This is a genomic window from Enterococcus sp. ZQ21 (genome assembly GCF_030053755.1).
In the GTDB taxonomy this organism is placed as follows: Bacteria; Bacillota; Bacilli; order Lactobacillales; family Enterococcaceae; genus Enterococcus_B; species Enterococcus_B lactis.
Genome location: NZ_CP125659.1, coordinates 1 through 57,671, shown reverse-complemented (window position 1 = coordinate 57,671; position 57,671 = coordinate 1). Strand labels below are relative to the sequence as shown.

General features: G+C 34.0%; 45 protein-coding genes and 13 pseudogenes (1 of these 58 running past the window's edge). 17 read left to right on the top strand and 41 right to left on the bottom strand.

Translation table 11 applies throughout. The features are described from left to right. Positions 1–218: the end of an ABC transporter ATP-binding protein gene (locus QK255_RS12880; protein WP_002293192.1), read on the top strand. It extends 466 nt beyond the left edge of the window; 218 of the gene's 684 nt are visible here — the last part of the coding sequence; the start codon falls outside the window, past its left edge; its stop codon occupies positions 216–218. Further along, complete coding sequence (locus tag QK255_RS12875) at positions 215–1,414, top strand: ABC transporter permease (RefSeq protein WP_002293193.1); 1,200 nt, start codon at positions 215–217, stop codon at positions 1,412–1,414. Before QK255_RS12880 ends, QK255_RS12875 begins: the two co-directional genes overlap by 4 nt. Positions 1,415–1,856: 442 nt before the next feature. Here the strand turns inward: QK255_RS12875 and QK255_RS12870 are convergent. Both QK255_RS12870 and QK255_RS12865 read right to left on the bottom strand, forming a co-directional pair. Continuing rightward, positions 1,857–2,162: pseudogene (locus QK255_RS12870) on the bottom strand (DNA polymerase III subunit epsilon); the annotation flags it as partial. An 80-nt stretch (positions 2,163–2,242) separates the two neighbouring features. Next, complete coding sequence (locus tag QK255_RS12865; protein WP_283341635.1) at positions 2,243–2,746, bottom strand: LexA family protein; 504 nt, start codon at positions 2,744–2,746, stop codon at positions 2,243–2,245. Between QK255_RS12865 and QK255_RS12860 the strand changes: the two genes are divergently transcribed. From QK255_RS12860 to QK255_RS12845, 4 genes are all read left to right on the top strand, one after another. After that, entirely contained in the window at positions 2,709–2,945 is a 237-nt protein-coding gene (locus tag QK255_RS12860; protein ID WP_080001477.1) for a helix-turn-helix domain-containing protein, read from the top strand. The two genes, QK255_RS12865 and QK255_RS12860, sit on opposite strands and share 38 nt — an antisense overlap. Positions 2,946–3,181: 236 nt before the next feature. Continuing rightward, positions 3,182–5,296 (top strand): ATP-dependent protease ClpL, encoded by a 2,115-nt coding sequence (gene clpL / locus QK255_RS12855; protein WP_002293196.1) that lies wholly within the window; start codon positions 3,182–3,184, stop codon positions 5,294–5,296. 697 nt (positions 5,297–5,993) lie between these two features. Beyond that, positions 5,994–7,120, top strand: a protein-coding gene (locus tag QK255_RS12850) for an IS3 family transposase (RefSeq protein ID WP_128721742.1) whose coding sequence is annotated in 2 segments (ribosomal slippage) — positions 5,994–6,222 and positions 6,222–7,120 — 1,128 coding nt in all. Because the reading frame shifts where the segments join, the coding sequence is not laid out codon by codon here. A 52-nt stretch (positions 7,121–7,172) separates the two neighbouring features. Next, positions 7,173–7,733, top strand: coding sequence for a recombinase family protein (locus tag QK255_RS12845; protein WP_002362392.1), 561 nt, complete (start codon positions 7,173–7,175; stop codon positions 7,731–7,733). On the opposite strand, the gene QK255_RS12840 is transcribed toward QK255_RS12845, so the two are convergent. The 7 genes from QK255_RS12840 to QK255_RS12810 all read right to left on the bottom strand — a co-directional run bounded on the left by QK255_RS12840 (position 7,730) and on the right by QK255_RS12810 (position 14,705). Then, the gene (locus QK255_RS12840) at positions 7,730–9,160 is read right to left on the bottom strand and encodes a hypothetical protein (protein ID WP_002292444.1); all 1,431 of its coding nucleotides are present in this window, start codon (positions 9,158–9,160) and stop codon (positions 7,730–7,732) included. The two genes, QK255_RS12845 and QK255_RS12840, sit on opposite strands and share 4 nt — an antisense overlap. Positions 9,161–9,321: 161 nt before the next feature. Continuing rightward, positions 9,322–10,506, bottom strand: coding sequence for an IS256-like element ISEfm2 family transposase (locus QK255_RS12835; RefSeq protein WP_002329891.1), 1,185 nt, complete (start codon positions 10,504–10,506; stop codon positions 9,322–9,324). 436 nt (positions 10,507–10,942) lie between these two features. Beyond that, complete coding sequence (locus QK255_RS12830) at positions 10,943–11,902, bottom strand: IS30-like element IS6770 family transposase (RefSeq protein ID WP_002362389.1); 960 nt, start codon at positions 11,900–11,902, stop codon at positions 10,943–10,945. Between the two features lie 73 nt (positions 11,903–11,975). After that, positions 11,976–12,281 (bottom strand): hypothetical protein, encoded by a 306-nt coding sequence (locus QK255_RS12825; RefSeq protein ID WP_025479026.1) that lies wholly within the window; start codon positions 12,279–12,281, stop codon positions 11,976–11,978. A 117-nt stretch (positions 12,282–12,398) separates the two neighbouring features. Then, the gene (locus tag QK255_RS12820) at positions 12,399–12,659 is read right to left on the bottom strand and encodes a hypothetical protein (protein ID WP_080001472.1); all 261 of its coding nucleotides are present in this window, start codon (positions 12,657–12,659) and stop codon (positions 12,399–12,401) included. A gap of 136 nt (positions 12,660–12,795) precedes the next feature. Next, entirely contained in the window at positions 12,796–13,209 is a 414-nt protein-coding gene (locus tag QK255_RS12815) for an Hsp20/alpha crystallin family protein (RefSeq protein WP_002292906.1), read from the bottom strand. A 369-nt stretch (positions 13,210–13,578) separates the two neighbouring features. Further along, positions 13,579–14,705, bottom strand: a protein-coding gene (locus tag QK255_RS12810; RefSeq protein ID WP_223493917.1) for an IS3 family transposase whose coding sequence is annotated in 2 segments (ribosomal slippage) — positions 13,579–14,477 and positions 14,477–14,705 — 1,128 coding nt in all. Because the reading frame shifts where the segments join, the coding sequence is not laid out codon by codon here. A 100-nt stretch (positions 14,706–14,805) separates the two neighbouring features. Between QK255_RS12810 and QK255_RS12805 the strand changes: the two genes are divergently transcribed. Continuing rightward, positions 14,806–15,330, top strand: a complete 525-nt coding sequence (locus QK255_RS12805; protein WP_002329895.1) for an ATP-binding cassette domain-containing protein — start codon at positions 14,806–14,808, stop codon at positions 15,328–15,330. Between the two features lie 59 nt (positions 15,331–15,389). Then, positions 15,390–15,686, top strand: coding sequence for a bacteriocin immunity protein (locus tag QK255_RS12800; RefSeq protein ID WP_002293180.1), 297 nt, complete (start codon positions 15,390–15,392; stop codon positions 15,684–15,686). Between the two features lie 58 nt (positions 15,687–15,744). On the opposite strand, the gene QK255_RS12795 is transcribed toward QK255_RS12800, so the two are convergent. Beyond that, positions 15,745–16,914 carry an IS256 family transposase gene (locus tag QK255_RS12795; protein WP_002329896.1) on the bottom strand — a complete coding sequence of 390 codons (1,170 nt, stop codon included), beginning with the start codon at positions 16,912–16,914 and terminating at the stop codon, positions 15,745–15,747. A 589-nt stretch (positions 16,915–17,503) separates the two neighbouring features. On the opposite strand from QK255_RS12795, the gene QK255_RS12790 reads away from it, so the two are divergent. The 4 genes from QK255_RS12790 to QK255_RS12775 all read left to right on the top strand — a co-directional run bounded on the left by QK255_RS12790 (position 17,504) and on the right by QK255_RS12775 (position 20,068). Further along, on the top strand, positions 17,504–17,926 hold the full coding sequence (locus tag QK255_RS12790) for a cupin domain-containing protein (RefSeq protein ID WP_002307506.1): 423 nt from the start codon (positions 17,504–17,506) through the stop codon (positions 17,924–17,926). An 83-nt stretch (positions 17,927–18,009) separates the two neighbouring features. Continuing rightward, positions 18,010–18,663 carry an ABC transporter ATP-binding protein gene (locus tag QK255_RS12785; protein WP_002307505.1) on the top strand — a complete coding sequence of 218 codons (654 nt, stop codon included), beginning with the start codon at positions 18,010–18,012 and terminating at the stop codon, positions 18,661–18,663. Further along, entirely contained in the window at positions 18,660–19,424 is a 765-nt protein-coding gene (locus tag QK255_RS12780) for an ABC transporter permease (protein WP_002311027.1), read from the top strand. Before QK255_RS12785 ends, QK255_RS12780 begins: the two co-directional genes overlap by 4 nt. A gap of 410 nt (positions 19,425–19,834) precedes the next feature. Then, positions 19,835–20,068 (top strand): DUF302 domain-containing protein, encoded by a 234-nt coding sequence (locus QK255_RS12775; RefSeq protein ID WP_154507466.1) that lies wholly within the window; start codon positions 19,835–19,837, stop codon positions 20,066–20,068. 105 nt (positions 20,069–20,173) lie between these two features. On the opposite strand, the gene QK255_RS12770 is transcribed toward QK255_RS12775, so the two are convergent. Continuing rightward, a protein-coding gene (locus tag QK255_RS12770) for an IS3 family transposase (protein WP_086956687.1) occupies positions 20,174–21,336 on the bottom strand; the annotation gives its coding sequence in 2 pieces (ribosomal slippage) (positions 20,174–21,060 and positions 21,060–21,336; 1,164 coding nt in all). A gap of 115 nt (positions 21,337–21,451) precedes the next feature. On the opposite strand from QK255_RS12770, the gene QK255_RS12765 reads away from it, so the two are divergent. Next, complete coding sequence (locus tag QK255_RS12765) at positions 21,452–21,961, top strand: hypothetical protein (RefSeq protein WP_002295345.1); 510 nt, start codon at positions 21,452–21,454, stop codon at positions 21,959–21,961. A 450-nt stretch (positions 21,962–22,411) separates the two neighbouring features. Here QK255_RS12765 and QK255_RS12760 read toward each other — a convergent pair whose 3' ends face one another. Next, entirely contained in the window at positions 22,412–22,819 is a 408-nt protein-coding gene (locus QK255_RS12760) for a type II toxin-antitoxin system death-on-curing family toxin (RefSeq protein ID WP_002329899.1), read from the bottom strand. After that, entirely contained in the window at positions 22,816–23,049 is a 234-nt protein-coding gene (locus QK255_RS12755) for an AbrB/MazE/SpoVT family DNA-binding domain-containing protein (protein ID WP_002290351.1), read from the bottom strand. Before QK255_RS12755 ends, QK255_RS12760 begins: the two co-directional genes overlap by 4 nt. Before the next feature lie 333 nt (positions 23,050–23,382). On the opposite strand from QK255_RS12755, the gene xerS reads away from it, so the two are divergent. Beyond that, on the top strand, positions 23,383–24,468 hold the full coding sequence (xerS, locus tag QK255_RS12750) for a tyrosine recombinase XerS (RefSeq protein WP_002290352.1): 1,086 nt from the start codon (positions 23,383–23,385) through the stop codon (positions 24,466–24,468). Between the two features lie 178 nt (positions 24,469–24,646). Here xerS and QK255_RS12745 read toward each other — a convergent pair. The 17 genes and pseudogenes from QK255_RS12745 to QK255_RS12670 form a co-directional block, all read right to left on the bottom strand. Beyond that, a pseudogene (locus QK255_RS12745) lies at positions 24,647–25,417 on the bottom strand (site-specific integrase); the annotation flags it as partial. 295 nt (positions 25,418–25,712) lie between these two features. Then, positions 25,713–25,922 (bottom strand): DUF3173 domain-containing protein, encoded by a 210-nt coding sequence (locus QK255_RS12740; protein WP_002290357.1) that lies wholly within the window; start codon positions 25,920–25,922, stop codon positions 25,713–25,715. 321 nt (positions 25,923–26,243) lie between these two features. Continuing rightward, positions 26,244–27,350, bottom strand: a pseudogene (locus QK255_RS12735) (IS4 family transposase). A 76-nt stretch (positions 27,351–27,426) separates the two neighbouring features. Next, a complete protein-coding gene (gene gtfA, locus QK255_RS12730; protein ID WP_002335326.1) occupies positions 27,427–28,887 on the bottom strand; it encodes a sucrose phosphorylase in 1,461 nt (486 codons plus the stop codon). After that, a complete protein-coding gene (locus tag QK255_RS12725) occupies positions 28,884–30,104 on the bottom strand; it encodes an alpha-amylase family glycosyl hydrolase (RefSeq protein ID WP_002342361.1) in 1,221 nt (406 codons plus the stop codon). The genes gtfA and QK255_RS12725 overlap by 4 nt, the downstream gene beginning before the upstream one ends. Positions 30,105–30,164: 60 nt before the next feature. Beyond that, positions 30,165–32,348 (bottom strand): alpha-galactosidase, encoded by a 2,184-nt coding sequence (locus QK255_RS12720; RefSeq protein ID WP_002324534.1) that lies wholly within the window; start codon positions 32,346–32,348, stop codon positions 30,165–30,167. A gap of 39 nt (positions 32,349–32,387) precedes the next feature. Beyond that, on the bottom strand, positions 32,388–33,218 hold the full coding sequence (locus tag QK255_RS12715) for a carbohydrate ABC transporter permease (protein ID WP_002290368.1): 831 nt from the start codon (positions 33,216–33,218) through the stop codon (positions 32,388–32,390). Between the two features lie 11 nt (positions 33,219–33,229). Further along, positions 33,230–34,102 carry a carbohydrate ABC transporter permease gene (locus QK255_RS12710; RefSeq protein ID WP_002290370.1) on the bottom strand — a complete coding sequence of 291 codons (873 nt, stop codon included), beginning with the start codon at positions 34,100–34,102 and terminating at the stop codon, positions 33,230–33,232. Between the two features lie 9 nt (positions 34,103–34,111). Continuing rightward, complete coding sequence (locus QK255_RS12705) at positions 34,112–35,371, bottom strand: extracellular solute-binding protein (protein WP_002290371.1); 1,260 nt, start codon at positions 35,369–35,371, stop codon at positions 34,112–34,114. A 147-nt stretch (positions 35,372–35,518) separates the two neighbouring features. Further along, a complete protein-coding gene (locus tag QK255_RS12700) occupies positions 35,519–36,829 on the bottom strand; it encodes an alpha-glucosidase/alpha-galactosidase (RefSeq protein ID WP_002341308.1) in 1,311 nt (436 codons plus the stop codon). A 31-nt stretch (positions 36,830–36,860) separates the two neighbouring features. Further along, entirely contained in the window at positions 36,861–37,685 is an 825-nt protein-coding gene (locus QK255_RS12695; RefSeq protein ID WP_047929206.1) for a carbohydrate ABC transporter permease, read from the bottom strand. A 15-nt stretch (positions 37,686–37,700) separates the two neighbouring features. After that, positions 37,701–38,597: pseudogene (locus QK255_RS12690) on the bottom strand (carbohydrate ABC transporter permease). Between the two features lie 82 nt (positions 38,598–38,679). After that, entirely contained in the window at positions 38,680–39,945 is a 1,266-nt protein-coding gene (locus tag QK255_RS12685; RefSeq protein WP_002342358.1) for an ABC transporter substrate-binding protein, read from the bottom strand. A 137-nt stretch (positions 39,946–40,082) separates the two neighbouring features. Beyond that, positions 40,083–41,108, bottom strand: a complete 1,026-nt coding sequence (locus QK255_RS12680; protein ID WP_002290378.1) for a LacI family DNA-binding transcriptional regulator — start codon at positions 41,106–41,108, stop codon at positions 40,083–40,085. Positions 41,109–41,352: 244 nt separating this feature from the next. Then, complete coding sequence (locus tag QK255_RS12675) at positions 41,353–42,204, bottom strand: LacI family DNA-binding transcriptional regulator (RefSeq protein ID WP_502856710.1); 852 nt, start codon at positions 42,202–42,204, stop codon at positions 41,353–41,355. After that, positions 42,190–42,637: pseudogene (locus QK255_RS13390) on the bottom strand (P-loop NTPase family protein); the annotation flags it as partial. The gene QK255_RS12675 and the pseudogene QK255_RS13390, both read right to left, overlap by 15 nt. A 270-nt stretch (positions 42,638–42,907) precedes the next feature. Next, entirely contained in the window at positions 42,908–43,855 is a 948-nt protein-coding gene (locus tag QK255_RS12670) for a VOC family protein (protein WP_010728588.1), read from the bottom strand. Between the two features lie 2 nt (positions 43,856–43,857). Between QK255_RS12670 and QK255_RS13445 the strand changes: the two are divergent. Further along, positions 43,858–44,340 (top strand): annotated as a pseudogene (locus tag QK255_RS13445) (tyrosine-type recombinase/integrase); the annotation flags it as partial. A 172-nt stretch (positions 44,341–44,512) separates the two neighbouring features. Here the strand turns inward: QK255_RS13445 and QK255_RS12660 are convergent. The 4 genes and pseudogenes from QK255_RS12660 to QK255_RS12645 all read right to left on the bottom strand — a co-directional run bounded on the left by QK255_RS12660 (position 44,513) and on the right by QK255_RS12645 (position 49,339). After that, complete coding sequence (locus tag QK255_RS12660; protein ID WP_002290383.1) at positions 44,513–45,067, bottom strand: tyrosine-type recombinase/integrase; 555 nt, start codon at positions 45,065–45,067, stop codon at positions 44,513–44,515. 1,336 nt (positions 45,068–46,403) lie between these two features. Next, positions 46,404–47,992, bottom strand: a pseudogene (locus QK255_RS12655) (putative glycosyltransferase family protein). Between the two features lie 381 nt (positions 47,993–48,373). Continuing rightward, positions 48,374–48,574, bottom strand: a pseudogene (locus tag QK255_RS12650) (hypothetical protein). A gap of 642 nt (positions 48,575–49,216) precedes the next feature. After that, positions 49,217–49,339, bottom strand: coding sequence for a hypothetical protein (locus QK255_RS12645; protein WP_228780300.1), 123 nt, complete (start codon positions 49,337–49,339; stop codon positions 49,217–49,219). Between the two features lie 155 nt (positions 49,340–49,494). Here QK255_RS12645 and QK255_RS12640 point away from each other — a divergent pair, with 155 nt between their 5' ends. Beyond that, positions 49,495–50,406, top strand: coding sequence for an IS982 family transposase (locus QK255_RS12640; RefSeq protein WP_283341634.1), 912 nt, complete (start codon positions 49,495–49,497; stop codon positions 50,404–50,406). A gap of 58 nt (positions 50,407–50,464) precedes the next feature. On the opposite strand, the gene QK255_RS12635 is transcribed toward QK255_RS12640, so the two are convergent. The 4 genes and pseudogenes from QK255_RS12635 to QK255_RS13440 form a co-directional block, all read right to left on the bottom strand. Beyond that, positions 50,465–52,267: an exonuclease domain-containing protein gene (locus QK255_RS12635; RefSeq protein WP_277891361.1), complete on the bottom strand. Its 1,803-nt coding sequence runs from the start codon at positions 52,265–52,267 to the stop codon at positions 50,465–50,467. 452 nt (positions 52,268–52,719) lie between these two features. Continuing rightward, positions 52,720–53,172: a hypothetical protein gene (locus QK255_RS12630; protein WP_283341633.1), complete on the bottom strand. Its 453-nt coding sequence runs from the start codon at positions 53,170–53,172 to the stop codon at positions 52,720–52,722. 15 nt (positions 53,173–53,187) lie between these two features. Beyond that, positions 53,188–53,448, bottom strand: coding sequence for a helix-turn-helix domain-containing protein (locus QK255_RS12625; RefSeq protein WP_283341637.1), 261 nt, complete (start codon positions 53,446–53,448; stop codon positions 53,188–53,190). A gap of 102 nt (positions 53,449–53,550) precedes the next feature. After that, positions 53,551–53,637: pseudogene (locus QK255_RS13440) on the bottom strand (site-specific recombinase); the annotation flags it as partial. Positions 53,638–53,956: 319 nt separating this feature from the next. Here QK255_RS13440 and QK255_RS12615 point away from each other — a divergent pair. Continuing rightward, a pseudogene (locus QK255_RS12615) lies at positions 53,957–54,636 on the top strand (IS6 family transposase). Between the two features lie 46 nt (positions 54,637–54,682). Here QK255_RS12615 and QK255_RS12610 read toward each other — a convergent pair. From QK255_RS12610 to QK255_RS12600, 3 pseudogenes are all read right to left on the bottom strand, one after another. Continuing rightward, positions 54,683–55,637 (bottom strand): annotated as a pseudogene (locus QK255_RS12610) (IS30-like element IS6770 family transposase). 130 nt (positions 55,638–55,767) lie between these two features. Next, positions 55,768–56,318: pseudogene (locus QK255_RS12605) on the bottom strand (tyrosine-type recombinase/integrase). A 255-nt stretch (positions 56,319–56,573) separates the two neighbouring features. Continuing rightward, positions 56,574–57,532, bottom strand: a pseudogene (locus QK255_RS12600) (IS30-like element IS6770 family transposase). Positions 57,533–57,671: the final 139 nt, after the last annotated feature.

Genomic DNA, 57,671 nt, shown 5'->3' with positions numbered 1-57,671 from the left:
TTATTAACAAACCAAAATTTATTATAGCAGATGAGCCTACAGGAGCTTTAGATACGAATACATCAGAGGCAATTATGCAGCTGTTTGCTACTTTAAATAAAGAAGATGACGTGACTCTTATTATGGTTACGCACAACCCTGAAGTCGTTCCTTATTGTCACCGACTAATTAAGATTAGAGATGGTGCCATTATTGAAGATAAGGAGTTGGTACAATGAACGTCTATGTAAATTTTCGTTCAGCTTGGCAAGCGATTAAAAATAATCGTAAGCGTAGTATATTAACTATGATAGGGATCATAATAGGAATCTCTTCTGTTATAACAATTTTAGCTATTGGAAGGGGTTTTGAGAAGGACACTATAAAAAATCTTACTAAGAGCGATTCTAAAAACGTAGAAATTCAACTAAATTTTACACCTAATGATACTTCTTTGTATGATACAAATACAGATTTTTTTCAAGACGCAGATTTATCTATAATAGGAAATGTAGAAGGGGTTAAAAAAGTTGACTATTCTAAAATAGACGAAGAGCAAATCTACAAAGATTTGATAATTAAGGGAAAAAAAACAAACAAACAAATCAAACTTATAGGTTCTGAAGGTGAAAAAGTTTCTATAGGACGAAATTTAACAAGTCAAGATAGTGAATTGTCAAATAAAGTCGCAGCGATTGATTCAGTTACTGCCAAAGAGCTATTTGATACATCTGAGCAAGCATTAGGTAAAGGAATTGAAATCGAGCAAGAATTATTTAGGATTGTGGGCGTTTTTCCAGGAGAAGAACAAGATAATTTGTTTTCCTTATCAAATATAAACATTGAAATTCCAAAAGCTACGTATCACTATTATTTTAAGTCTGAAAAGGATACATCGTCTCTAACGTTAACTTTAGAGGAAGGAGTTGAACCTGACAAGGTGACCTCTAAAGTGATAAACCAATTGAAAGAAAAAGGTAGTTTGAAACATTTGGGGGAATATGAAGTGTTAGATACGGCTATGTTAACGAAAGGAATTGGTCAAATCCTCAGTACGATCACTTATTTTATAACAGCTGTAGCAGGTATATCTTTATTTATCGCAGGGGTAGGTGTAATGAACATGATGTATATATCTGTATCTGAACGAACAAAAGAGATCGGTATAAGAAGAGCCCTAGGAGCTACTCGAAAATCGATTATGCTGCAGTTCCTTTTAGAAGGTTTGATTTTAACTCTTTCAGGAGGGTTAATTGGCTATTTATTAGGAATGGCTCTTGCTTATAGTGTTGGTTCTTTGATAAAGGTAAACGTGTCACTTGATCTATTTACTATTTTACTAGCGGTTGGGGTATCTTCGGTTATTGGACTGGTCTTTTCTGTAATGCCCGCTTCAGAGGCTGCAAAAAAAGATTTAATTGATATTCTTAGATAAAATCAGAATGACAAGAATATTTACGTTCTAGATTCTAAAATAAAACACAAAGAGACCAACCAGGCACCCTATTGTTTCTTTGTAGTATAGAGATATTCTTTGGCTTGTAAGAGATCAACAGAGTTAGGTGACCGGAGTTCGAAATAAAGGAAATTTTTGATTGTATAGGAGAATTCTTTATCCCTAATATTTAGGATTTTGAGTATAACTTATATAGACAAAAACTAATGATGGAGGAAATAGTATGAGAATATTTTGTAAGTGTCTACTGATAAGTTATTCTCAAATGTTGTAAGGATTTTATTCATTTGTTAATATTAAGGAACGGAACTCCAAAAAAGTCCGTACTCTAATTTGCAGTCTCTCACTCTTTTAGAGTGAGAGTTTTTATTAGATTTTCAAATTAATTAATAAAATGGTAGAATAAGTTGATCATACAATTCGAGGGAGGGGTAGGATCGGTTATATTTACTGATTTTTTAATCAAATCATCAATATCTATTTTGTTTTCGATAACGTTTTCTTTATCAAGGTTTTGAATAGTAGCATCTTCATTTTTTTCTATCGTTTGTTCTTTGATGATTTCTTTCATTTTATGAGAAAAACTCAAGAAAAGAATTCCTACCACGACAGAAAATCCACCTGATAAAAAATCTCCACTTGCTATGATTCCACCAAATAAACCTATAAATACAAGAAAAGCGCCTATTGAAAGTAATAATATTCGTACAATATTTTCATTTTTCATCCCCATCTCTGATATAATAATATACACAGTCTCGGAAATGAGAACCCTAGCCGCAGCTCCAACTGCGAATGGGGTATTTTTTATAGGTCAAAACTTACTTTTGCCGCTTTACCCAAAATTCTTGCTGGATTATTTTCATCAATGATATAAGGATGATAATCATTATTATCGGGCATTAGCATTACAACATCATTAACATGTTTAACTCTTTTGAGAGTCGCTTCAGAGTCGCCGTTTACTATAACTGGTGCAATTTCTCCATCTTCCACAACTGGTTGTCTTCGAATCAACACGTAACTATCAGAAGGGATTGTAGGAACCATGCTATTACCTCTGATTTTTAAATAAAAGACTTCACCAGTGGGCAAGTTTTCGTCTATCTCTTCTCTATATTCTTCAATATTTTCTTCAGCTAAAATAGGATCTCCACAAGCAATTTCTCCCAAAACAGGAATCTGTCTATATTTTTTAACAGGTATTAAATTTTTCGGTATCTCGCCATACCGCGGATCAATCGTAGACTTCAATACGCCAAAACAATCTGCTATGTCGTTAAAGGCAGCGCGCGTTAATGCTGGATTCACTAGCAAAGAAGCCGCTAAAGCTGCTGATGTGCATTTTCAAACGTTGTCCAAATATGAAATAGATAGTTCTGATATTCCATTTTCTCTTTTAAATGAGCTGTCTAATCTGTATCAAGTTCCTATTAACAATTTTTTTTTGGGCAAAGAGTACGCTTTAATCCGTATCATAAATAATAAAAGAAATGAGGTAATGAATTGAACGAAGTTTCAAAGGACGTTCTGGCAATCGAAGCCCACGAAAAAGCAAAGTCTTAGTCTGATACGCTTAACACTTCTTTACTATTGTTTAAACAAAATTATCCTAATTATTTCTAATTGATTCTATAAGCACCTTACTTAGCGATACATAAAAATTGTGATACAATTCAGTTATAGTTTTAAAGGATATTATGGTCACTAAGTTACACATATAAATTTTTATGGGGGTGTTGTAATATGGCAAATTTTTACGGAAATGATCCTTTTTTCAACAATGATATGGATGATGTTTTCAATCAATTATTTCGGCGCATGAATAATCAAAATTCGGAGCGTGCACGGTATTTAGTTAATGGACAATCGTTGACACCGGATGAGTTTGCTCAATACCGAGCAACTGGTAAGCTACCCCAAAATAATAAAACAATAGAAGTATCTAAAGATGGTAAACAGGCTGTTAAAAAAGGAGGGATTTTAGAAAAGTTAGGGACTAATTTGACGGAACAGGCTCGTGATGGATTACTAGATCCAGTGATTGGACGTGAGAAAGAGATTCAAGAAACTGCAGAAATTTTGAGTCGTAGAACGAAAAATAATGCAATCTTAGTTGGTGATGCCGGTGTAGGTAAAACTGCAGTCGTCGAAGGTCTGGCACAGGCAATTGTGGCTGGTAAAGTTCCAGAAACGATTCAAGATAAAGAAATCTATTCGATTGATTTATCGTCTTTGGAAGCGGGAACTCAATATCGCGGTTCTTTTGAAGAAAATATTAAACAGCTGGTAGAGGAAGTTAAAGCAGCTGGTAATATTATTCTATTCTTCGATGAAATTCATCAGATTCTCGGCACGGGTGCCACTGGTGGTGAAGATGGTGGCAAAGGATTGGCTGATATCATTAAACCTGCTTTGTCACGTGGCGAGCTGAGTGTAATCGGGGCTACGACTCAAGATGAATATCGCAATACTATTTTGAAAAATGCGGCTTTGGCACGGCGATTCAATGATGTTGTGATTAATGAACCGACTGCCGCTGACACTTTACGTATATTACAAGGTGTTAAAGAGCTGTACGAAAAACATCATCATGTTGTATTACCAGATGATGTTTTGAAGGCGGCTGTGGATTATTCAATCCAATATATACCACAACGCACTTTGCCAGATAAAGCTATCGATTTGATCGACATGACTGCGGCTCATTTAGCGTCTAAAAATTCGCAAACTGATGTTGAGACATTGGATCAACGCCTTAAAAAATTAGAGGCAGCTAAGGAGGCCGCCATTAAAGCGGAGGACTTTACAAAAGCCGCTGATATCAAGAAGTCGATCGAGGAAACCAAGCAAAAAATTAAAGAAACGGATCAAAAAGAAAAAATCACTGCCACGATTGATGATGTGGCACAATCGGTTGAACGTTTAACTGGTATACCAGTTTCTGATATGGGCGCTAATGATATTGAGCGCTTGAAAAATCTTGATAAGCGTCTGAAAAGTAAGGTAATCGGTCAAGATGAAGCGGTTGAAATGGTAGCAAGAGCAATTCGGCGTAACCGTGCGGGCTTTTCAGAGGGTGATCAGCCGATTGGAAGTTTTCTGTTTGTGGGCCCAACTGGCGTAGGAAAGACTGAATTAGCTAAGCAATTAGCCTTAGATATGTTTGGAAATGAAAATGCGATTATTCGGCTAGATATGAGTGAATATGCTGATCGTACAGCTGTGTCGAAATTAATTGGTACCTCGGCTGGATACGTAGGCTATGAAGATAATGCTAATACTCTAACTGAACGGGTTCGGCGTAATCCATATTCCATTGTATTATTAGATGAAATTGAAAAGGCTCATCCACAAGTATTAACGTTACTGTTACAAGTGATGGATGATGGGCGCTTAACGGATGGACAAGGCAATGTCATTAATTTCAAAAATACGATTATTATTGCTACTTCTAATGCTGGCTTTGGTAATGAAGCATTAAGTGGTGACAAGCAACGAGATCAGTCATTAATGGATAAGTTAGCACCATTTTTCCGCCCAGAATTTCTGAACCGTTTTAATGGAATCGTGGAATTTTCACATCTGACTAAGCAAGACTTAAGTCAAATTGTCGATTTGATGTTGGCGGATGTACAAAAAACTTTAGCCAAAAAATCCATCAAACTTGAGGTAACTAAAGCGGCTAAAGATTGGCTGATGGAACAAGGCTATGATGAAGCAATGGGTGCGCGGCCATTACGGCGAGTAATTGAACGACAAATTCGTGATAAGGTAACGGATTTCTACCTTGACCACTTAGATGTCAAAAACTTGAAGGCTGATTTAGTGGATGATGAGATTGTGATATCGGCAGCTTAGCTTAAATCAGTGTTCATAAATAACTTTATATAAGAGGAGATTTATTGGGAAGGAGATTGCTTGATAGATCTCCTTTTTTCGTTGATTTTCACCATTTGATATTAATCTATTGAGTAATATGGGTAGCGTCAAGAATCTTGTGTAAATGAAATGCCTCCGTACATATAATATGATGCTATTTTTGTATTTACTTTTACTGTTTTTCTTAGGATTAGGGGGAGTAGGTACTGCTATTTTGGATGACTATAAGTGGTCGTTGTTTAGTGGAATTTGTAGGAGAATGAAAAAAAGTGCAACTGTTGAGTCTTATGAATGCTGGAAGAAGGAAATGAATGTGTAGAGGTATACAAAAGAGCCTAGCAATAGATACTAGGCTTTTTCCTATGGCTTTAAAATGTATACAGGTGGAATATGAATGTTGTTTGGACGATCACCGTTTCTGTCAGATAAACGTTGGAAAGCGCCGTGTAGACCTTCTACCAAATGACTGGATGGCAATAAATTGTGCCAATTTGTTACGATTTGATTTAATTTATTTAATCGATTCTGTTTTTCATTAAGTTGATCATCCATGTAAATATTTAGTACGTTTGTTAGGTATTGTGCCCACATTTTTAATGGTGTTAGTATCAAATCTTAGACAGCTTTTCGTAGAGACAAGAATAAATTAAACTTATCTACGAGAGGATGAATTTTTATGACCCGATATGAAGAAAATTTTAAACAAATGATTATTGAACTGAATCAAACTGGACGTTCTGTTCGAGGGTTAGCGAAAGAATATGGCTTATCTGAAGCAACGATTCACAAATGGAAGAATTTATATTTACCTGATCAGTCCACAGGACTGACTGGAAAAGAAGTAGCTGAACTGAGAAAAGAAAATGCTCGTTTAAATGAGGAACTTGAAATCTTAAAAAAAGCCGCAGCCATATTCTCTCGGAAAACCTAAATTCGCTTGTTCAATTTATTGAAAAATGGTGTAAGGATTACACTGTTTCTTTGTTGTGTCGGTTATTAGAAATCCCTAGAAGTGTCTATTATTTTTATAAGAATAAACCGTTGACAGCTACAGAAATCAGAAATAATAAGTTGAAAAAGAAGATTTCAACAATTTTTTTTACGAATAAACAACGCTATGGTGCCACAAAGATCCATCAAGTTTTATTAAAAGAAGGGATTTCAGTATCTCTTAAACATGTCCAAAAGCTAATGAAACAATTAAATTTAAGGTCGATTGTAGTTAAAAAATATAGACCTCAAAGGTCTAATAAACCGATCATTTCAAAAGAGAATCTCTTAAATCAGGACTTTTCTACTGAAACGATCTGTGAGAAATGGGCAGCTGACATTACGTACATTCCTACTAAGAAAAATGGTTGGTGTTACTTATCTTCAATCATGGATTTACACACGAAAAAAATTATTAGTTATACATTTTCAAAACGAATGACTGTGGATTGTGTCATTCAAACATTGAATAAAGCAAAAATACATTATCACATTCCAGAAGGAATGATTCTAGACACTGACTTGGGCAGCCAATACACAGCAAGAGAAGTGGAACAATGGCTTAAAACCAACAAAATAAGGCATTCTTATAGTAGAAAAGGAACACCTTATGATAATGCTGGAATCGAATCTTTCCATGCCTCATTGAAAAAAGAAGAAGTCTACACGACTAGCTACTCAGATTTTGAAGAAGCAAATCGAGCGCTATTTAGCTACATTGAAGGATTTTATAACCGAAATCGAATCCATAGCTCGATTCACTATCTAACCCCACAGGAATTTGAAGAATTAGCAAAAGAAAAAATGGCTTAACCGTCTCTACTAAAATGTGTCCAAGATATTGACTCAAATCCAAATTGAAGAAATGAAAAAGTTCGGCGCAGAAAAAATTTTCATCGAGAAACAATCTGGAGCAACGATTACTCATCGACCGATTTTCCAGGAAGCTTTAGAGTTTGTCCGAGACCAAGATATTTTTATTGTCGAAGCAATCGACCGACTTGGAAGAAATTACGACGAAATCATTGCTTCAGTCAATTACCTAAAGAAGAAAAACGTGCAGCTGATCATCACCAGTCTACCGATCATGGCTGAAGCAATTGGCAATCCTCTTTTGGATAAATTCATTAAAGATTTAATCATCCAAATTTTGGCCATGATTGCAGAGCAAGAGCGTACCGAATCTAAACGACGCCAGGCGCAAGGCATTAAAATTGCAAAAGCAAATGGCGTCTATAAAGGTCGTCCAAAACTCTATAGTGCAGATACAAAAAATCCTCAACGACGTTTAGTTTATGAAAACATCGTTAAGGATTTAAATGAGGGCATAGCTATTTCAAAAATTGCTAAAAACTACAATATTACTAGACAAACTATTTACAGAATTAAGAATGATATTGAGTATAACAGTAATCAAATGAATTAAAAAAGTTCTTTATACATTAAAATTTCTTCTTTTAACTCATCAATTCTAGGAGATCTAACATCAGAATCAGCAATTGCATTTAATAACTCATCAATATTTTCTTTATTCGCTAGTAAAGGATCATAGTATTTTATATTCTTTTTAATTAATTCCAGAGTTTTTATATTTTGTTCTTTGTAATTAGCTAGAATTTCTTCTACAGTTTCGCCTGAAATCATAGCCATATCTGAACCAGTATTGATTCCTTTGAATGGATAAGGTTCTTTATCATATGCCTTTATCATTTCTACTAAATCATCATATCCTAAGTGTTCTTTAACATACAGCATAAAATTTATTAATGTAAAAAATGGCATTGAAGAATAGTCTGGAAATATAAATTGAAACAGTTTGTTCGCAAAATATTTATCATCATCATTGCTTTCTGGTGACACTGACAGGCTGCTAAGCCACTTTAAATACAATTCAAATATAATTATTTGTTTTTGTGAATTATCTTCATTCTCATCATAAATAAGTTTATCGGGTAAAAGATTATCTAAGTTATCTACTAAAGATAGGCTATTAGCTTTCTTGGCATAAGATATTAATTTTAAAATATTATTATTTAGGAATAATCTATATTCTTCTCCAGATAATTCTTCTAAAAATTGTGATAGGAATTGGTTATATCTGTTACTAGAATTCCAATTAAAAATAGAGTTTTTTGTATAGATATCGAAAAAATCATTTACTTTTTTTATATCTATATTCTTTCCTTCAAGATACACACATTTTATTTCGGAATAAATAAATTTGGATAAACGCTCATAAACATCATAATCGATAGTATTGTACGTATTTATTTCATCAAATTTATTCATGTCTATACTAGTGAAAAAGATAGACATAAATTTTAATTTTTTTTCATAGTCTTTATTTTCTTCACATTGATCTATATACATATCCATCAGATCGATTTCTTCTATCTCTCCATGTTGATCCACTGAATCCCATATGAGAGACCATATTTCTTTCTGAACAGCTTCATTCTTGGATAAGTTACTAATATATCTTTTCCTACATTCTGTTCTATATTTAACGGTTTCACTAGAATTGTTTTTTGAATAAGTACGCTTGTTAATAATCCAAAAATAGCACCTAACTAACGATAGAATAGATAAGCTTATGCCGATTACATATAAAAGAAGTACTATACAGTTAAGTTTTCTATAAAACTCATTACTTGCTGAATTTGTTTGATAGAAAAGTAAAGGCAATGTTAACAATATTAGTCCAAAAGACAGTTTTTTTATTTTTATAACTTGATCAAATACTACCATTTTATCCCAATCAACAGCATTCTCATTTTCAAATAAAAATGTAGCAATTGGTATAAATAATGCCAACACTGTACTTGTTATATTCCATAAAAATCCCGAATCCATAATTATTTTCCTCCTATATAAAATTTGTAAAATGTAAATATAATTACTCAATTATCTTTTTAAAAGCTTCCTCCATTAATATAATATTATCATCCAAATCATCGATGTTGGGAGCGTCAATAATTTTGTGTAAATAACTCGTCCTTCTGCAAAATAATGGGTTACTCAGTAAACATTGAAGCTAATGTATCCGTCACTTGTTGGAAGCCTTTATGGCTTCTATTTAAGAATTTTTGATTGTATGTATCAAAGATGGATACTAGGAAACGCTCTAGTGATTCTTCATTTTGAAACTGATCTTTTCTGCGGCTGTATTTCTTGATTTGTTTATTGAAAGATTCGATTAAATTAGTTGAGTAAATGCTTCGGCGGATACCAGGCGGAAACTCATAAAAAGTCAATAAATCTTGATTTTTTATCAGTGACTGCGTCACTTTAGGATAAGTTTTCTGCCACTTCTCAATCATACTCCCTAAAAAGGTATTTGCCTCTTCCTTTGAGCTAGCTTGATAAACAGCCTTAAAATCATCACAGATTTCTTTTCGATCTTTGACACGTACTTTATGAGCAATATTACGGGAAACGTGAACACAGCAATGTTGGTATTTAGCTTTAGGATAAATCTGGTGAATCGTATCTTTCATGCCTTTTAAGCCATCGGTAATAAACAGTAAGACATCATGAACCCCTCTGGAGTAAATGTCCTGTAACAACTCATTCCAAACGTAGGTCGATTCAGTCGGAGCAATCGCATAACTTAGTACTTCTTTAGTGCCGTCTTCTCGTATACCAATGGCAATATAGATTGCTTCTTTGGAGACGGTTTGCCGTTTTAAAGGAATATAAGTAGCATCCATGAAAATAGCGACATACTTATCATTTAGAGTTCTAACTTTAAATGCATTTACTTCTTCAGTCTCAGTCAGCACTTTAGTCATGTTGGACATGGTTTGGAGCGTGTAGTGATGCCCATACATTTTCTCAATCAAGTCTGCGATTTCCGACATGGTAATACCTTTTCGGAAGAGGTGAATGACGGTCTCCTCTAACGTGTCATTCGTCCGTCTATAAGCAGGAACAGTCTGTTGCTTGAACTCGCCATTGCGGTCGCGCGGAATCTGGAGATGAAGTTCCCCATACTCGGTCTTGACCGTACGGTCATAGGAGCCGTTACGAGAATTACCCGTGTTAAAACCAATGCGATCATACTTTTCGTAATCTAGGAAAGCCGTTAACTCCGTTTTGAGAAGCGTATTGACTGCTTTTTCCAAATGGACACGGAATAATTCATTCAAATCGCCTTTGTTCGCTAGAGTCTTTAGAATTTCTGTAGTAAAATCGTTCATATGGAAGTCCTCTTTTCTGTGAATGTGTTGTGGTAACTCTATTCTACAGAAGGGACTTCCTTTTTTCTATTTACACAAAATATTTTACACTCTCTCGATGTTACATCTATAGAATTCTTTTATTACTTTCAAAGTATCTAAAGTTATCACAAATGATAGTTTTTCCAATACATGTATTTGTAACGCTGATTCTATTCCAATATTTGATGCAATATGATTAATAGTGCCAGTTCCATGAACATCCATTGATCCAATTCCATATATAGAAAAATATAGAGATTTGTCGATATTAAGTCTTTTCATCAACTTCAGTATGCTTGTTTTCTTTTCTTGGTCTAAATCGTACCAATGCCTATTGTCCCATCTTTTTGTTCCTTTATACTTAAATAATTTTTTCTGTTCATTCTTGTAATACGTAATTATATCATATGATTTGTCAAATTAAGCTAGAATAAAATGCTTCTTGTACATAGCTCAAAAATATTTCGATTGGTGTTCTGTAATTCAATGATTTTCTTGGAATATGATTACGTTGATTGCTGACACTGGAAATAAATGTCTGATTCACTTCTCTAAAATCCATTGATTTCGGCAGTCCATTACGACGCAGAATCCCGTTAGAATTCTCGTTTAATGGGCGTTGAGAAGGTGTTCCAGGGTCCGCAAAATATATATCAATATCATGTTGGTTACTAATGGCTTTCCAGTTAGAAAATTCTTTTCCACAGTCAAACGTAATAGATTTAAAGAAGTTTTTAGGGAAGCGAGAAAACCATTGATTAAGGGCAGTTTCAATATCTAATGCCTTACGGCCGTTGGGTTTAATCGTGATAATGACTTTAGATAACCTTTCAACTAAAGTAATGACGGCACTTTTATGATGAATGCCAACGATCGTATCACCTTCAAGGTGACCAAACTCAGAATTGAAATCAGGATAATTATCAGGTCGATCATGGATTGAGCGCTGATACTGTTGTTTTCCCCGTTTTTCCTGATGGCCATTGGGTTTTCTTTTACCTTTCATCGGTAGTGTGTCAATATCAAATATTCCTTTAGAAAATAAACGATAAAGTGTTCTCATACCGCATGAAACAGGCCTTTCTTTTCGCCCGATAATGACGTCAGGCGTCCAACCAAGAGTGACTTTCTCTTTAATGTAATCTACTTCATGAGCAGGTAATTGAATGACTTTTCTCCCACATTTTTTCTTATTTTCTTTATACTGGTGCCAATAATCAAGAGCAGTCTTGCCTTGGTTGAACTTATTGACTACACTATAAATAGTTTGTATAGCACGTCCCATTCGGTTAGCGATTTCAACCGGCTTATTATGTTGAAGATAATATGATTCTATCATTGTCAGTTCGTCTATGGTAAGATGTTTGTAGGTCATTTATGGTTACACTCCTTTGTTTTCTTTCGTCGGAAATACAATTTGAGTGTACCATAAATGCCTTTTTATTTTTCTAACTTAATTTTACAATTCGCGTATTCAAAAAAAATAGCACAATGGCAAAGATCATAAGAGAGATCATAAACCCCAATGAATGACTAAAAAGAAAAGCAGAATCACATGCCATATCATCCAATATTTCTTCAAGAAAATAAATAAGCGGGAAAAAGGGAAGGAATAGTAGAACATCGATCCAGCACCATTTTTTTCTTCTTTTGAAATAACATAAAACAATAAACATGAACGTGCAGGGAAGTAAAAACAAAGCTTTACTCATAACTAACAAAATACCAGCTCCTTTTATTTTTTTCTCCCCCACATTCAAAGAGTCACAATGGTATGTACTTAATAATAGAAAAATGGATCAACTTGTATGAATATCAGCTGAAAAGATCTGCACCAAATAAAAAACTTCCAGCCAAAACTGACTGGAAGTTTATTTTTTTCTGAAATATTCTAACACAAATATGAAAAAGATGGCCGAAGCTAATAAGCCAATTTCGTAGCAAAACAATGAGCTACCAGAGTCGTAATAATAAAATCCTCTAATCTTATGAATAAAATAGATCATCGGACAAGCAGATAAGAGTAAGTATTTATTAGGCCTTTTGAATAAGTAAAAGAAAGCACTGGTCATTATGATAAATGGTGTCCAAAACAAAAGTTTACTTAAGACAATCAAATGATCAACTCCCATATTTTTTACCAAGAGAGATCATAACATCTTTATCGTAAAAACAAAATATTTTTTTGCTCATTTTGAAAATTTAAACATACTCGTTCTTATCCAAATATATAAAAATCGCCCCTCATCCATCGAGAGGCGATAAGTTCTAATTTAACTCAATTTTTTTTGTTTCTTTTGGCTGATGAGCTGTTTTAGGTAATACTAATTTCAGCACACCGTTTTTAAAGGTTCCAGTGATTTTTTCTTCATCAACATTAGGAAGATAGAATGAACGTTTGTAAGAGACCGAATGTCTTTCTTTCCGTACATAGTTGCCATCTTCTTTATCTTCTGTATGGGACTCATGATTGGCGGAGATCGTCAAAGTATTATCTGAATATTCAACTGTCGTGTCTTCTTTGTCATAGCCAGGCATATCAGCAGTTAGTTTGTATTCCTTTTCATTTTCGACTAAATCCACTTTTGGATAACTTGAAACACCTAAAAAATCATTGAATGCTGGACTAAACACGTCATTGAAATCAGGGAACATGTCGCGAATGCTAGGTACATTTGCCATTTTTAATCATCCTTTCAATAAGTATTTTTTATTAATAAAGTTAAAATAAAGTTAATGCAATAGCATCTAAAGTTTTCATTAGAATTCTCCTTTCTTAAATGATAAAAAAATTATATATCAAAAAGAGAAACATTGCTTATATAACGCTTAGGAATTTTAGCAATCTATGCAAAAAGATGAAAATTTTTTTTGCTCTTCCATTAGTACACATTTTTTAGCTGAAGCTGTAAATTTCATGTCTTAATTTTTTTAGTGAGCTTTTATACTGGATTTGTAAGAAAAAAGAAGGAGAGGATCACATATGTCGGATTGGTTGGATATTGCAGGTGGATTTGAGTCAATATCTTGGACACATTTTAGTAGAGACGGTTAAGCCATTTTTTCTTTTGCTAATTCTTCAAATTCCTGTGGGGTTAGATAGTGAATCGAGCTATGGATTCGATTTCGGTTATAAAATCCTTCAATGTAGCTAAGTAGCGCTCGATTTGCTTCTTCAAAATCTGAGTAGCTAGTCGTGTAGACTTCTTCTTTTTTCAATGAGGCATGGAAAGATTCGATTCCAGCATTATCATAAGGTGTTCCTTTTCTACTATAAGAATGCCTTATTTTGTTGGTTTTAAGCCATTGTTCCACTTCTCTTGCTGTGTATTGGCTGCCCAAGTCAGTGTGTAGAATCATTCCTTCTGGAATGTGATAATGTATTTTTGCTTTATTCAATGTTTGAATGACACAATCCACAGTCATTCGTTTTGAAAATGTATAACTAATAATTTTTTTCGTGTGTAAATCCATGATTGAAGATAAGTAACACCAACCATTTTTCTTAGTAGGAATGTACGTAATGTCAGCTGCCCATTTCTCACAGATCGTTTCAGTAGAAAAGTCCTGATTTAAGAGATTCTCTTTTGAAATGATCGGTTTATTAGACCTTTGAGGTCTATATTTTTTAACTACAATCGACCTTAAATTTAATTGTTTCATTAGCTTTTGGACATGTTTAAGAGATACTGAAATCCCTTCTTTTAATAAAACTTGATGGATCTTTGTGGCACCATAGCGTTGTTTATTCGTAAAAAAAATTGTTGAAATCTTCTTTTTCAACTTATTATTTCTGATTTCTGTAGCTGTCAACGGTTTATTCTTATAAAAATAATAGACACTTCTAGGGATTTCTAATAACCGACACAACAAAGAAACAGTGTAATCCTTACACCATTTTTCAATAAATTGAACAAGCGAATTTAGGTTTTCCGAGAGAATATGGCTGCGGCTTTTTTTAAGATTTCAAGTTCCTCATTTAAATGAGCATTTTCTTTTCTCAGTTCAGCTACTTCTTTTCCAGTCAGTCCTGTGGACTGATCAGGTAAATATAAATTCTTCCATTTGTAAATCGTTGCTTCAGATAAGCCATATTCTTTCGCTAACCCTTGAACAGAACGTCCAGTTTGATTCAGTTCAACAATCATTTGTTTAAAATTTTCTTCATATCGGGTCATAAAAATTCATCCTCTCGTAGATAAGTTTAATTTATTCTTGTCTCTACGAAAAGCTGTCTAAGATTTGATACTAACACCAGGAATAAAAGGTGATAGTGGTGTGGGAAAGTCAACTTTAGCACAACTTCTAGCTGGATTTTATGTACCAGATAGCGGGAAAATTTGTATAAATGAGAAAAATATTGAAAATATTAATAGAAAAGACTTACGTAAATTAATTACTTATGTTCCTCAAGAATCTTTTATTGTGAGTGGATCCATTAAAGATAATTTAGTTTTAGGTTTAGAAAGTGTCCCTAATGAAAAAGAATTTGATAAAGTATTGAAAGATACTTGTTTGTGGAGTTTTATTAATGAGCTTCCTCTGGGTCTTGATACGTATCTAGAAGAAAATAGAACGAATTTATCAGGTGGTCAAAAGCAAAGAATAGCTCTAGCAAGAGTTTTATTATCAGAAAGTAAAGTTTTATTGTTAGATGAAGCTACGAGTGCTCTAGATTCTAAAACTGAAATGCGAATTTTTGATAAGTTATTAACATACTCTAATAAGACATTAATAATGATATCCCATAACCTTAACTTAATAAACAAGTGCGATTTGATAATTGATTTAGATAAAAAGTGACTTCGAGAAATTATAATAAAATTATTTAAAAGTAAATTAAAATTAAGGAGGATTAATAAATGAGTAATTTAAAATGGTTTTCTGGCGGAGATGATCGAAGCAAAAGAGCAGAAATAATTATTACTGAATTATTAGATGATTTAGAGACAGATTTAGGAAATGATTCCCTTCGAATGATATTGCACACCTACCTTGGAAATCTGAAAAATGAAGGAACTTCAGTACCTTTAATTTTAAGTCGTATGAATTTAGAAATATCAAATGCAATAAAAAAAGACGGTGTATCTTTAAATGCAAAGCAATCAAAAAAATTAAAAGAATTGATGTCTATATCTAATATAAGATATGGTTATTAGTAATTTCGGTTGCGTCAAGAATTATGTGTAAATGGAAAAAACCATTCTGTCGGTTAAGTTAAAACATTGATTCTAATGTATCTTGTATTTCTTTAAAACCTTTATGAATCCGACACAAAAACTTCTGATTATAGTTGTTGAATTGAGAAACTAAGAATCTCTCCAGAGATTCTTCATTAGGAAATTGTTCTTTTCTTTTTGTATATTTTTTTAATTGTTTGTTAAAACCTTCAATCAAGTTAGTTGAATAAATGGTTCTTCTGATTGATGGAGGAAAATTATAAAAGGTTAATATAGCAGGATTCATGAGTAATTTAACTACTCGTGGATACTGCTTTTTCCATTTATCTATCATAAAACTTATTTGATTCATAGCTTCTTCTTTTGAAGCTGCTTGATAAACCAATTTAAAATCATTACAGACTTCTTGTCGGTCACTAACACGAACCTTATGAGCAATGTTTCTAGAGATATGGACACAACATTGTTGAAATTGAGCATTTGGATAAATACTATGGATACTATCGTTAATGCCGCTTAAACCATCAGTTACAACTAATAAAACCTCTTCTAAACCACGGTCTTTTAAGTCTTGAAGTATTTCTTTCCAAACATACGAAGACCCAGTTGGAGCAATACTAAACCCAAGAACCTCTTTGGTCCCATCTAGTCGGATACCTATGACAATATATACAGCTTCTTTTGAGACAGTTTGTCTTTTTAAAGGAATGTGAGTAGCATCCATAAAAATGATTGAGTATTGGGATTCTAAGGACCTTTCTTTAAAAGCAACAACATCTTCAGATACTATTTGAGTGATATTGGAAATGGTTTGTGGCGTATAGTAATGACCATATATTTTTTCAATCAACTCAGAGATTTCAGACATAGTGATTCCTTTTTGAAATAATTGGATAATGGTGGTTTCTAAAGAGTCGTTACTTCTTTTATAAGCAGGCAACGTTTGTTGAGAAAACTCTCCGTTTCTATCTCTAGGAATTGCCAAATTTAATTCTCCAAACTCTGTTTTAAATGAACGAGAATAATTCCCATTTCGGGAATTACCTGAATTAAAACCAGTGCGATTATATTTCTCATAATCAAGAAAAGCCGTTAATTCAGCTTGTAGCAGTGTATTGATAGCTAATTCTAGATGACGACGGAATAAGTCATCCAAATCACCTTTATTGATTAGTGTTTCCATAATTTCTGTAGTAAAATTAGTCATGAGAAAGTCCTCCTATAAAATTTCGGTTGTGGTAACTTTAATTTTACAGAATGGACTTTCTTTTTATCTACCTAAAATTTCTATTTACACAAAATATTTTACGCTATCCAAAAATTCTCATGAAAAAACAGAATTTAATAGCATGATAAATTAGAGAAGATAGTTTAATGTGCTTATAGGAACACCCCACTTTTACAGTCACAATCAATAACCTTGCTACTTTCTTTCGAAATTGATAAGAGTCTAAAGGATTGGCAACGCTTGATAGTGAGCATAAACTTAATGTACGCTAGTTAGTTTACAAGTGTAAACTAAAAAAGTATGATGTGTCGTCTCTGAAATTCTCCCTAATTCAAGTCATAACCAGAGTACATATCGGTTATTTTTTGATTCCATATTTTTTCCTTTATGTGCTGAGGATTAAGGGGTACCAATTGTAATTGCGCGTTATATGGTCTTTGTTTAGAATCGCTCTCCAAAAAGCCAATTTTTTTGCATAGAATTTTTAGATGTGGTACCATTAATTAGAATTATTATAAATAATAAGTAGGTATCATTGTTTCAGTACAAAGACTAGGAGGAATGGAAGATGGAAATAGACTACAAGGATCATGGGAAGAAGCCGTATATCATTAATATTGAAGACGCCACCACAGGAAATGATAATTACCGGACGACCATTTGGACAGGCAGTAAACTGCAAGTCACCGTAATGTCCATTCAACCGGGCGATGACATCGGTTTGGAAGTGCACGAAGGCATTGACCAATTTATCCGTATTGAAGAAGGAGAAGGCGTGTGTAAAATGGGGCCTTCTAAAGATAACTTACATGTTCAACAAAAAGTGATGGATGATGACGCCGTATTTGTTCCGGCGGACATGTGGCACAACATCGAAAACACCGGTGATAAGCCGCTCAGACTGTATACCATTTATGCTGGTCCAGATCACCTTGAAGGAACGGTTCACCCTACTCATGAAGACGCCAAAAACGATCCAAACGAACACTGAGGTACACTAGGATGAAACAAAAGCCCTGCACCCGTATGGATGGTCCACTGGTGCAGGTCTTTTTTATAAAGGAGAGAAGTGGTATGAGTGATTCATTGTTTCAATTAGAGAAGGTTGGTTTTCAGGCAAACGGAAACCAAATCCTTCAAGATATCTCTTTTACAGTAAACAAAGGGGAAGTGATTGTTTTTTCTGGTCCTTCTGGAAGTGGAAAAAGTACCCTTTTGAAATTAATTGGTACGCTGCTTTCCCCAACTTCCGGAAAAATTTATTATCGAGGTACGGATCTGCAAAAAATCGATCCTGTGGAGTATAGAAAAGAAGTCTCTTATTTCTTTCAAAACGCTTCTCTATTCGATGAGACAGTTCAAGAGAACTTGTCTTTTCCTGCCCGCATAAGAGAAGAAGGATTTGATCGGGAACGTGCAAAAAAATTGTTAGAACGAGTTCAAATACCTGAAACTTACTTATCGAAAGAGGTCAAGGAACTATCAGGAGGGGAAAAACAACGGGTTGCATTGGTCCGAAATTTGATGTATCAACCGAAAGTGTTGCTCCTGGATGAAGTTACCAGTTCATTGGACCAAGAAAACAGGGCGATTGTCCTTGATTTAGTCCGAGACATGATGAAAGACCAACAAACTACGGTGTTGGCCGTCACTCACAACCAGGAAGAAATCGACCAAGCTTCTCGTCTGATTACTATCAAAGGTGGAAAAATGGAGGAATCGAAATGACAAACAATTTGGAAATCAGTAATCTTTCTTTGCTTTTATCCTCTGTCCTCTTGATAGTTGCCTTGTTGATTGATTACAAAGAGAAATTGGGATTAGGAAACGACATTTTTATTGCGGGAATTCGCGCTGTCGTTCAATTATTCCTTATTGGATATGTATTGAGCTACGTATTACGAGTGGATAACAACTTTCTCACTTTAGCGATGGTTTTGTTCATTGTGTTCAACGCTTCTTATAACGCCCATACACGCAGTGAGGGGATCAACCGCTCTTTTAAAATTTCAACGACGGCTATTGGAGTAGGAACAGCCTTGTCCTTACTCATTCTTGTTTTTTCAGGAGTCATTGACTGGACCCCTTCCCAAATCGTTCCAATTACAGGCATGATTGCCAGCAACGCCATGACTGCGATTGGAGTGACCTATCGGTCTTTGAATTCAAAATTTACGGACCAACGCCAACAGGTATTGGAAAAATTGGCATTGGGAGCCAATAAAAAACAAGCGTCCATGAGTATTGTAAGAGAAAGCGTCAAAACGGGCATGGCTCCTTCTATTGACCGAACAAAAACGGTTGGACTTGTCAGCCTACCAGGTATGATGTCAGGGTTGATTTTTGCGGGAATTGATCCTGTTCAAGCGATTCGTTACCAAATTGTTGTGATGTTTATGTTGATTTCAGTTACTGCGATTTCTTCATTTATTGCTAGTTATATGGCTTACCGTGAGTTTTATAACAATCGCAGTCAATTAATTATATGATTTGGGATGATACACTACTCTTAAAACCAGTGGTTACAATTTTATGTAGTTAAAAGAAGACCTCACGAGAATAATTGCAAAAAGAACTTCATTTTTTAAGGAAGAAGGATATTTTTGTCATCGAATCTTTGGAACGACTAGGGCGAAACTATGATGAAATTTTTTATATAGTGCAGCAACTGGATTAAAAGGATATCGGACTGATTGTTTTGAACATGCCTATCCTCAACCAATGAGAACTTTCGACGAAATCATGTTCTAGAAAGAAATTTCTATCCAATAAGAATTCCAAATCATGGACACTATTATCAAAGAAGCTTTAATAGATAAAATATTCAAAGCAGATTCTAAAAAAGTCGATTCCACAAAATATACATGAAATGAAAAATGGAGGAATATAAGTGAACTTTATGTATGAAGTTAAAACAACTAAATCATTCCAAGCGGCAACAGAAGCACTCATTGAGAAACTCAAAGAAAGAGAATTTGGTGTATTGTATCAAGTTAATTTTAAAGAAAAAATTAAATCTAAAGGGTTAGATTTCCCTACAAATTTTGAGGTATTAGAAGTATGTAATCCAAAACAAGCAAAAGAAGTATTGGAAAAACGTATTGAAGTTGTGGAATGGCAACAGTTTTTTTGACAAATTTTATAAGGTGCAGAACTTCTTTCCGTATGCTATTCCGATTGTCCTTGACAATGAGCCTCCTCGGATGTGACGATCTTCGGCAGGAGCTAACAGTTAAAGTTAGACTGCCTCGCTAGCGTTAGCACATCCGAGCTCATTATCAAGGATTCGCTGCGCCAATCTCTGGTTACGGTAACCAACCGGTGTCTCGTAGCCAAGTGTACCGTGCAACCGAAGGTGGTTCCACCAATTGACATAGTCAAATAACTCCAAATCCAATTGTTGTAAGGTTTCAAATGTGTATTGATAGACAAATTCTACTTTCAACGACTTATAAGTTGATTCAGCTACGGCATTATCAAAAGGACAGCCTTTATGACTCAATGATCGATTGATGTCAAAAGTTGTTAATAATTCATCAATAGCTTGGTTATCAAACTCTTTTCCACGATCAGTATGAAAAATCTCAACCTCTGTCAGAGGTTGTTTGATACGGCTAAATGCTTTTTTTACTAGAACGGCATCTTTATGTTCTCCACAAGAATAGCCGAGAATTTCTCGATTGAACAGATCCAAAATGAAACAGACATAATTCCATTTTTTCCCGACTCGTACATAAGTCAAGTCTGTTACGATCGCTTCTAATGGGTTGTCTCTTAAGAATTTACGATTCAATACGTTTGTCGTTTTGGCTTCATTGCAAGTAGAATGATGTACTTTAAAATAAGCAACAGTATAGCTCGATTTTAATCCTCTATTTTTCATGATTCTACTAATTTTTCGTCGGCTGATCTGAATGCCTCGTTTTGATAAGGCTTTTTTTATTTTTCTTGAGCCGTAGGCCTTTCGGCTGCGGATAAATTCTTCAGCGACTACTTCTTCAAGTTCTGATTCGTCTTTCTTTGGTTTTGATTGATAATAATAGGACTGACGTGATAGACCTAATATTCTGCACATCGCTGATATAGGGTAAAGATGCTTATTCGCATCGATTACTTGTCTCTTCGTCCGAATATCAGCGCTGCTTGCTTTAAAATATCATTTTCCATTTCTAATTGCTGGTTTCTTTTACGTAGTTCTAACAATTCTTTTTGTTCAGGCGTAAGATTATCTTTTTCTTTGAATGAACCACTCGTTTTAGATTGCTTTACCCATTTGTCAAATGCTGAAGCCGTTAGTTCATATTCTCGAATGATTTCTACACGTGGCTTTCCAGCTAAGTAAAGATTGACGATTTGTTGCTTGAATTCTTGTGAAAAAGTTCTTCGTGTTCTCTTAGACATAAAAATTCCTCCTGGTATGTTTTCTTCTAGTCTACACACCTTAATTTTTCTGTCTAGTTAATTGTAGCCTATCCAAAAGTAAGGAATTACAAAAAGAGAAAGAAGAGAAGGAAGAATGAAAAAGGTATTATTTGCGGTTAGTTTAGTTGTTAATATAGCACTAGCAGGAGGATTATTTTATACCATTACAGAAATGAATAAGCTTGATGACCAACGGGAAAGCTTAGCAATCAGTAACGAACAATACAAAAGGAAGCTAGATGAAGCTAGCAGCACCAACGTGGACACTCAAGAAGCCGTAGAATCCTCTACAATTGTTTATAGCAATGAATCCAGTGAAACCCTAACAAATTCGGAAAGAAGCACAGCTCCAGCTACAGAAACTGTTTCTCAAAAAGCTACTATAACAATAGGAAGTAAAGTATTCACGTTTATAGTAAATGGCTTGACAATAGAACACGATTCTAGCAGAACAGGAAAAATGACCGAGCTTTCTCATGAGTTTCCAGTGATTGTTACTACTCCTAGTGCTACCCTTAACGGTATATTGGTGCAAGACAACAATGATAATAATTGCTATATAATGGTAGACGGTCAAACTCTATACAGAGGAACATACCAATAAATTTTGAGTCTTAATATGACTGATATTTATAAAAAATTCCTGATATTAGAACAAGAATACGCTGTCTTCAAATGTATAATATTACAATAGCACGATATAGCAATATTGTTATATCGTGTTTCATAATAATTAAGAGCTTTAAAATTAGTATTTATTAGATACTTAAACGCTATTTTAGTATTGATAAATTGTTACCAGCAACAAAAAAGAAGTTACTTAGTGCTAACTTTTGAGCAACTGCTAGAGGAGGTAGGATATGGCTAATTATCCTGTAATTTTTATTGTATTTTCTAGAAATGTAATTATTCTCTTAAACATTCCAGCATATCCAAGTATATAGAAAATTTACGTTTTCTATATAGTTGGATTTGAATTATAGCTATTTGTAATTTACTTCAATTATTTCGCTATAGCAGCTAATAACACTATAAAGACACATACAGTAACTCCTTAAATGGGCTGCGTATGTGTCTTTATAGTGTTGATCACTTCATATTTTAGTTGATCGAAATCCTTATCATACGTAGCAATATATACCGCTAAATTTACAGCATCTTTTTGATCAATAGCTAAAAGCTGTCCATTGATTTTCAAAAAGACAAAAGTAGCTAAGAAAGCAGTACGTTTATTTGCATTGTGAAAAGGATGTTTCTTTATCAATTGTATAAGTAGGATAGCTGCTTTTTCATAAATCGAAGGATAAACCTCTTCACCAAAAGCTGAGGCTCGAAGTTGCCCTACACACATTTCTAAAGCATTCGCATCCTTTACACCAAGGGGTTCATTAGGAGAGTATTTTTTTATTTGGATTACATTCATTTTTATAATATCTTTGGCTTCTAGGTAATGAATACTCATTTATCGACAAGCTCTCTAAAAGTAGTATCATATTCAGTTAATGCTTGAGATATTGCTAAATCAATTTCATCAGATAAGGCTTGTTTTTTTGTAATTGCCGCTCGAAGTTTTTCTTCATCTAAAAAAACCGTATCTCCGGGATTTAACCCATTTTCTTTAAGAAACTCCTTTGAAATAGTTAATACTACTGAGTTCCCCACTTCCCTAAATTTTCTTTCTTTAATTGCCATAGTCTTCTCCCTCCTTTTTCTTTGTATATACAGTATATACGCTTGTTGATTTTAAATCAAGCATAGTCCCTCTCATGTCTAACTCTATAGAAAGATTGTTCTTTCTATATAATTAATTAAGAAAATTCAAAAAATTTAGATTGCTCCCTTCTATTTCCTTCCCTATTTATGTATACCATTTATTTTAAATTATTAAACGTATACCTGTTTATATGCTTTTTTTGAAACAAATTAATAAATTTTAGAGCATACCAATTGACAAAACATTCTATAATTGGTATAGTCCAATTATAGAGATACTCTTCTCCCCTACTTATTGAAAGGATGAATGACATGAAAAATACAGAAATATATCAAAAAATAGATACAATCATACTTCATATGCCCGATTATATAAAAGATTTTGTTCAAGATCGTGAGGATAAAGATCAATCACCTCGAACCACTTTAGAATATCTAAAAAATTATAAGCTCTTTTATGAATGGCTTCTGAGTGAGTCTATCGTTCCTGATACTTCTATCACCTCGATAAGACAGTTAACTGCCTATGACCTAAACTTGTACAAATCTCATTTGAAACGTCGCACAAAAGAAAATGTAAAAAAAGAGACAACAAAAACTAAGCTCAAAGATAATAATAACTTAGGTCTATCTACTTCTACTATCAATAGAAATATCACGGCATTAAAGGTTCTATTTAAATATCTTTCGAAAAGTTCCAATAATCCTCTAGGAAAACCATACTTAGACAATAATCCTATGGATCAAGTAGCAACCATCACAGATAAAACTACGTTAGCTGCACGTGCCAATGCCATTGAGAAAAAATTATTTCTAGATAAGGATACACAAAATTATCTAGATTATATTGCCAATGAATATAAAAATACTTTGAGTAAACGAGCTTTGATCTATTATCAACGAGATGTAGAAAGAGACCTGGCGATCAATGCACTGATTTTAGGATCTGGATTGAGACTCTCCGAGGTTATAAATATTAATTTAGATGACCTATCTTTAGATAAGAATAATGTGGTAGTAACTAGAAAAGGAAATAAAAGAGATGCTGTCAATATAGCAGCATTCGCAATGGAATATTTAGCTAATTATCTAGCTATTCGGAAAGAACGATATAAAGTAACAGAAAACGAAAAAGCTTTATTTCTAGCAATTTACCAAGGAGAAGCCAAGCGTATATCCGGTATTGCAATCGAACGGATGGTAGCAAAATATTCAAAAGGCTTTAGAATTCAAGTCAGCCCTCACAAACTGCGTCATACATTAGCTACTAGACTCTACCAACAGACAAATTCATTGGTATTAACTGCCCAACAATTGGGACATTCAAGTACCAATACAACAACTTTATATACCCATATAGACAATGCGGCTACGATCGATGCATTAAATGCTTTATGAGTATAATGTATAAATAGGCGGAAATAAGAAACAACACGCTAGAAAAGCCTGTATTATAGTTTTTCTAGTGTGTTTCTTTTGGTGTGATCCTACTTTTGTTTATCATTTATTTTTTATTATCGTAAATAGGTGTCGGTTTGATTTTAGAAAAATTAGTTTGGATATAATCTGTGGGATCATTTGTTATCTCTCTCAATGAATTTAGATACAAATGACCATAAGTTCCTAAAGTCGTTTGTACATCAGCATGTTTTAACCTTTCTTTAATTCGAAGTGCATCTTTTTATTGTGATATAAGCAAAGAAGCATGACTATGCCTTAATCCGTGTATGCGGATTATATGAACACCAACGATCGTTGCATGTCTTCTCATAATATGACGGATTGTATATTTCTGAGTAGGTGTTCCATTATAAGAAAGTACAAACGACATGCCTCCTATTGAAACTTGACGCTCCTTCCAAGCTTTTAAAAAGGTAATTGTATTGTCGTCTAGTTCGATTGTACGAATACTAGAAGCCGTTTCGGGTTCTACAAACTCATAGGTTTTGGCTCTCTTATAATAGAGTGTTTTATTCACACGCAAGTTTTTATTTTCAAAATCAATATCTTTCCAAGTTAATGCAGTGGCTTCTCCCAAACGCATAACGGTCATAAAAAGTAACCACATACAAATAAAACCAAAATGTTGGTACAAATCATCAATATAAAAAGTTGAAATAACTTTTGTAAATTCTTCTTTTGTCCAAAAATCAACTGTAGTTTTCCTTTTCTTCACATTTCCAATAACTTTTGCAGGATTTTTTTCAAGTAGTCCCAAAACAACTGCTCGATCTAATGACATCTGAAAAATCCCATACATGTTTCTTACATAAGAATTTTTATATTTGCTCAATAAATTATTTTGCCACTTTTGAATGTCAATTGGACGTATTTCTCTTAACTCCATTTTAAAGAAATAAGAAAAGTTTTTTTGATTGTAGATAACCGATTTTTATATGTTCTTTCTTCTACTTTCCCTTGATAATAAGGTAGGAATAATTTATAAAAAAACTCCTCAAACAACATAGTACTTTGAGAAGTTTCTGCTTCTTTTCCATAATTAGAAACAAGTTCGGTATACGCTTTTTTTCTTCTTTAACTGTTTTAACCCCTCTACGTTTTTTTGTACTCTTTTCCCTGTTCGTTTGTCGAATCCCAAACTAGCAGTAAAATGATATTTCCCATTTTTATCTTTTTTAAAATTAACCATGATTCTGAAAATCCTCCTCTACCTCTATCTTCATACCTAAAACTTCTTCTACAGATTCAACAGGTACTAGTCCTAATCTTCTATTTTCGTAATAGGTATAGCTTTTTGAAACCATAATTGCTTTTGCCTGTCGTATGATTCTCTCAGACTGATACTTCCCATAACCTAATTTCATTAATTCATTTTTTGTTATAACCACCATTTAACCACCACATTTTTTATTCAAATATAAAAAAGAACACTACTAAAAATAGTAGCGTTCCTGCATATTTTTATTCAAATTTAATCAGCTTTATAAATCTTTGTATACTTGCTCCTTAATACTCAAAAAATGCACATTAGAAATCTAATTCTAAAAAATATCACTAGTGTTGCATAAAACATTTTAGAATATTCTGAAAACTATTTCCTCTGAAAATAAGTCAAAAAAAACTGTGCTGACGCAGAGGATGACTTTTTCCAGAAAATTTTTTATCTGTTATTCAACTGAAAACCAAAAGTAACGAGCCAAATTTCTTTTTTCTCATGTGGGAATTAATTTTTCTAGACAACATTCAAAGGGCTGAAACAGTAAATAACGAAAGAATCGTTTGATTTGGAACACTGATTTTTCCGTTTTCGTCTCCAATTTGATGAGAAACGTGAGGAGAGCGGAAATCATCGTTAAAATCAATTGATTCTGCACGCCTTTTTCACTTTGAGAAAAGAAGGTTTTAATGGTCATGTGTTGTTTGATGTGCTTGAAAAACAATTCGATTTGCCAACGAGCGTGATACATATCAGAGATTTCTTTTGAAGAGACGTCCATTCGATTGGTGATAAATTGAAACACACGTCCGTTCTTATCTTGAACAGTGACTAGTCGGAAATTGGCGGTTAGATAGGTTTTAGATCCTAAACGAACCAGCTCGTCTCGTAGAATTTCTGTTTCTGGCGATGTTTCCAGAGTATCTATCACGTGAACTTTGGTGTTTTTTTTAATCCGAGTGACGAAGAAATAGCCATCCCAATGCATCTGATCCATCTTTTCAAAGTCCTAATACCCACGATCAAACACGTAAGTTGCCTCTGGTTGATTCACCAATACTGGTAGTTGATTGAGATCATGTTCATGGGCATTTGTTAAGGTAAAATCAGTTGGATACATCGTAGTATCGTCCATATAACAATAGTTTAAGTGTAACTTGACACCTGATTTTGTTTGACGGAAAGTCGCCCACTTATGACGTTTTAAACTAAGCGAAAACGTACTGGAATCAATCAGATACAGATGATTTCGCTTGGTTGGTTTGATTTGATGTTGAACTTTTTCTAACAGTTGTTGAAAAATTTCTTCTAACACTTTAGGTTCAAGTGCATTAAATGCTCGAGACAATTGGGTATGACTAATCGATGACACATCGGTTTCTAGTTGGAGCGATCGGTCGATAAGAGCTGTACTCAAATCACGCAAACTTTCTTTTTCTTCATTAACTGCGTAGAGAAAGAGCTTGAGCACAGCTTCAAAAGACAGTTTTTTACGATACGAATTGTAATCAAAAATACATTTTTGGGAGTTGACAGAAAGTTTTCCTAATTTTATGGCAGAAAACCATTTATTAAATGCTGTATTTGTTTTATACTTATCCATGTATGAGTCCTTTTTATTGGTCTTGGATAAGTCATCCAAGTGCTAGTATAAAGGATTTTTTGTTCTATGGAATAGGTTAAAATTTTAATGCAACACTAGTGAAAATTTTTATATCTTTAGACTCAATGATAAATTCTTTCGTATCCAAGTTAGCCGTTAATGTTGCACTATCACTACCGTTTTTATTTTTACGTGTAATCACTATTTCTGATTCTGATGGCGTTGCTACTTCAATCGTTCCATCCAAATCAAACGCCGCAGATTCATTTCTAAATTTTAAAAGTGCAAATAATTGTTGAATCACTGGCCGTTGCACTTCTTCTTCAATTTCGGCTAAATCATAGTAATGACGATTAATATTACGCCCTTCTTTCGTTGCTTCCAACAGTTCAATATCATTTTTTCCTGCTAATAACCCAACGTAATAAATTTGTGGAATCCCTGGCGCAAATACTTGAATCGCACGTGCTAACAGATAGCTACGGTCATTATCGCCTAATGCACTATAATAGGTGCTGTTAATTTGATAAATATCTAAATTATTGTAATTGGCACTTGAATAGACCTTCTTCACATTCGCCCCGACTTTATACAATTCCTCAGAGGTGTAATCCAATTCTTCATCTGTTAATAAATCACGAGCGTCCACAACACCAATTCCATCATGCGTATCCAATGTTGTAAACTGCTTCATCGGACTCATTTTCAACCAATTGGCTAAACGTTCTGATTTTCCACTATAAAGTGAATACAGAGTGACCATTGGCAAGGCGAAGTCATAGATATAATAATCATGATTGGCAATTTTCATTTGAATGGAATAATGCTCATGGATTTCTGGTAATAATTCGACGTCATATTTCGCTGCTTCTTGACGCACTTCGTCTAAAAGTTCCCAAATATCTGGTTCCACGAAGAAATCATTGGTATCTAATTTTTTAATCGCATAAGCAAACGCATCTAATCGAATTAAAGAACAGCCATGGTTCGCCATATCTTTGATGGTTTCTCGAATAAATTCTTTCACAACTTCTTTGGTCACATCTAAATCAATTTGTTCTTCCCCAAAGGTATTCCAAACCTCTTCTGTCGTACCATCCGCAAATTCTACCGTTTGAAACGGCGCTTTGTCTTTACGCTTGTAGATTAAATCAATATCTTCTTGTGTTGGTCGATTTTCTGGGAAAAATTCATGAATACGGATAAACATTTCTTTGTATGGTGACTGCTCATGGTTTTTTTTGAAATCTTGGAAAAATTTTGATTCACGAGAAATGTGATTAATCATAAAATCAAACATCAAATAATAATCTTCACCTAATGCTTCCACATCTTCCCATGTTCCAAGAGCTGGATCAACTGTCGTATAATCACTCGGCGCAAAGCCTCGATCACCTGTCGATGGAAAAAAAGGCAACAGATGTACACCACCAATAACACCTTGTAAATGTTTGTCTAAGACTTGTTTTAATTCGCCCATGTTTTTTCCTAAACTATCTGCATAGGTGATGAGCATTGCTTCGTTTTTAATTTTCATAATTGTCCTCCATAATTAGCTAATACAATACTTTCAAACGGTCGTAAACGCAATTTTCGACTTTGATCTAATAAAACATCTTCATAATTATTGATTAATACTTGTTGGTACTGTTCATCTACATAATATTCTTGTTCTGTTGCTGTAACGTTTAAGATAACTAATACGATTTTATCTTCTAATTGGCGTTCATAAAGCAAAATATGTTCATTTTTATCTTTCACTGGTAGAAATTGTCCGTAGATTAGCACGTCTTTGTATACACTATTTTTTCTTAATTTAATTAATTGATGATAATAATTGAATACCGACTGTTGATTGGTTAACTGAGCTTCTGCATTGAGTTCTGGATAATTAGGATTTACTTTTAACCATACATTATCAGAAGTTGAGAATCTGGCATTTTTTTGCGTATTCCATTGCATAGGTGTGCGAGAATTATCCCGACTTCGTTTATTGACAGCTTTCAATGCTTGCTCTGGTGCCAATCCATATTCTAATGCCCGTTTATACTGAGAATGCGTAGCTACATCATCAAAATCTTCTAATGATGCCATTTCTATGTTGGTCATTCCTAGTTCTTGTCCTTGATAAATAAAAGGGGTACCTCTTAGTAACATAAAAAGCGTCGCCAACATTTTTTTACTATAATCATTGATCCATTCTTCTGGAATATATTTATTAATTGAACGTGGTTGATCGTGGTTTTCTAAATATAAGGCGCCCCAACCTTTATCTTGCGTAACTAATTGATTCGTAAAAATATTGGTACGCATATCCGTCCATGTCCATTGGCTATCTTTAAACCATTCACCAGTTTCAGGTACATCAATATCCGTATAACTAAAATCAAAAACCATCGAATAATAGCCATCTTCACCAATATATTCATCTAAACGTTCATTAGGAACATCGGCTTCTGCTACCGTCATACTATTATGTGGTTTAAATGTCCGCTCTCTCATTTCTTTTAACCACACTTCAATGCCCGACTGATTAAGAATCCAGGGCCCAATGAAGGCTAACCCATCTTCTCCATCAGATTCAAAGATGCCATACTCTAGTTTTTTTTTGATGTTTAATATCGCATCGATTCTAAATCCGCCTAGTCCTTTATCTAACCAATAGTTAATCATTGCATAGATTTCTTCACGTACTTCTTCATTTTCCCAATTCAAATCAGGCTGCTTTTTAGTAAATGCGTGTAAATAAAACATATTTTCTTCGTTTGGAATGAGTCTCTTTTGGTGTTGCACTTATATTGTAAATTCAAGCTACTATATCTGTTTCAAATAAAAGCGTTGTGTCGCATAATCACCATGTAGTTCTGAGTCAATATAAAAACCGAGATTCATCAATTCATCGCCAGCAAATGTTACATCTTCCATTTGATAAGTTGCTTCTTCTGCTAATCCTGCTAATTTCAATGTGACTAATGGATGCGCAGCTTCTGCTAATACTCGGAAATAAAAGACCATGGCTTCTGTTTGGTCTTTTGAGACAAACATCCATGCAGTATCATTGCCTTCAAACGGACTTTCCAAGCGATAAAAAGTTCCATATTGCAAAAGTTGGCGATGCTTTTTATAAAAGGCAACTTGTTCTTTAATTTCTGCTTTTTCTTCAGAAGTTAATTGCGTTAGATCTAGCTCATAACCAAAAACACCAGCCATCGCAGCATTGCCACGAATAGTTAAACTCGTTTCTCTTCCTGTTTGATGATTTGGGACTGCTGAAACATGCGCACCCATACTTGAAATTGGATACACTAAGCTGGTTCCATATTGAATTTTCAGACGAGCCACGGCATCGGTATTGTCGCTCGTCCAAGTTTGTGGCATGTAATACAAGAAACCTGCATCAAAACGACCGCCTCCACCCGAACAACTTTCAAATAAAATAGTTGGATAATTCGTTGTTAACTTTTCTAAAAATTCATATAACCCTAACATATAACGATGAGCCACTTCACCTTGCATCGTTGAGTCCAACAAGACAGAATAGACTTCTGTCATATTTCGATTCATATCCCACTTCACATAATCAATCGGTACACGATCAAAAATCGCCGTCATTTGTTGATAGATATTATCACGAACATCTTGTCTTGAAAAATCAAGAACATATTGATTTCGACTAATTGAGCGGTCACGACCTGGAATACCCAATGCCCAATCTGGATGTGCTCGAAATAGTTCACTATCTTCAGAAATCATTTCCGGTTCAAACCAAATCCCAAATTTCATCCCGTTATCATGCACTTGCTTGGCTAAATTTTCCAAACCACAAGCAAGTTTGCCTTCTGTTTCAACCCAATCACCTAATGAAGTGAAGTCATTTTCACGACCGCCAAACCAACCATCATCTAAAACAAACATTTCAATGCCCAAGTTCTTCGCATCATCGACAATATTCATGATTTTTTCTTCGTTAAAATCAAAATACGTTGCTTCCCAGTTGTTGATTAACGTGGGACGTTCTTGTAAACGATAGTTTCCACGAATTAAACGGTGATTATACAATTCATGATACGTCTGTGATAACGTATTCAGACCTTCATTACTATAAACCATCACGACTTCTGGCGTTTGAAATGAGTCGCCAGTTTTTAGTTGCCAACCAAAATTAAATGAATTAATTCCCATAATGACCCGTGTTTGGTCAAATGGATCTTTTTGAATCACCGTTTCGTGATTACCGCTATAAACTAAATTAAATCCATATGCCTCTCCTTGAAATTCATCTGTTTTGGCATCTACTAAAGCAACAAACGGATTTTGTTGATGGCTGCTTGATCCGCGTTTACTATCTAATACTTTTATCCCTGTATGAATTTTTTCTCTAGTCATTTGACGTTCTCTTGCCCAGGTACCATTTAAATGAATTAACTCGAGTGGACGATTTGGAAAATCAATTGATTGACTAGCTAAGCGGTTAATCTCCACTGTTTCATCACTATTATTTACTAATTGCGTAGAACGAATAATTACACTGTGATTTTGATAAATTGTGTAGAACAACTGTAAAGTCAATCCACTAATCGCGTCTTTCAATTGAATAATCAGCGTTTCAGCTTCATCATCATCTTCCGTATATAAGGCTGGCAATCCCGCTAAGCTGGGCTTTCCTTTTTGAATTTCGTAGCTATCATAACGAAAATCATTTACACGACTACCGTTTCCTAATTTAATATTATGCGCCGGTTCTCTAAAATCACCATGTCCATATCCTGGAAATTCTAATGGTAATGTATCTAAAGATAATAAACGATCTTGCGCATTTGCATTGTTGGGTGAGAAGGAACGATCTGTTCGGGGGTAGCGATACCCACCAGAATAGTGCGTAATCTTTTTTCCAAAATAAAGATGCGTTAAATAATTATTTTCTTCGATTCCTAATAGATAGCTAATTTTTTTATTTTGTAAATGAAATGTTTGTGTGTGATTGTCAAATATAATCATAAGTTTATGAACTCCTTTATAATGAGAATAATTTATTGGTTATTTCACTGCTCCATTGCTCATTCCAGCTATAATACTTCTTTGGAAAGCAAGATAAACTAGTGTAATCGTGACAATTCCTACTGTATAGGAAGCAAAACTTGGACCATAGTCGTTAAAATATTGTCCCGTATAATTATATTGAAACAATGGTAGTGTCCACATATTAGAATCACGATTTAAAATTAATAATGGTAGCATGAAATCATTCCAAAACCATAGAGCATTAAGAATAATAGTCGTCGCATGCATTGGTTTTAACATTGGGAAAACAATTTTGAAATAAGTTGTAAAGTGACTAGCCCCATCAATTTCAGCAGCCTCATCCAGACTGATAGGCACATTTAGTTTAATAAAACCAACATATAAAAATAGTGTCTGTGGTACGGCATAAGTGAGATAGAGTAAGATTAATCCCCACATATTTGCTAAACCAATTTTACTCATCATAACGGTAATCGGAATCATAATTACTTGGAAAGGAACAAAAATTCCTAAAATTAAAAATAAATACATCAATCCGTATGCTTTCCCACGAGTCATTTTTCTTGCTAGTGAATAAGCAGCCATAGGAATAATTGCTGTCACAGCAACTACTGCAATGATTGTGATGATTGCCGAATTCCAAAAGTAATGACCAATTCCATCCGCTAACAATCTTCGGAAATTTTCCAAAGTCGCTGGATTAGGAAAACGAAAGAAATTATTCATAATATCGGGTGTTGTTTTAAATGAACCGAATAGCGTTGAAACTAAGGGAACTAAAATCATGAAGCCCCCTAATAATAAAAGCAAGTATTTAGAAATATTTTTTTCTTTTGATGTTTTCATTGGGAAACCTCCTAGATTTCAAATTTTTTCGATAATTTTAATTGTGCCAGTGAAACAATCCCAATTAAGATAAATAAGACTAAAGCAATAGCATTCGCATAACCAAACTGATTGTTTTTAAAAGCATAATTATAAACAAGTAACCCCAAAGATGTTGTGGCATCGCTTGGTCCACCACCAGTTAAAGCAAAAATTTGATCAAATGCTGTTAAGCCACCTTTTAATGCCATAATAAATACCATTGAAATACTTGGTAATAAGTAGGTGATTTCAATATTCCAAAAAATTTGCTTATCATTCGCCCCATCCATTCTAGCAGCTTCAATAATTTCTTGTGGAATACTTTGAAAACCCGCTAAGAAAATGATGACTGGCATGGCAATTCCTTGCCAAAGTAAAACAAAAATTACTGCAAAAATCGCTCCCCATGTTGTTCCTAAAAGACTGGTTTGTAAAAATTCAATGCCTAACATACTACCAATTTTTGGTAAACCATAGTTAAAAATTTGTTTAAATACTAAAGAAACAACCACGCCCGATAAGACCGCTGGAAAAAAGAACCATGCTCTAAAGAATGTTTTCCCTTTAATATTTGCGTTCAACGCCCGCGCAATCAAAATACCAAAACCAATTTGTCCAGCAATCATGCAAAGCGTCACAATTAAAGTGAAGCCAATCGATTTGATAAACTTCGGATCAGAAAAAAGAATCTTATAATTGTTCAAACCCACAAAATCAAAATTATAAGTCAGACCAGTCCAATTAGTTAAACTGTAAAAAGCACCTTGAACCATTGGAAAGTAGAAAAAAATCATCTGCAAAATAATTGGAATTGCTACAAAAATGATTGCCCAGTAACGATTTAAAATTTCTTTTATTTTCATTTTATTTTCCTACCTTCCGTCAGCTTTCATTGGATTAAAGAAAGCATTTAATGCGTTAATCATGGCTTTTTGATTGCCATTGTGTAAATAATTTGTTGTTAAGGTATAAAAATCATTTTCACTATTCCAATCTTTGGCTAACCAAACTAAATGACGATCAGTAAAAGCAAGTTCAGTTAAACCACTTAATGGTGAATCCTGAGTATTCTCGATAACGCCCTCAACAGCACACGGTGCACCATCTACATCATAATATTTCTGCATCGCTTCAGGTGTTGTCATATATTCTACAAAACGTTTGGCTTCTTCTTTATGTTGAGAAGTTGCAGAAACTGATAAGGCTAGGTCTCCTGCGCCAATCGTTAGACTTTGACCTGCTTCATCTGCTGGAAAAGGAAAAGTTCCTACTTCAAAATCTGGATTTTGTGAATGAATCATCGGCATTGCCCATGAACCATTCGGCATAATCAACGCATCACCTTTTGTAAAAGTAACTACTGTATCGTTATAACCGGCACCTTGCCAGTTGTTTTGCAAAGCTTTTGGTTCTCTTAACAAATCTAATCGATTAAAATCTTTTTGCATTTCTTTGCTTTCAGCATTAATTCCATTAACTTCTGAGAAACGCCAAACATTGTTCGCTTCCTCTTCACCACCAGCAGCAGTCGCTATAGCTAGTTGGTGATAACCATTTAAAGTCCAGCCTTCTGCTCCTGCAATCGCAAACGGTACTTTGTTTTGATCTTTAATCTCAGCTACTATTTTTTCAAATTCTGCCCAAGTTTCTGGTGCTTGAATCCCCATTTCCTCAAAAGCAGTTTTGTTATAGTAAAAACCATAGACATTAGCGGTTAATGGTATGCTATATACACGATCCTCAATAGCAAAACGTTGTGCATATCCATTTTTGATATTCTCTAAATACGGTTCTTCGGTTAAGTCCTCTAAATAACCAGCTTTCGCCCATTCTTTCAATTCTATACTTTGAGGATAAAGATTAATGACATCTGGTACATCGCCTGCAAGCATACGTGTTTTAATTACTTCACCAGCATTCGGTACATCCACAACTTTTACATGAATATCAGGGTTTTTTGCTTCAAAATCTTTAGCAATCTCCTGAATCGTTTGAGTCATTTCTTTTTTTTGATTAAAAAACTCTATTTCTACCTTACCGCTTGCATCTTCCTGATTTTTTCCACAAGCAGTCAAAGAGATCGTTGCTCCTAGTGCTATACAAGCTAAAATAATTTTTTTAGACCACTTCATTTTATGCTCCTCCTTATACAATTTGAATGCGTTTTCTTTTTGTTAACACTAATGTAACTGTTTACTAAGTGTTTTGTCAATATTTTTACTAAATTTAACTAAGAAAAGAGTAAGGAATTGAAAATTCCTTACTCTTTCAGCTTCTTTTTAATTATATTCAGGTAAATAGTCCCCATGTGCTTCGATTAAATCATCCACTAAATTTTTGATATCTGTTAAAGACAATTCAGATGATAGATGTGGATCTAAATACGCTGCTTGATAAATTTTTGATTTATCTAGTGTTAAAGCGGCTTCTACTGTCAGTTCTTGAACATTGATATTCGTCCGATTTAAAGCAGCTAATTGTGTTGGCAATTCACCGACATAGGTTGGTTGCACGCCATTTTTATCGACTAAACAAGGTACTTCCACACAAACATCTGTCGGTAAGTTTGTGATTAAGCCTTTATTTAAGACATTTCCTGCAATCACTGACGGAGTTCCTGTCGTAATAGAATCCATGATATATGAAGCATATGCACGGCTTCTCGTATGTGTTAACTCCCCATTATTTACAATGTCCTCTCGCATGCTTTCCCAATCATTAATTTGTTGTTCACAACGACGTAAGTATTCATCCAACGGAATCCCTAATTCGTCAATCAATTCTGGGTATTTTGATTTAATAAAGTATGGATGGTATTCTGCATTGTGTTCACTTGATTCTGTAATATAGTAACCAAAACGTTTCAACAATTCAAAACGTACAGAATCTGGATGTGGATTTGGTTTTTCTGCAGCTAACTGACGAATTGTTGGATAGAAATCTTCCCCATTTTTTGTAATTTCCAACAAGAATGCCATATGATTAATGCCTGCAATTTTCCATTGAAAGTCATTTAAGTCATATTGATCGGCTATTCCTAAATGCTCAAACAATTCTGGTACGCATACTTGAACGCTATGACATAAACCAACAGTCTTAATACTCGTCGCTTTTAAAACACCCATGGTTAACATCGCCATCGGATTTGTATAGTTCAATAACCAAGCATTTGGACAAACTTCTTCCATTTCTTTAGCAAAGTCTAACATTACTGGTAGTGTCCGTAGGGTTCTAAAAATCCCACCAATCCCCATGGTGTCACCAATAGTTTGTCGCAACCCATATTTTTTAGGAATATCAAAATCAATCACTGTTGAAGGTTTATAACCACCCACTTGAATAGCATTGATAACAAAATCAGCCTCTCTTAACGCTTCTTTGCGATCATAATAAGAAACAATATCAGCACGATTTTCATTCGAATTTTTATTAATATTTTTAAGCATTAAATTTGATTCTTTTAGTCGTTTTTCATCAATATCGTACAATGCAATATGTGCATCTTGTAGACTTGGAGTTAACATCGCATCGCCTAATACGTTTTTTGCAAAAATAGTACTTCCTGCACCAATAAATGTAATTTTTGTCATGTACTTACTCTCCAATCACTAATTAATAGTTTTATAATTTACCACCTGTTGTAGCAATTCCTTCAATGAATTTTCTTTGGAAAACGATGAATATCACAACTATTGGCCAAATTGCTAATAACGAACCTGCCATTAATTGTGGGAAGTTCGTGGCATATTGTCCTTGTAAGTTTGCTAATCCCGGAGCTAAAGGCATCTTATCAATTGAAGTATTGACAATCAATGGCCACATTAAATCTTTAAATGCAAACAACGCTGTGAATATTCCAAGTGCAACCAATCCTGATTTAGCAAGCGGCAACATAATTTTGAAAAAGATCGTCCAAATATTGGCACCTTCTAAATAGGCCGCTTCCTCCAATTCATCAGGCAAACCTAAGAAAAATTGTCTTAATAAAAACGTACCAAACGCACTAACTACCCCTGGTAATATTAATGCTGGAATTGTATTTAAAATACCCAATTTTTGTGCTAATAAATACTGTGGAGTAATAAAAATGGAACCGGGAATCATCATTTGAATAAGTACTAAGCTGAAAAGGATATTTTTCCCTGGAAAACTTAGACGCGCACAAGCATATGCAGCCATTGCTGAAAATAAAACCGAGCCAATCACTCGTCCAACAACCATTAAAAATATATTGATATAAAAAGCCATGAATGGTAATAAATCAAGTACTTGTTGATAGTTACTTAGCTGAAATTTCTCAGGGAAAATTGTAGGTGGAATTTGGGTAGATTCAACCAACGTTTTCCCTGAAGTTAAAATCATCCAAATAAAAGGTAATGCCATTGCAATACCACCTAAAATAAGCATGATATGGATTGGCGCATTTGAAAAAAATTTATTTTTCATAATTTGATAGCCTCCTTAATAGTTTACCCACTTTTTCTGCAACTTCATTTGAATTGCAGTAATAATTAATATAATCACTAAAAGGAACATAACGATTGCCGAACCATATCCCTTGTCATTTAAAATAAATGAATGTTTATAGAATAAATAGGCTAATGATTGTGATTTAAACATGGCGGTACTATTAGGAGTAATCATCATAAAAATAACATCAAATACTTGGAAAGCATTGATAACTGTTGTTACAACTACAAAAAATAATGTTGGTATAACTAATGGTAACGTAATGTTGAAAAACTGCTGGATTGGACTAGCACCATCAATTTCCGCTGCTTCATAATAATCTTTAGGAATTTCTTATAAGCCGGCTAGTAATAACACCATGTTATAACCAATAGCACTCCAAACTCCTACAATGATAATAGAATAAATCGCAATCGATGGATCCGTTAACCATGCTGGTCCATCGAGACCTATTTTAGCCAACATGTTATTAATCAGTCCATAATCATTATTGAACATCCAGCGCCAAATCATTGCGACTGCGGATGGTGCAGCAACGACTGGTAGAAAATAAATTGTCCGATAAATCGACAATCCTTTAACTTTTCTATTCATTAAAACTGCCACCAACAAGGATAATACAACAATACTAGGTATCGAAACCACTGCATAAATTAATGTGTTTAATAAAGACTGAAAAACTTCACCGTCTGCAAACATTTTTTGGTAATTTCTTAATCCGACCCATTCAGTATCACCGAACCCTACCGTTTTTTGAAAACTTAAAATTGCTGTTTGAATTGCTGGCCATATATTTAATAAAATTAATCCTAATGCCGTTGGAAAAATAAAAATATAGCCCCATATCACTTGATCTTTACGATATTTTCCAAAAATTCGATTTTTCATAATATCCCCCTTTTTGGTATTCATCCATTAATATACAGACGAAATAGAATCCTTTCGCCTGTATATTGTATAATTAACTAATTTAATTTCCGCTCAATATCGCATTGACTTCTTTTTCAATTTGAGTGGTTCCATCTTCAACAGTTACTTCACCAGACAGAATACGGTTAATAATTTGAACTTCTGCTTGTTCAGCTCGTAATCCATCTTTATTGTATGGACGAGGGACTCCATACTCCAACATTTTTCCAAAAGCACTCAAATCAATTGTATCTGAAGAAGCAGCCCACTCGTCTTCAAAGCCTTTTAGTGCTGGGATTGATGCCCCCGTTTCCGCTTGGATTTTATTGGCGTCCTCACTAGCTAAAAATGCCATTAGTTTTTTCACTTCTTCTGGGTATTTTGTATTCGCACTGGCAGCCCAACCAAGTCCATTTGTAATTGTTGCATTAACTTTTCCCTTAGGTAACACGGCAGAAGCAACATTTTCAACTAGATAGTCATTTTTCAAAAATCCCGGTGCAAACCAGTTTCCTTCAATCATCATTGCTAATCTACCTGATTGAAAACGACTTAACTTATCAGGATCTTGTAATTCTGTAATTGTTGGTGAAGCATGATCAACAAGTGCAATATCTCGATAAAAAGCTAAAGCTTCTTGTGCTTCTGGGGTATTCAAACCTGATTTTGTATTGTCATCGGCAAATACTTCTCCCCCATTTTGATAAATAAATGGCCAGTAGCCAGTCTCTGTTCCAATATGTGATGCAAAACCATAGATGCCTTTTGATTCATCTGTTAAATCAATTGCAGCTTGTCTGAGTGTTTCCCATGTCCATGTTTCATCTGGATAATCGACACCTGCATTATCAAATAATTCTTTGTTGTACCATAGCCCCACTACAGAAGCATCTTTAGGGATTGCGTATAGTTCGTCTTCAAGCGTATAGAAATCAGCAATTCCTTCAGTAAAGTTTCCCATGTCAATATCATTTTCTTTGATAACATCATCAAGTCCCATCAAAGCATTCTGTGACATATATTTATAGGATTCGCTAGAGTGCATGGTTACTACATCTGGCATATTACCTCCCGTTGTTGCAGCTTCTAATTTAACCCAATATTGATCCCAAGGCGTTGTCTCCATTTCTACTTTGATATCAGGATTTTGTTTTTCAAATTCATCTAACATTTTTCTTAGTCCTGGAGCTTGGTCAGTATCCCAACTCGCATAGCTTAAAGTTACTTGCCCGTCTTTAGATTTACTATCTCCCCCACCACATGCTGCGAGTAATGTCCCAGTTAAAACAGCTATCCCTGTTAAAGCTATTTTTTTGAAATGTTTCATCTTAATTCCTCCTGTTTTGAATGCGTTTTCTTTTTGTTAACAACACCATAACTGTTTACTTAATGTTTTGTCGAGATTTTTTACTAAAAATATTAGTAAACAAAAAAGTAAACATCCTTTTTTGGATGTTTACTTTTTTAATCGATATTTTTTTCACTTTCTCTAACAATAATATTATTAGAAACAATCACTTTGATCGAAACATTTCTAACTTCTTTTATTCGTTCATTAACCATGCGAACTGCTAGTTTTCCAATTTCTTCTGTATTCACATTCACCGTATTTAATGCAGGTGTTAAAAATTCAGCAACTTCAATATTATCAAAACTCACAATCGAAATATCTTCTGGAATACGTAGACCATTTTTTTGAAGTGAACGATAAACCCCCACAGCAATAGGATCATTTCCTACCATGATAGCAGTCGGCAACTTATCTTTAGCATGTTTTTTCAAAAGTAAATCTGCTGCCTGCATTCCGTCAAGTGTGGTCCAGCCTTCTAAATAAATTTGACTATATTTTTCTAATCCTTTTTGTTTCATCCACGTCTCATAGGCTATTTTTCGATAATCATCATCTGACACGTGTTTATTTCCTTGGCTATCTAAACGAACACGTCCTCCTCCGATAAACGCAATGTTTCGGTGTCCTTTTTTATACAATCGATCTAAATGCTGATTCGTTGCTTTTGTTAAATCAGTATAAACTGCATCTACTTCAGCTTCAATACTAGGGTCATCAATCACTACGACATTCGAATTAATTGCTGATACTTCTTCAATCACAGAAGATAGCACCTGCCCAATAATCAACACACCTTGACATTTTAGCAAATCGTCTTGCTCCAACGGTGTTTCTGACAAACGAATAATTTTCTTCAAATTGACTTTGCTTTGTTCTGCTTCGACTTGAATCCCTCTGCGAATCGTTCGAAAATAGGGATCTTCCAACTCATCTACTTCAGAAACTGTCGTTATTAATGCAATATTTGTTAAATTTTTTGCAACGGGACTTTTTTTGACATAATGATAAAAATTAACCGATTCTGCAATCTTTCGTTTGGTTTCATCGGTTACTGAAAGTGTCGGATCCTCATTTAGCACGCGCGATACTGTTGCAATGGACACACCCGCCCGTTTTGCAACATCCCTAATTCCTACCATAATAGCTCCTCTTTTCATATTTGAAAGTGTTTACTAACATATAATCATACATTTTGAAAATAAGCAAATTTCGTTAAAAATAGGCACTGTAATCATAATTAAAAACAAGAAAAAATATCCGAACAATTTAGAGTAAATAATGCTAATTCTAGTGAATTTGCGACGAGGAACTGCTAGATCACAGTTCATTCTCTCTATCGTTCGGATATTTTATTGTTAACTATACTTATTTCACAGAGCTTTTTTATTTGATTTTGTGAACAGAGTCTCGAGAAATCAATTCTCCCTCTAATAGTAGTACTTGATTTTTTATTTCTTCTTGTTTGGCCAGTCCAATCAGTTGGTGAAAAGCAATCGCCCCCTTGTTACCTGGATTTAGTCGTATTGTTGTCAACGCAGGATCCATTAATTCTGCAAAAGTAATATCATCAAATCCAATAATCGATAATTGTTCCATCACTCGTTTATTCTTATTTTTTAAAAATTTTACTAATTTAGCCGCTAAATAATCTCCAGTAACAACAATTGCAGTAAATTCAGCTAATTCTTGATAAATTCGCTCAAATTCAGAGTTGTTATATATCCAATGCGATTTAAAGGTTAAATGATATTTCTTTAATGTATCGATATAAGCTTGATGTCGTTCTTGAATAACACTTGGTTCACCTACAATGTAGTCAAAAGAAAGAAACGCTATTTTCTCATGACCATAATGAATCAAATGTTCCACTGCCAATGTACTAGCTTGGTAATCATTTGTATTTACAAATAAACGATTCATTTGTTGTTCAAGTTCTCTTAATGTCTCTTTTGAAAGATGCGTATCAATATAAACAACAGGACCATCAAAAACGTTATTTAATTCCAAAAATTCTTTTACACGTACACCAACAACAATGAACCCCTCAAAACGCCAATTTCTCTGAATAGTTTTAACATCTTCTGCTGAATTAACATTATGCACCAATACAAAATAACCATGATTCTTTGCCTGTTCCTCAATTCCAGACAAAACTTCTGCGGTAAATGGATCAGAAAATACAAAATCAGCATTATCAATAGCCGAAAAATAAAGCAATCCTATTAAAAATGCAATCGTCTTACCGATTCCCTGACAGACAGAACACATTCCACTAGGATCATTAAATGAATAAGCATTTGCATATCCTAAACTAGGTGTTGCAAAACATGAAAACAACACACGAAATAACGCATTGATGTTAGTAATCGTCCCTAACGTTGAGCGCGCACTGCCACCAATCTTCTTTTGATTGACCACAATCGCCGTAGAAAGATTATCAATCTCATCAACCTCTGGACGACTGTATTTAGGTAAAAATAAACGGGTAAAACTATCATAGGTGTCATTCAGTTGACGACCAGCTTCTTGGGTAATAGTATCAAAAACAATCGATGATTTTCCTGAACCAGATACGCTGGTAAAAATACTAATTTTATTTTTGGGAATTTTGAGACTGACATTTTTAAGTTGTTTCTCTTGCGTGGATAATTTCAATATACTCGTTCATTTGGTACTCCCCTTTATTTTGAAATAGTTGAGAATGTTTCAATGAGACACGGTATTTTTGGCAGATGTTTAGTTTACCTAGAAAGAGGTATAAAAATCAGGAAAAAAAGAGAGGCTGACTCATAAGTAGTTTTATTAGTCGAAAATGATAGTTTATAAAAATAGGAACCGCATCAAATCAACATTCTTTAGAATGGATTTGATGCGTTTTTCTTTATTTTTTGACTTATGAGTCAACCTCTTACTCTTCGTCATGGATTTGATTAGCTAATTATTGCTCCACTTGTTCACGAATGAAATTTAAGTACTGCGGTAAAAATAAAGGAATTTCTTCAAAGCGTGGACTTTGATTTTCATACGCTTTTGCATCTAGGTTTCCTTCCCCTGTAGCAATTTCAATCAATAATTGATTTGGGTCACGATAATAAAGTGATACAAAAAATTCACGATCTTTTATTCCTGAATTTATAAAATTGCGCTCTTGTAATTGTTTGTCGATGCGTTGTAAATCAGATTTATTTTCTACGCCAAACGCAACATGATGGACGCTACCAATCCCTTCAATGGCAACTGGATTCTCACGATCTTGAATAATCTGAACTTCTTGATAGAACTGAGTGTCTTGATTTTCTAAGATTGTCACTCGTTGATGACCCGAAAAGAAACTGACGTATTCTTTGTGCTGCCAGCCTACCGACAATAACTCTCGTTCAGTCGCATCGGAATATTGTACGCGTAGTTGAATGGCATCAATTCCTAAAATGGCATGCTCTGTAGGGATCTGGTCTGTGACATACGGGAAATAATCATCAATATCTTCAAATTCGCGTAAGGGAACTAAAGCTAATTGTGTTGCATCTGGCCCTTCAAAACGTAAGATAGGTCGTCCAGAAAATGATTCGATTCCATAATGGCAAACGCCTTGTATTTCAAAATATATTTCCCAAAAATGCAATGATGCTTCGGAAGGAACTTTTAGTATCGTTCGTTCAATCGTATTGGTTCCAAAAAACTGGTTGTTCCCTTCTTGTACTTCAAAAAAAGTCAGTTCAGTTCCCACACGGTGGTGATTATCTGAAAAAAACAGGTGATACATGGTATGATCGTCTTGATTAATTGTTTTCATTAGTAATTTTAAACCGAGTATATTATGATAAAAGTCAAATGTCGGTCGAATAAAGCGATTCACAATAGAAATGTGATGAATACGTGCGGGCATAATATCTAAAAATGAGAATCAAACCTATAAAAGATGGTGAACAACTTTTGTTTTCATCAGAAGAAAATAAGCCCCTTTATTTAGACTATGTAAATCACAATTTGAAAATCATCATTAAAGAGAATAACTTAAAACATATCACACTTCATGGTTTTCGTCATACCCATTGTAGTCTGCTCTTTGAATCTGGTGCGTCTGTCAAAGAAGTGTACGTTCGACTTGGACATACAGATATTAAAACCACTATGGATGATATATACACCCATATCGCGAAAAAGCAGACAGAGGAAACGGCAATTCGTTTTGCAGATTTCATGAGTTCTACAGAGGAAAAGCAAGGAAGTTTGCAGAAGGTCAAAAGTATGGTCAAAAACGAAAAAAGCAGACTATCCCTATTAGATAGTCTGCTAAACGTTGAGTTATCAGTATTTTTCTTATTCCGCAGCGTTTGCGTTTTTGAGACCGTATTGATTCTCTTTTTTTAATTTCATCCTTTTCCAACCTAAAAATGTTATTTAATTACTTAGTTTATATAACACGAACCTATACCAAGTACCAGTAACCCCAGCTTTTATTCCGCGAACTTTATGAAATAAAATCGTTCTAGATAAAAATAGCTTTTAATCTTTGTCTTTACTGTTTATAAAAATTTTTAAATTATACACCTAGTTTAAATCCACGAAGTGATGCTCCTATTTCATCTTCAGTTATACCAATGTACCTTTTTGTAATTGCTTGCGAGCTATGATTAAAAATAAACATTAAGGTAGCAATGTCTCTAGTTTTCTTGTAGTAGTGATACCCAAAAGTTTTTCTTAATGTATGTGTTCCTATATCATCTCGTCCTAATTTTTCTGCTATATCTGCATATATCTGATAGACACGATCCCTTGTTATATGTCGACCTTGTTGCCGACTCGGAAATAACCAATCATTTTCTTCTTTACCTTCAGTATATAATAAAATTTCTTCTCTCAAATTATCTATAAAAATCGGTTTTCGCTTACCTGTTTTATGTTCAACAATAATAGGCTTACTTTTGCCTCGTATATCTCCAACTTTTAATCCTATAATATCTGACATACGTAACCCATTATTGATTCCAAACAAAAATAAAAAACTATCTCTTTCCGGATTACTTGTTCTTCTTAGCCAAAACTGAAAATCTTGTATCTCTTCATTTGTCCTTAACGGTTGTACATTATAGCTCACTATTGTTTCCCTTCTTAAAAATATTCTGAGTTCATGATTATGTATATATTTTACCATAATCATTAACTTATATATATAAACTTTTGAAAGTCAATAAAATCAAGGGATTTAGTTTATGATTTTATATCATTTCAGTAACTCAGAATATTCCGACTTTTTTGTACAAAAAAATTAACCTTACTTATATGAAGATTCTAAGCTCTTATTTAAATTTTAGACGGGCAGTTATCCGTAGAAGTTCTTAGAATAGCTAATTTACATAATTAAATTATATGAAATTTAAGTTTGAACAATATACTAAGAACTCCCCTTACTATAAAGTGAAATGAATTAGCATATGAATAACCGTGCTATCAAGCTTTTCATTAATAAAATATTTTTATTAATATTTTATAACTTTACGCAAGATCATAATTTTGTCTGTAGATATTTCGTTATATCATTAAAGATAATAAGATTTAATGACCTCATTAATATTGTTTGCTAGGTCCAAACTCTTATTAAACTTTCCTTGCTATAAAACCCAAACATAGTAATAAAAAAATAACTTATTACCTTTAAATTATACTACCAACAAATGGTAGTTTATTATTAATTTATATAATATGAAACCTAAAATATAGTAGTATGTTAATTTATACTAAATTAAATAAAGTACTACCTTTAATAGGTAGTACTTTATTATCAAGCCATTATTCCTTCTTCTACTAGTTCTTTTTGTCACATAATTTTGTAATCAATAAATGTTGCGCAATAAGTATAAGAATTCCATTTTCTAAATTTGAAAGGTGATCCATAATTTCATGTTCAAGTAGTTTATTAATTGTCCACTTGTCGCTTCATCTAAAAATTTTATAGGTTTTAGGAATGCTATTCGCTTATTTTAGGAAGATTTTAACTGTTTGCTATAGATATATATCATACTAGTATCGTAATAAAAGTACTCTAAAAGAAGAATTTTCAAATACGCAAAATTAAGTACGAAAGAGTTGAAACAAATTTGGAGAAAATGAGCATAGAATGTCTGATGAGTTAAATAGACCTAAAAATTATCTAAAAGTGGAGCAAAATTAGGAATTACAAACAAAACACTAAATTAGTTTGTATAATTTTCCGTAATATTTAATATATATGAAAAGGAAAACGTAGAAAATTACGTCTACGTTTTCCTATTTAGTTCTATATTTTTATTAAATTTTATATTTACTCCTTTCACTTTTCGGAATAAATTCACTGTGACTCTTGATACCTTCTTTTATATATTGCTAATGTATTTTCTCCATTGCTATGAAAATAGAATCAACATATTTATAATATCTATCTAATCTATTTTCATTTAACCGCAGCATCTTATTAAATAACGTGTAAATAAGAATATAAAAGTTATTGAACTAATTAATAAAGATAGAATCATCGTAGTTGGATACGTAGATGAAACCTCAACTATAGTTCTTTTTCCCGTACCTTTAATAGACACTAAACCATTGTCATTTTCTATAGTGCTCTTTTTCCCATTTACTTTCACAACTGTTCCCCAATAATTGAATACAGGTAATGTGATATTTTGCTCATCGGCATCTTCTACTGTATAGACTATTTTGGAATTATATGCTTTATGAGATGCATTCTCCCATCGATCACCAACTTTTACTTCATGTTTCTTTAAATGATCTTTATATTTCAATGCATCTAATGGTGCATAGTCATATAGGCCTCCAGTTCTTGAGGATGTATAACGTGTAACATCTTTTTTGGTCATAACTAAACGACCTTTATACGACTGAATTTTATACGAATAATTTGCTTCTGTTGCTGCAGTCACAGTAAAAATAATAAGAACTATTCCTACAAGGCTCCGCATACTTTTTTTGTTGCTTGTTTTCCACTTTAAAAACACTATGGTTAAGATTAATGAACCAAAAAGCACTTGAAAACCCAAGATTCTCCACGGAAATTGAATGATTTGAATAGGTGTTTTTTGTAAAATTTCCCATGGAAAAAGATTCGTTGATAAAAACCAAGTGGTCACTGCACAAAAATAAATAATCTTTTCTTTATTGGTAAATTTTTTTAAAAAGAAAAGTGGAAGAATCAATGAAACCACACCAATTGTTCCCATTGTAAACGTAACTAAATCATTATTTACTGCACCGATTAAACTATCAGAAATATTCAATGCCCTTTCTTGAAGATTTGTGCGAAAAGGACGATTAATTTTTTGATGTAGGACTTGTTGTAACATCGGATACCAAACGTAAGCCGTTAAAAGAATGGTCCAACCAACAGCTTTTATCATATTTAATATCAGATCCGACATTTCTTTTTTCTCTTTTCGCTTAGAGAAAAGAGAGCCGATAAACAAGAAGCCAATAACAATCACACTCATAAAAGTGGAGAGAACATGGGTATAGATTAGCAAACTCATACTGATAGCTAAAGGAATCACACAGTTCTTTCTTTCATAAAGAAGATTATACGTGTAATACAAGATAACTGGTATAATCGTCAACGCAATTGATTCTGAAATTGCAGAACGCTGATATATATCAATTAAACGATATCCATAAAAGCTATACAAACAGCTAAATAAGAAAGCTGCATCTATTCGCTTAAAGAACCTTTGGCCATATTGATAGGTCACTAGAATTGTACAAATATTCAATACCCAAACGTATAAAATGTAACTTAGAATCAAATTATTTGTTATCCAGTAAAAAATTACGGCTGGAAAGAGTGTTAGATACGGATAAAAAAATTGACCCCTCCGCCATAACTATTAAATGTGGTAAAATTTATTAGACCAGAAAATACTGAGGACAAGCCTTTTATTCTAGAAAAGTGAAAAGCGATATCTCCTGTAGTTGAGATCTTTTGTGTATTACTAAAAAACAAAAAAGAATAAAGACTAGCAATAACTAATAATATAACAAGTAGTACTAGTTTTTATAAAATAACATCCTGTATAAGTTGTCATACCGAAAGGTATGCCTTTCTATTATACAGAAGGTTATTCATCTATTAAATATGAAAGTGGAGCAGTTTGTTGCCCTGGATGGAGCTATCTATTGCCTTGAGTGGAGCAGTTATTCACCTCACTGGAGCTATTTATCTGCAATACTCAACTTGTTTAAATTTTTTTTCAGTAACTAATAGGAGTCAATGGCAATACGTACATCCATGTATTCTAAAGTGGTACAAACAAGGGGATTATCCATCGGTTTTCTTTCAAACGAGCTTAGAGTTGCCCTGAGCCAACTAATAAATAGCAAAACAAGCGAACCGAGAGAAGGCTTCGCTTGTTTCTGATCAATTCTGTTTAATTTTATCTAGGATCACTTCAAATGTTTCAAAGGTATCTATATCTAACTGGCACAGCCAAAGTAAGTATTTCTTTTCCTTATATGTCTAGTCAACAGTGGGGTAGGAGGTGATCAAATTATTGTATCTTGCTCTTTGTTCACTTGATGCTAGCTGCCAGCGTTTCTCAAATATTTTTTCTTCTTCCATTATCGATCCCCCAAAAAGAGCGCTGCCTGAAACTTCAATAACGGGCAGCGCAAGTCTAATTATGCAGATCTATGTATAGCATAACAAACAAATATGAAAAAACTTAGAAGGTAGTAGAAGTTCTGGCGTCTTTTGCTTTGCTTTCGTTCTTAATGTGTTTCATTCTAGGATATCTCAAAATAAAAACTATGCGTGGTGTTCTCATATTAATTACTTGTTTTTTTCTCTTTTAAGTACATTAATACTTCATATTCCTCAACATGCTTACTTACAAAGGCATTATAAAATGAAGTACCTAAAACCATAGCAATCAATGTTAATATAGAATAGCTGACAATACCCCAGTCTCCAGAAAACATTTCAGGAAACACTGCTTGTGGAAGACCTAGTATTAGAAATGAAATATAACAGATCATAACTACATTTAATAAGTTTTTATTCCTATCTGTCACTTTTCTTTTTAAATGGCAAAAATTTCAATCTTTAAATGGCGAAAAACAAAGAGCGTGAGACCCTATCCTTATCTCACGCTCTTTGTCTATTTTTCTAACAAATCAAGTATTTCTTGAGGAGAATCAATAATTATATCTACACTTTGAAAATTTTCTATATTTTTGGCTCCCCATTTAGCTAAACCAAATGCTATCCCACAAGCTTTCGCACTTTGCATGTCATATAATGAATCACCAATATAAATCGTTTCTTATTTTTTATGCCCAATTCATCAATTGCCTTTTGTATGGGGTCCGGAAAAGGTTTATGCAACTTAGTATCTGAAGCTGTAATTTGTATATCAAAATATAGATTTAACCCGTGGTGCTAGTTAATTTTTTCCTAGAGGAAAATGTCTAAACATGTTGGTAAATCAACAAAAAAACGCATAGAGTAGTCTCAAAACTCCCAAGAAATGAGGACTACATATGCGTTCATCAAAATATACTGAACATTATACAGATACTTTTATAACATTCAAGGAAATTATGAGAACTGTTTCTAACATATACCACAATTGTGTACCAGATAAGATTAAAAACCGAAGAAATACTGATCAACTGAAGCAACGCGATACAGTGATTATTGCTTGTGTTATATGGGGCATAATAATTAATGGCTATACTAGCCAAAGAGCCACGTATAGAGCGGTTTGTTCCGTCTTATTTCCTAATGGTGACTTTCCTAGTAGGAGTCGATTCACTCGCTTAAGTTCAAACTTAGCTTACACTATCAAGATTATTCGATACTTTTTCATCAAGAAGCTCACCAAAGGTGAACTAGTCGGAATTATAGATAGTTTTCCTAGTCCATTATGTAAACTAGTTAGAAATAGACAAGCAAAACTATTGAATCAAATAGCCAAAGTTGGCTATAACTCAACAAAAAAATCTTATTTTTATGGTCTTAAAATTCATATGATCGTTACTAAGACTGGCTTTCCGATTACTTACTCAATCACGAATCCAGGTGTCCATGACGTGAAAGTGTTAGAGACTTTATCGGAAGAAGCGAATCTTCCCAATATCCTAGGGGACAAAGGATATATTAGCCATAAAATCCATGAAAAGCTTGCCCTTATGGGCATTACTATATCCGTTCCGCCACGTAAAAACATGGATAAATCAGAAAAACTAGACCACAGCTTACTTGGAAAACAAAGAAAAATAGTTGAGACTGTTTTTTCTTCCTTAGAAAAATTAGGTTGTCAAAATTTCAACTCACGTTCTGTTAAAGTGCTAGAGAGTAGATTTGAAAGCATATTACTGGCTTACAGTGTTCTATTAAGTCGAGCACAACGACGTTTTGAAGGAACTTTGAGATATTCTTTAGGATATTAAAATTAACTAGCACCACGGGTATCTATTAAGAAGATCCTAGGTTATCTTAGATTATCTGCTAATCTTTGTATTTCCAGCAGTATCCTCCAGCATGTTTTTGAACTCCATTTGCAGCATCCCTAATACTTTTTGAGTTAACGCCAACTTCTTTTACAGCAGAAGCTATAGTATCGAATTCTTTTATTATTGTTCCATCATCAGTCATTTGAATAATCTGTCTTCCACGCTTCTTGCTAGGCTCACTAATCGCATCCTCTTTTTTGTTCGCTTTTAGAAAATCAGATTTTTCCTTAGCTATCCGCTCTGCCTCTTGTTTAGCAAATAATAGCTTAATTGCCTTATCCCTACGAGCCTCTAAAGTACCAACATCGTGCCGTGTTTTACGCATAATTCCTTCATCAAGAATGAGAATTTCATTATCGTAATCCTTAATTTTTCGATAAGCTTTAGCATAAGAATCATATAGCGCAGGAGCATCATAGCCGTTATATCGAGCTTTATCAAAAAATGCAATAGCTTCATCTACTTTGCCATTTTTCCTAGCAGTTTCTCCACGTTCCCAATATGGATAACCTGCATCAAATCCTTTCTCCCAATTCCCTATATTTCGTATCTTGTTTAATGAAACTCGATTATGCAACCCGTTAATAATTACATCTTCTCTAGATATCACTTTTTCAATATTTAGGTTAACTTCAGTCTCATCATATCCACGATTTTTTGCATCGAATAATAACTCTTTCATCGCTGATTTTGAAATAGATTTCAGCATACTAAGGCTTTGCTCTGCTTCTTTTTTAGTGTAATTACTAACACTCATATATTCATTCATAGAATTATAACAATCGCTATAAGCACTGAAAATATAATTTGAAAGAGGCGTTAAGTCAAAGGGGCTACGAAAATAGACTCGCACATTTGTTGTACCGCCTTCACTTACAGTACAAGGTTCTATAGGTAAATCAATTCCATTTGTAGCATCTTTTCTAATAATGATGTAATTTCCCTTCTTAGCAAACTTAAACTTTAAGAATGTATATAGACAAGTTACATCGACATAATTATTACTGTTTTTTCGATACCTGATCCAACTGGTGTCGCATCCTTTTTTCTCAATAATATCTTGAATAAAAGCACAAGCTTCAAGTTCTTTTATGTCTGGAGTCATCTTTTCTATTTGCTTTTTTTGTTCTTCCAACGACTCCTCAATAATATCTAAAACACCCCAAAAAATCTTTCCGCATATATCTGCATCTGATTCCGCTCTATGGGCAGTGTCATTTATTAATCCGAAATATTCCGCTACAGTCTCTTGCTTATGATTTACAATGCCTTTTATATGTTTTCTAGAGAGACTCAGAGTATCAACATACTTAATTTTAGCATCATACCCAAGTCTAGAAAATGTGTTACTTAAAAATCCAAAATCGAAACTTGCATTGTGTGCACACATAGTGATTTTTCCATCTAGTGCATCTCCTAAAAATTCTACCAACTGGGGGTAAACTTCCTGCTCATTTGGAGCAGAGTTTAGCATTTCATTAGTTATATTATTTATTGCCGAAGCTGAGGCTGCAATTCTAACTTTTGGATTGACAAGAGTTCCGAATGATTGAATTGGAACTCCTTCTTTAAATAGCACCGCACCAATCTCTACAATTCTATCTGAAGAAGAATTTAGGCCAGTTGTTTCCACATCAAAAGCGATAAAAGTTTTACGAAACTCATCTACATTTGATATGTCCACTTCCAATTTTTCAGCAAAAACTTTACCAGTACGAAATAGACTAGAAGCCAGTTGATAATCAACGTGTTTACTAACCTTTCCTTGTTTTTTCTTTAGAAAATCAAATAATCCCACTATTATTTCCTCCCCCATTAATTTTATCCAGAATCACTTTTACGATGCCTTTTTCTTATATTCTACCTATTCGCATACCACAAGAAGTGATCTAACTTTCTTCTTCTAAAAGGAATATGTATATTATTTTCATCAAGTAGTTTTCCAACACATTCGTTAAATGCCTCGTAATCAAAACTTCTTCGCCACGTATCAATCTTATTCGTAGTTAGTCCTTGGATATAGTGTGGAAGAGTATTTTTAACGATACCATCAAAGATGGAGTAATCATCTCTCCCACACACTTCCACATTATGATATGTACAGTACTTGGATGCAAATGAGAACATATTAACTGCACCAATGTTCCTTGCGATAATATTTATCAACGAGGATCTCCTTTTGCCAACCGATCATCAAAATTTGGAATCTCCAGAATTACTTTAGCCAAATCATATAAAGACAACCTGCTCTTATATTGAGAAAGATGTGTTGAATTTGTTACAATCAATTACCGCAATCTTCATCGCAATAGTATTTAAATCATTATGAAGAGGAAATGCATTCAAAACATCATGTATTATTAGACCTTCTTTCCCATAATTAGAGCTTGCACCTACAAACTTATGCTGTTTCTCAATATTTTCTTCAGTTAAAGATAAGTATTTTTGTTTATGGATTGTTTCACTTATAGTTTTTTCTTTACTTGAATCAAGCTTAAGAACCTTGTCAATGCACCAATATGTTGTTGCTCCTTTTATTGGGGAAATATCATTCTGCTTAAGATATTCTTTTAATAAACTCAGTTGTTTTCCTTCTGGAATAGTACCAGATTTCGTTTCTATGATATGAGGTTGTGGTTTGGAAGTACCTTCATTAGCAGCAAATACAGCATACTCAACATCATTTATTGTTATGATTTTCAATACAAATTACACCTCCTAATTACCTATCTTTATTTCATTGCCATCAGGCAATATAAAAGCCTGCACAAACTTGACACCTAGCACATCAGCAATCGCTTTCAACTCATCTAAGGTTACCGTTTCTCGTTGTAATTTCTTATTGAAATTCTGTGGAGTCTGTCCAATACGTCTAGCAAGTTCGGAAACACTTATATTCATTTGCTCACACAGTTCTTTAATCATTCTGCCGTAGTCATACAGCACCTCCAAGTTTACGCTAAGAATATTATAAATCATTTGGTTTATAATAACAATAGTTATTAAAATATTATTATAATCAGCAAGCAAAAGAAAACCCACGACTCTACTGTAGAGTCATGGGCTATTTACTTCTGGTTTTCATATTTCCATTTCGATGCCAGATTTGAAGGATATGACGAAGTGTTCTTCATAGACTGTAACGCTCTGGATTATCTTCCTTACAAGCTTATCATCGTACTCTAAGGTACGGAATTTGTTCTTGCGGATTAAATTCAATCAGCTCATTGATTCGCTCGTTCTCGCCACTGAGGGAGGCATCTTCTACTAAAAGGAGCTGTCGCTTGTCTCTCAGCTCATCAATCTCATCTGCTAGATGTTCATAATCTTGACCCTTATTAGCCAGCTTGATGAGTTCTTTTGCTTTTTCTCCAGTAAGTTGTTAATCTCTGAAATTTGGTATTCTGTCGTTGGTTCTGTTGCAAAGTTTTAAATCTACTATCAAATAAGGTAGAATAATAGAAAAAGATAGCTAGGAGGAATGACGATGAATCATTTTAAAGGAAAGCAATTTCAGCAGGATGTGATTATTGTAGCCGTGGGCTACTATCTTCGTTATAACCTTAGCTATCATGAAGTTCAAGAAATCTTATATGATCGTGGCATTAACGTTTCTCATACGACGATTTATCGTTGGGTGCAAGAATATGGCAACTACTCTATCAAATTTGGAAAAAGAAAAATAAAAAATCCTTTATTCATGGAAAATGGATGAAACGTACATCAAAATTAAAGGAAAATGGCATTATTGTATCGAGCCATCGATTGCAGATATGGTTTAACCTTGGATATTTGGTTACGTAAAAAACGGGACACACAAGCAGCCTATGCTTTCTTAAGCGGTTAGTGAAGCAGTTTGATGAACCGAAGGTTGTAGTCACAGATAAAGCCCCCTCTATTACAAGTTGCCTTTAAGAAACTAAAAGAATACGGCTTTTATCAAGGGACAGAACATCGTACCATTAATACCTGAATAATTTGATTGAACAAGACCATCGTCCAGTAAAGAGACGCAATAAATTCTATCGAAGTTTACGCACTGCCTCTACCACGATTAAAGGCATGGAAGCCATTCGAGGATTATATAAGAAAACCCGAAAAGAAGGCACTCTCTTCGGGTTTTCGGTCTGTACTGAAATCAAGGTATTATTGGGAATCCCAGCTTAAATCATAGATACCGTAAGGGATTTTATTCTTTATATGATTTGTCAAATTAAGCTAGAATAAATGCTTCTTGTACATAGCTCAAAATATTTCGATTGGTGTTCTGTAATTCAATGATTTTTCTTGGAATATGATTACGTTGATTGCTGACACTGGAAATAAATGTCTGATTCACTTCTCTAAAATCCATTGATTTCGGCAGTCCATTACGACGCAGAATCCCGTTAGAATTCTCGTTTAATGGGCGTTGAGAAGGTGTTCCAGGGTCCGCAAAATATATATCAATATCATGTTGGTTACTAATGGCTTTCCAGTTAGAAAATTCTTTTCCCACAGTCAAACGTAATAGATTTAAAGAAGTTTTTAGGGAAGCGAGAAAACCATTGATTAAGGGCAGTTTCAATATCTAATGCCTTACGGCCGTTGGGTTTAATCGTGATAATGACTTTAGATAATCTTTCAACTAAAGTAATGACGGCACTTTTATGATGAATGCCAACGATCGTATCACCTTCAAGGTGACCAAACTCAGAATTGAAATCAGGATAATTATCAGGTCGATCATGGATTGAGCGCTGATACTGTTGTTTTCCCGTTTTTCCTGATGGCCATTGGGTTTTCTTTTACCTTTCATCGGTTAGTGTGTCAATATCAAATATTCCTTTAGAAAATAAACGATAAAGTGTTCTCATACCGCATGAAACAGGCCTTTCTTTTCGCCCGATAATGACGTCAGGCGTCCAACCAAGAGTGACTTTCTCTTTAATGTAATCTACTTCATGAGCAGGTAATTGAATGACTTTTCTCCCACATTTTTTCTTATTTTCTTTATACTGGTGCCAATAATCAAGAGCAGTCTTGCCTTGCTTGAACTTATTGACTACATTATAAATAGTTTGTATAGCACGTCCCATTCGGTTAGCGATTTCAACCGGCTTATTATGTTGAAGATAATATGATTCTATCATTGTCAGTTCGTCTATGGTAAGATGTTTGTAGGTCATTTATGGTTACACTCCTTTGTTTTCTTTCGTCGGAAATACAATTTGAGTGTACCATAAATGCCTTTTTATTTTTCTAACTTAATTTTACAATTCGCGTTATTTAAAACTTTGCAACAGAACCTTAATACAATCAAAAACCTAACCGAAAATTTAATAACGTTTCACTGATTTCATCTTCATTAATTCCGATGTAGCGTTTGGTAATCTTCTCGCTGCTGTGACCAAAGATTTCCATTAAGGTGGCCACGTCTTTGGTTTTCTTGTAACAGTGGTAACCAAAGGTTTTTCGTAGGGTGTGGGTGCCGATATCGTCCCTTCCTAACAGCTTCGCGACCTTTTGAAACATCTGGTAGACTGTATTGATTTCTAAATGGCCGCCCTTAGTAGTGGGAAACAAGTAAGCCTCCGGATCTAAGGGTGCGGTATAGCCGTGAATCAAGTCCTGTAAGCTGCTTAAGTATAAAATGCGTGTTTTCCCTGTCTTTTGCTCCACAATGCGCGGGTTTTTTGAGGTAATCACGTTTTTTTCTTGAGTTTGACGATGTCGGACATGCGCAGACCGCTGTTAATTCCAATTAGAAACAAGAAAACGTCACGTTCCGCATTTTTATTCCGTCGCAGGCAAAATAAAAAATCATTAATCTCCTGTTGCGACCGTAGTGGCTGAACATTATAGCCCATGACAATCCCTCCTTTTTAGTCTGTTCGAATACATGATTACAGTTATTATAACACGAAATCGTGTGTTTAGGGGGGGTAAAAAAAAAGAACCCTATAGGGATAGGATTCTTGATACATGATTTTATACAATTTCATGTATCGCATGATACTATTTGGATAATGCGCCAATCTGTTAGCACAAAAAAAGACATCGATTAAATCTCGTTGTCTTTTTTTGTGCTAACAGTCAAACTACTTATTAATTAATATGATTTGTCAAATTAAGCTAGAATAAAATGCTTCTTGTACATAGCTCAAAAATATTTCGATTGGTGTTCTGTAATTCAATGATTTTCTTGGAATATGATTACGTTGATTGCTGACACTGGAAATAAATGTCTGATTCACTTCTCTAAAATCCATTGATTTCGGCAGTCCATTACGACGCAGAATCCCGTTAGAATTCTCGTTTAATGGGCGTTGAGAAGGTGTTCCAGGGTCCGCAAAATATATATCAATATCATGTTGGTTACTAATGGCTTTCCAGTTAGAAAATTCTTTTCCACAGTCAAACGTAATAGATTTAAAGAAGTTTTTAGGGAAGCGAGAAAACCATTGATTAAGGGCAGTTTCAATATCTAATGCCTTACGGCCGTTGGGTTTAATCGTGATAATGACTTTAGATAATCTTTCAACTAAAGTAATGACGGCACTTTTATGATGAATGCCAACGATCGTATCACCTTCAAGGTGACCAAACTCAGAATTGAAATCAGGATAATTATCAGGTCGATCATGGATTGAGCGCTGATACTGTTGTTTTCCCCGTTTTTCCTGATGGCCATTGGGTTTTCTTTTACCTTTCATCGGTAGTGTGTCAATATCAAATATTCCTTTAGAAAATAAACGATAAAGTGTTCTCATACCGCATGAAACAGGCCTTTCTTTTCGCCCGATAATGACGTCAGGCGTCCAACCAAGAGTGACTTTCTCTTTAATGTAATCTACTTCATGAGCAGGTAATTGAATGACTTTTCTCCCACATTTTTTCTTATTTTCTTTATACTGGTGCCAATAATCAAGAGCAGTCTTGCCTTGCTTGAACTTATTGACTACATTATAAATAGTTGTATAGCACGTCCCATTCGGTTAGCGATTTCAACCGGCTTATTATGTTGAAGATAATATGATTCTATCATTGTCAGTTCGTCTATGGTAAGATGTTTGTAGGTCATTTATGGTTACACTCCTTTGTTTTCTTTCGTCGGAAATACAATTTGAGTGTACCATAAATGCCTTTTTATTTTTCTAACTTAATTTTACAATTCGCGTAAATAAACTTAATAAAGTTTGAATCGTACCATTTTCGATCAA

Bases quoted from the DNA above. Each gene is read 5' to 3' on its own strand.
- QK255_RS12790 (WP_002307506.1), top strand. From the start codon at position 17,504: ATGGAAATAGACTACAAGGATCATGGGAAGAAGCCGTATATCATTAAT.
- QK255_RS12740 (WP_002290357.1), bottom strand. From the start codon at position 25,922: ATGGTGGTTATAACAAAAAATGAATTAATGAAATTAGGTTATGGGAAG.
- QK255_RS12715 (WP_002290368.1), bottom strand. From the start codon at position 33,218: ATGAAAACATCAAAAGAAAAAAATATTTCTAAATACTTGCTTTTATTA.
- QK255_RS12725 (WP_002342361.1), bottom strand. From the start codon at position 30,104: ATGTTTTATTTACACGCATTTACTAAAAAGCAGCCTGATTTGAATTGG.
- QK255_RS12755 (WP_002290351.1), bottom strand. From the start codon at position 23,049: ATGGCAATTAAAGAAAGAAAATTTAGGGAAGTGGGGAACTCAGTAGTA.
- QK255_RS12820 (WP_080001472.1), bottom strand. From the start codon at position 12,659: ATGGGAGTTGATCATTTGATTGTCTTAAGTAAACTTTTGTTTTGGACA.
- QK255_RS12785 (WP_002307505.1), top strand. From the start codon at position 18,010: ATGAGTGATTCATTGTTTCAATTAGAGAAGGTTGGTTTTCAGGCAAAC.
- QK255_RS12695 (WP_047929206.1), bottom strand. From the start codon at position 37,685: ATGAAAAATAAATTTTTTTCAAATGCGCCAATCCATATCATGCTTATT.
- gtfA (WP_002335326.1), bottom strand. From the start codon at position 28,887: ATGAAAATTAAAAACGAAGCAATGCTCATCACCTATGCAGATAGTTTA.
- QK255_RS12860 (WP_080001477.1), top strand. From the start codon at position 2,709: ATGTCGTTAAAGGCAGCGCGCGTTAATGCTGGATTCACTAGCAAAGAA.
- QK255_RS12685 (WP_002342358.1), bottom strand. From the start codon at position 39,945: ATGAAACATTTCAAAAAAATAGCTTTAACAGGGATAGCTGTTTTAACT.
- QK255_RS12775 (WP_154507466.1), top strand. From the start codon at position 19,835: ATGTATGAAGTTAAAACAACTAAATCATTCCAAGCGGCAACAGAAGCA.
- QK255_RS12765 (WP_002295345.1), top strand. From the start codon at position 21,452: ATGAAAAAGGTATTATTTGCGGTTAGTTTAGTTGTTAATATAGCACTA.
- QK255_RS12815 (WP_002292906.1), bottom strand. From the start codon at position 13,209: ATGGCAAATGTACCTAGCATTCGCGACATGTTCCCTGATTTCAATGAC.
- xerS (WP_002290352.1), top strand. From the start codon at position 23,383: ATGAAAAATACAGAAATATATCAAAAAATAGATACAATCATACTTCAT.
- QK255_RS12875 (WP_002293193.1), top strand. From the start codon at position 215: ATGAACGTCTATGTAAATTTTCGTTCAGCTTGGCAAGCGATTAAAAAT.
- QK255_RS12760 (WP_002329899.1), bottom strand. From the start codon at position 22,819: ATGAGTATTCATTACCTAGAAGCCAAAGATATTATAAAAATGAATGTA.
- QK255_RS12845 (WP_002362392.1), top strand. From the start codon at position 7,173: ATGAAAAAGTTCGGCGCAGAAAAAATTTTCATCGAGAAACAATCTGGA.
- QK255_RS12720 (WP_002324534.1), bottom strand. From the start codon at position 32,348: ATGATTATATTTGACAATCACACACAAACATTTCATTTACAAAATAAA.
- QK255_RS12710 (WP_002290370.1), bottom strand. From the start codon at position 34,102: ATGAAAATAAAAGAAATTTTAAATCGTTACTGGGCAATCATTTTTGTA.
- clpL (WP_002293196.1), top strand. From the start codon at position 3,182: ATGGCAAATTTTTACGGAAATGATCCTTTTTTCAACAATGATATGGAT.
- QK255_RS12705 (WP_002290371.1), bottom strand. From the start codon at position 35,371: ATGAAGTGGTCTAAAAAAATTATTTTAGCTTGTATAGCACTAGGAGCA.
- QK255_RS12795 (WP_002329896.1), bottom strand. From the start codon at position 16,914: ATGACTAATTTTACTACAGAAATTATGGAAACACTAATCAATAAAGGT.
- QK255_RS12625 (WP_283341637.1), bottom strand. From the start codon at position 53,448: ATGATTTATAATATTCTTAGCGTAAACTTGGAGGTGCTGTATGACTAC.
- QK255_RS12835 (WP_002329891.1), bottom strand. From the start codon at position 10,506: ATGAACGATTTTACTACAGAAATTCTAAAGACTCTAGCGAACAAAGGC.
- QK255_RS12680 (WP_002290378.1), bottom strand. From the start codon at position 41,108: ATGGTAGGAATTAGGGATGTTGCAAAACGGGCGGGTGTGTCCATTGCA.
- QK255_RS12670 (WP_010728588.1), bottom strand. From the start codon at position 43,855: ATGCCCGCACGTATTCATCACATTTCTATTGTGAATCGCTTTATTCGA.
- QK255_RS12700 (WP_002341308.1), bottom strand. From the start codon at position 36,829: ATGACAAAAATTACATTTATTGGTGCAGGAAGTACTATTTTTGCAAAA.
- QK255_RS12840 (WP_002292444.1), bottom strand. From the start codon at position 9,160: ATGGATTCGGGATTTTTATGGAATATAACAAGTACAGTGTTGGCATTA.
- QK255_RS12800 (WP_002293180.1), top strand. From the start codon at position 15,390: ATGAGTAATTTAAAATGGTTTTCTGGCGGAGATGATCGAAGCAAAAGA.
- QK255_RS12640 (WP_283341634.1), top strand. From the start codon at position 49,495: ATGCGTTCATCAAAATATACTGAACATTATACAGATACTTTTATAACA.
- QK255_RS12830 (WP_002362389.1), bottom strand. From the start codon at position 11,902: ATGACCTACAAACATCTTACCATAGACGAACTGACAATGATAGAATCA.
- QK255_RS12780 (WP_002311027.1), top strand. From the start codon at position 18,660: ATGACAAACAATTTGGAAATCAGTAATCTTTCTTTGCTTTTATCCTCT.